This window comes from Massilia psychrophila, from assembly GCF_002760665.1.
Classification (GTDB): domain Bacteria; phylum Pseudomonadota; class Gammaproteobacteria; order Burkholderiales; family Burkholderiaceae_D; genus JAFCUW01.
Genome location: NZ_PDOB01000006.1, coordinates 57,331 through 113,643 on the forward strand (window position 1 = coordinate 57,331; position 56,313 = coordinate 113,643).

A 56,313-nucleotide genomic window follows, 5' to 3' on the forward strand; every position below is an offset into this window, starting at 1 on the left:
CGTCTCTGTTGATCGATGCCTCGAGTGCCCGTTTCATTGACCATGATATTCGCGAAACCATCAAGGATTTCATGGAAGAAGCCAAGGCGAGAAACATCACTGTCGATTTAAAGAATTTTTAACGTTATCAAAGAGATTAGCCATCATGATTGAATCATATCAAAAGTTACTTTTGCAAAACAAAGCCTGGGTCAAGCAAAAAAACCTCGACGACCAGGATTTTTTTAGCGATCTGTCGAAAATTCAAAAGCCGGATTTTTTCTGGATTGGCTGTTCCGACAGCCGCGTTCCAGCCAATGAAATCACGGGCACCGATCCCGGTGAAATTTTCGTTCACCGCAATATCGCCAACATGGTCGTGCATACCGACATGAACATGCTCAGCGCTCTCGACTATGCAATCAATGTGCTTGAAGTCAAGCATGTCATCGTTTGCGGCCATTATGGTTGCGGTGGCGTACGTGCGGCATTATCTAAAAAACAATACGGCTTGATTGACAACTGGATTCGCCATATCAAGGATGTGCACCATACCCACCATGACGAAATCGAAGCGATCGACAATCCCCATGAGAAGGAAAAGCGCTTCATTGAACTCAATGTAGTCGAGCAAGTGAATGCCTTGAGCAAGACGTCGATCATTCAAAATGCGTGGCGTCAGCGGCAGTCGCCCTTTATTCATGGTTGGGTGTACGATTTGGAAACAGGCTACATCAAGGATTTGCAGATTTCTCTGAACGACAGTTCAAGCATCCCGGCCGTCTACCAATTTGATGCGCATTCGCCGCAGGCTTGACGCGCTGCGCGCCCTGCAATCAAAAACAGCTGCTGGCAACCATGCCGGCAGCTGTTTTTCATGAGCATGTGTAACAAGATAAGATTTTAAACATCAAGTGCTGCGCCCAGATCGCCAATCGGCTCGCCGCCTTGGCGAGGAGTCGGTTTTGTTCGCGGCAGAACCGACATGACTTCTACCGCGTCGCCCGTGTCCAGTACCCCGGCTGTGCATACGTCGCCTTGAGCGCATCGATGAAAAACCGCACCTTGGCCGGCAGGTGGCGCTGCTGCATGTAGACGGCGACGATGTCGTAGTCGGGCAGCGCATATTCGTCGAGCACCGTGATCAGTTCGCCCGCCTGCAACTGCGCCTGGATTTCCCATGTCGAGCGCCACGCCAGGCCGATGCCTTCGCTGGCCCAGCGGTGCAGCAGTTCGCCGTCGTTGCAGTCGAGGTTGCCCGCGACCTTGACCGTGACCGGCTTGCCCTCCTTCTGAAAGTACCAGCCGCGCTGCTGGCCGCCCTGCAAATTGAAGGCCAGGCAGTTGTGCTGGGCCAGGTCGTCGAGCGTGCGCGGAATGGCGTGGCGTTCGAAATACCCTGGCGTGCCGCACACCACGCGGCGGTTGGTCGCCAGCTTCACAGCAACAAAATTAGAATCGAGTACGCCGCCGATCCGGATTCCCACGTCATACCCCTGGCGCACCAGGTCGACGACATGGTCGGTCAGGTTGAACGAGACCTGCACCTTCGGGTGCGCCGTCACGAAGTCTGGTGCGTGCGGCGCCACGTGCAATCGTCCGAACGCCGCCGGCGCCGACACGATCAGGTGCCCGCTCGCCCTGTGCCGGCCATCGGAGACGATCGTCTCGGCGAAATCGACGTCGCCGAGCAGCTTGCGGCAGTGTTCGAGGAACACCATCCCCTGTTCGGTCAGCGTCAGGTGGCGCGTCGTGCGGTGCATCAGTTTGACACCGAGGCGCTTTTCGAGCGCGTCGATGCGCCGTCCCAGCATCACCGGCGTGATGTTCTGTTCCAGTGCCGCACGCGCCAGGCTGCCTTTGTCGACGACGTCGACGAACGCCGCCATCTGCTTCAGTTTATCCATATTTTGTCCATGACGCGATTATTCCATACTTAATGTATCGAACAAGGCGATATTTTGTCGTCTTATCACGGCCCCCTCAAACCATTAGCATGAAGGTCTTGGCTAGTTCGCTATTTTTTAGATATTTAATCCTGGAGGATGACATGGCAAAGATGACCGCGGCAGAAGCAGCAGTGTATGTAATGGAAAAAGAGGGGGTGGAAGTGGCGTTCGGCGTACCGGGCGCTGCCATCAACCCATTGTATGCCGCGCTGCGCAAGCGCGACAGCATCCGCCATATCCTGGCGCGCCACGTCGAAGGCGCTTCGCACATGGCCGAAGGCTACACCCGCGCCAAGGCCGGCAACCTCGGCGTATGCATCGGCACCTCCGGCCCGGCCGGCACCGACATGATCACCGGGCTGTATTCGGCCCAGGCTGATTCGATACCTATCCTTTGCATTACCGGCCAGGCGCCGCGCGCCCGCATCTACAAGGAAGACTTCCAGGCGGTCGACATCGAGTCGATCGCCAAGCCCGTCACCAAGTGGGCCGTCACGGTGCGCGAACCGGCGCTGGTGCCGCGGGTATTCCAGCAAGCCTTCCACCTGATGCGCTCGGGCCGTCCGGGCCCGGTGCTGATCGATTTGCCGTTCGACGTCCAGATGGCGATGATCGAATTCGACCCCGATACCTACGAGCCGATGTCCTTGTACAAGCCGACGGCGTCGCGCGCCCAGATCGAGAAAGCGCTCGGCATGCTCAACGACGCCGCGCGTCCCCTGATCACCGCCGGCGGCGGCATTATCAACGCCGACGCCTCCGACCTGCTGGTCGAATTTGCCGAAATTACCGGCGTTCCCGTCATTCCGACCCTGATGGGCTGGGGCTCGATTCCGGACGACCATCCGCAGATGGCCGGCATGGCCGGCCTGCAGACCAGCCACCGCTACGGCAACGCCACGGTGCTGGCGTCGGACTTCATGATCGGTATCGGCAACCGTTGGGCCAACCGCCACACCGGCTCGATCGAGGTGTTCACCAAGGACCGCAAGTTCGTCCACATCGACATCGAGCCGACCCAGATCGGCCGCGTGTTCGGTCCCGACTACGGCATCGTCTCGGACGCCAAGGCGGCTTTGCTGCTGTTGGTGGAAGTGGCGAAAGAGTGGAAGGCGGCCGGGAAACTGGCCGACCGCAGCGCCTGGCTGGCCGAGTGCCAGGAACGCAAGCGCACCATGCTGCGTAAAAGCGACTACCAGAACATTCCAGTCCAGCCGATCCGCGTCTACCAGGAGATGAATACATTCTTCGGCCCCGACGTGCGTTACGTCGCCAGCATTGGCCTGTCGCAGATCGCCGCGGCCCAGTTCCTGCAAGTGCAAAAGCCGCGCCACTGGATCAACTGCGGCCAGGCCGGCCCGCTCGGCTGGACCATTTCGGCGGCCCTCGGCGTGCGCTGCTCCGACCCGACCGGTGACATCGTCGCCATTTCGGGTGACTACGACTTTCAGTTCATGATCGAGGAACTGGCCGTCGGCGCCCAGTTCAAGCTGCCGTACATCCACGTGCTGGTGAATAACTCCTACCTCGGCCTGATCCGCCAATCGCAGCGCGGTTTCGAGATGGACTACTGCGTGCAGCTGGCGTTCGACAACATCAACGAGCATACCCCCGAACTCGAGGGCAGGGGTGTCGATCACGTCGCCGTGGTGGAAGGGCTGGGCTGCAAGGCGATCCGGGTGTTCGATCCGGCCCAGATCATCCCGGCGTTCGAGAAAGCGCGCCTGTTGATGGCGCAGTATCAGGTGCCGGTGGTGGTCGAAATCATCCTCGAGCGCGTCACCAATATCGCGATGGGAACCGACATCGACGCCATCAATGAATTCAATGACGTCCTCGACGTCGGCTGACAGGAGTCCGCCATGACGAAATTAGCCGCCAACCTGACGATGCTGTTTACCGAAGTCGATTTTCTGGAGCGCTTCGGCGAGGCCGCACGCGCCGGCTTCAAGGGCGTCGAGTTCCTGTTCCCGTATGCCTTCGAAGCGGAGCGGATCGCCGAACAGCTGGCCGCCTGCAAGCTTGAACTGGTGCTGCACAATTTGCCGGCCGGTAACTGGGAAGCGGGCGAACGGGGCATCGCCTGCCACCCCGACCGCAAGGCCGAGTTCGAGGACGGCGTCGGGCGCGCCATCACCTATGCCCGTGCGCTCGGCGTAAAGCAGCTGAACTGCCTGGTCGGCATTAAGCCGAACAACGTCACCGACGCCGCCGCGTATGGTGCGGTGGTCGACAATTTGAAATTTGCCGCTAGCGCGTTGCAAGCTGAAAACATCCGCCTGCTGATCGAGCCCATCAACACGTTCGACATTCCCGGCTTCTATTTGTCGGGCACCGAGCAGGCGCTCAACATCATCCGCGAGACGGGTTCCGACAACATCCGCGTCCAGTACGACATCTATCACATGCAGCGCATGGAAGGTGAGCTGGCGGCCACCATCAAAGCCAACCTGCCGATGATCGGCCACATTCAGCTGGCCGACAATCCGGGCCGGTTCGAGCCGGGCACGGGCGAGATCAACTACCGCTTTCTGCTGGGGATGTTGGACGAGATCGGCTACAGCGGCTGGATCGGCTGCGAATACAAGCCAAAGGCGGGCACCATCGCCGGCCTCAAGTGGCTGGCGGAGCACGGCCTGTAAGGCCAGGCTGCGAACCTAAAAATCGATTCGAACAACGGAGACACACATGACTAAAGTAGGATTTATCGGCCTGGGCATCATGGGCGCGCCAATGGCAGCCAACCTGCAGGCGGGTGGCTGCAAGCTGTACCTGCACGACCAGAAAAATCCGCCAAGCTCGCTGATCGAAGGCGGCGCCACGGTCTGCACGTCGGGCGCGGAAGTGGCCAAGCGCGCCGACATCATCATCATCATGGTGCCGGACACGCCGCACGTGGCGGCGGTGCTGTTCGACGCCGACGGCGTTGCCGCAGGTCTTTCAAACGGCAAGATCGTCATCGACATGAGCTCGATCTCGCCGATAGAAACCAAGCTCTTCGCCAAGAAGATCAACAAGCTCGGTTGCGAATACCTCGATGCGCCGGTGTCGGGCGGCGAAGTGGGTGCGCGCGCCGCTTCGCTGACGATCATGGTGGGCGGCTCGGAAGAGGCGTTCACGACCGCCAAGCCGCTGTTCGACCTGATGGGCAAGAACATTACCCTGGTCGGGGGCAACGGCGACGGCCAGACCACCAAGGTGGCCAACCAGATCATCGTCGCGCTCAACATCCAGGCGGTGTCGGAAGCGCTACTGTTCGCCTCGAAAGCGGGCGCTGATCCGGCCAAGGTGCGCCAGGCGCTGATGGGCGGTTTCGCCGCCTCGCGCATTCTTGAAGTGCACGGCGAGCGGATGATCAAGCGCACCTTTGCGCCGGGCTTTCGGATCGAATTGCACCAGAAGGACCTGAACCTGGCGCTGGCCGGCGCCAAGGCGCTCGGCGTGTCGCTGCCGAACACCGCCACCGTCCAGGAACTGATGAATTCCTGCGCCGCCCACGGCGGCAGTGCCCTCGATCACTCGGCGCTGTGCCAGGCCATCGAGCGCATGTCGAACCATGAAATAGCGAAGGCGTAGCGTTCATGACCAATCCGGGCATGGTGGATCCGCGCATGGATCCACGTAACTTCCTGCTTGACCTTTTCAACACCGCGGTCGGCGCCGTTACTGCCGAAGGCTGCCTGCCGGCGTTTTTGCCGGCGCCGCCAACAAATGGCCGCACGCTCGTGATCGGCGCCGGCAAGGGCGCCGCCGAAATGGCGCGGGTGCTCGAAGCGCACTGGCGCGGCCCGCTCGAAGGCCTGGTGGTCACGCGTTACGGCCACAAGGTGGCGACCGAACACATCGAGGTGATCGAGGCAGCCCATCCGGTGCCGGACGCGGCCGGCGAAATTGCGGCGCAGCGCATTCTGGACAGCGTGGCCGGCTTGAGCGAAAACGACCTGGTGCTGTGCCTGATCTCCGGCGGCGGCTCGGCACTGCTGGCGCTGCCCGCGCCAGGCATCACGCTGGCCGACAAGCAGGCGCTCAACCAGGCATTGCTGGCCAGCGGCGCCACCATCGCCGACATGAACTGCGTGCGCAAGCATTTATCAAGCATAAAAGGCGGGCGCCTGGCGCTGGCGTGCGCGCCGGCGCGGGTGGTAACGCTGCTCATTTCCGACGTGCCGGGCGACGACCCGGGAGTCGTTGCCAGCGGGCCGACCCTGTCCGACGCCGGCACCTGCCAGGACGCGCTGGCGATCCTGGCGCGCTACCGCGTCGACGTGCCGGCCAACGTGCGCCGCGTGCTCGAGTCGGGCGACGGCGAAACACCAAAGCCGGGCGAGCCGCGTTTTGAGCGCAACAGTTGTCACATCATCGCGTCGGCCCGGATCGCGCTGGAGGCGGCGGCAGCCAAGGCGCGCGCGGCCGGCATTGCGGCGCACATCCTGTCCGACGAAATCGAAGGCGAGGCGCGCGACATCGCGCTGATGCACGCGGCAATGGCGCGCGCGGTGTCAGTGCACGGCCAGCCGTTCAGCGCGCCGTGCGTGATCCTGTCGGGCGGCGAGACCACGGTGACGCTGCGCGGCAAGGGCCGGGGCGGGCGCAACACCGAGTTTTTGCTCAGCCTGGCGGTGGCGCTGGCCGGCCAGCGCGGCGTGCATGCGATCGCCTGCGACACCGACGGCATCGACGGCTCCGAGGACAACGCCGGCGCGCTGCTGGCGCCGGACAGCCTCGCACGTGCTGGTGCGCATGGTTTGCGTCCGCAAGCAATGCTGGACAATAATGACGGCTACAGTTTTTTCGAAGCGCTCGGGGACCTGGTCGTTTGTGGCCCGACGCTCACCAACGTCAACGATTTTCGCGCCGTCCTGGTCCTGTGAGCGGGCCGCGCGCGCTTAAAGGATTCGCACATGAGCACATTCGTCTATACCCATGCGGCCTGCTTCAAGCATGAGCCGGGACCGAGCCACCCGGAGTCGCCGGCGCGCCTGAAGGCGGTGCTGGAAGTGCTCGAAGCACCGCCATTCAAAGACCTTGAATGGCGCGAAGCGCCGATGGGCACGCGCATGCAGGCGATGCTGGTGCACGACCAGGACTTCGTCGACAGCATCGCCGACCTCGCCCCCGCCAGCGGCAGGGTCGCGCTCGACGGCGGCGACACCGTGATGTCGGCCGGTTCCTGGGACGCGGTGATGCGCTGCATCGGCGCCGCCTGCGCCGGCGTCGACGCCGTGATGGCGGGCGAAGCCGATAACGTTTTTTGCGCCACCCGCCCGTGCGGCCACCACGCCGAGCCGGACCGGGCGATGGGTTTTTGCATCTTCAACCAGGCCGCCATCGCCGCCGTGCACGCCCTGCAGGCGCACGGCCTCGAGCGCGTCGCGGTAGTCGATTTCGACGTCCACCATGGTAACGGCACCCAGGCCGCGTTCTATGCGCGCCCCGAGCTGTTTTACGCGTCCAGCCACCAGTCGCCGCTGTATCCGGGCACAGGCGATCGCAGCGAGCACGGGGTTGCCAACAATATCGTCAACGTGCCGCTGCCGCCGGGCTGCGGCTCGGACCTGTTCCGCGCGCGCATCGAAGCCGACATGCTGCCGGCATTGCGCGCGTTCAAGCCGGACTTTCTCATCATCTCGGCCGGCTTCGACGCCCACCGGCTCGATCCGCTGGCCGGCATGAATCTGGAAGACGACGATTTTGGCTGGGTGACGGCGCAACTGATGGCGGTGGCCGACCAACAGTGCGCCGGGCGCATCGTGTCGATCCTGGAGGGTGGCTACAGCGGGGAAGGGCTCGCCGGCGGGACGGCGGCGCACGTGAAGGCGTTGATGCGGGGGTAAGCGTTCAAGGTCAAGGTCAAATGGGGGCCCGATCACCTTCGTGCATCGCCTCCGCCGTCGGCAATGCGTTCTCCTTAAACGCCGTCAAGAATCGCCAACCCGCTGCCTGGCGGGAGCCGGGCTGCGCTGCAGGCCTGGCGTCGACGGCGGGATCAGCGCGGCGATCAGGCTTGCGCCATCCCTGAGTAAAAACTCCTTGAACGCGCGCGCCACCGGCGGCAGCCGCTTGTCGCTGCGGTGCACCACGTACCAATCCAGCATCAGCGGGAAGCCCTGCACCGGCAGTACCACCAGGCTGCCGGTCTTGAGTTCCTGGCCGATCGTATGGGCCGACAGGAAGCCGATGCCCATGCCGGCGATGATCGCCTGCTTGATCGTCTCGGTGCTCTTGATCTCCATCGCGATGTTCAGCTGGCCCAAGTGGTCGCCGAATCCCGCCTCCATCGAAAACCAGGTATCCGATCCCTTCTCGCGCACCACGAACGCTTCGCGCATCAACGCCGTCATCGAAATGCGCTTCCTGCCGGCCAGGTGATGGCCGGGCGCGGCGACGATGACGTACGGGTGCGGCGCGAACGATTCATTGAGGGTGTCGAGGTTGTGCGGCGGGCGCACCATGATCGCCAGGTCGGTCAGGTTGTTGGCCAGCTGGCCGAGCAGCTCTTCGCGATTGTGTACCGTCAGGTGCAGCTTGACGCCCGCATGCTGGCGCGCAAACTCGACCAGCAGGTGGGGGAAGAAATAGTCGCCGGCGCTGATCACCGCCACGTTCAGCGTGCCGCCGGAAATCCCTTTGAAATGCGCCAGCGCTTCCTCGGCGTCCTGGAACTGGGCAATGATCGCGCGCGAGTAGTACAGCAGCTCGGCGCCGCCCTGGGTCAGATAGACTTTTTTTCCCAACTGCTCGAACAGCGCCAGGCCGACGTGGCTCTCGAGCGTCTTGACCTGGGTCGAAACGGCCGGCTGGGTCAGGTGCAATTCCTCGGCCGCGCGCGAAAAACTCAGATGACGCGCGACCGCTTCAAACACTTTTAGTTGTCGCAAGGTGGCGTTCTTCATGGGGCTTTATGTTGATGTATTCAGGGTCATGAATCATTATGCTTAATAAATTTAACTATTACTAATCATTTGTAGCGCTTACAGTGGATTCATCGAACTTCAACCGCACCTTATTTTCCCGGAGCACGCCATGAACACCAGCCACAGCAGCAATCAAGCCGACGCCCACCGCAACGCTTTTAACGCCGCCTTCCACGAACTGGGGCTGAGCTTTCACTGGGACAGCGCGCGCTACCAGAGCGTATTGTGCCAGGACGGCGAGCGCGAATGCGTGCGCCGCTACCTCGAGCAACACCAGTCGCACCTGCTCAGGGCGTATGACGCCGAGTTCCTGGCCGACGCCATCCACGCCGCCAAGGAGCGCTGCTACAGCGTCATGACGGCGGCCGGTTGCCGGCCGGAGGCGTTCATCAACTGGGCCGAAATTCAACGCCACCATGCCGGCGCATGAACCGGCTTTCATTCGCTCTGTTGTCGAAACTTAACCGTGGTCAAGGTCATCGAAAAATTCTTCTTACACAATCCTGATCAATGCCGCAGTCGCATCACGTAAAAAAGACGCGTTCCACCTGGCTGTGGCCCGCATGGCAGGCTAAAATAAATACATGTGCCGGGGACGGGGCGATTGCCCCCCTCGCGCCGATTTCAACCCACCAATCTGGCGCAAGTCGAGGATAATCATGAAGATTCAACGCTGGATTCGCTTTCAAACCATGGACGCGGTGTGCTTCGGTACACTGGAAGGCGACAAGATCCGGGTCTTTCAGGGCGACATGTTCAACTCCCCTGTACCGACCGGCGAGTCGATGCGGCTCGATGCTGTACAGGTGCTGGCGCCGCTGGTGCCGGGCAAGATATTGGCGATGTGGAACAACTTCCATGCGTTGGGTAAGAAGCTGGGCCTGGAACCGCCGGCCGAACCGCTTTACCTGATCAAAACGCCCAATACCCTGCTCGCTCCGGGCGGCACGATCAAAAAGCCGCTGTGCGAAGGCAAAGTGGTATTTGAGGGCGAACTGGCGATCGTTATCGGTCGCACGTGTTTTAATGTCAGCGAGGAAGAAGCCCCCGATTATGTCTTCGGGCTCACTTGCGCCAATGACGTCACGGTGTCCGAGATCATTGCCCGTGACCCGACTTTCCCGCAGTGGTGCCGGGCCAAGGGCTTCGACACTTTCTGCCCGCTCGGTCCTGTCATCGCAAGCGGTCTCGACCCGGCGATGCTGGTGGTGCGTACCATCCTCAACGACGAGGTGCGGCAGGATTATCCGATCAACGACATGGTGTTTTCAGTCGCCCAGTTGGTCAGCAAGATATCGAAGGACATGACATTGAATCCGGGCGACGTCCTGTTGTGCGGGACGTCGGTCGGTGTGGGCTCCATGCGACCAGGAAGTACGATCGAAATCGAGATCGATGGCATCGGCAAGCTCAAAAACCGGTTCGAGTAAACAGGTGGGAGCACGTCATGAAAATTGCAATTATAGGAGCTGGTGCAATCGGTGGTTATGTCGGCGCCAAGTTGGCATTGGCCGGCGAGGAGGTGACGTTCATCGTCAGGGGCGCCAATCTGGAGGCAATCAAGGCCAGGGGCATCAAGCTGATCGATAACGACGGCACGGAACACGTGGTGCCGGATGTAAAGGCAACCAACAACTACGCCGAAGCCGGTGTGCACGAGCTGGTGATCCTGGCCCTGAAAGCACACCAGGTCGACGCCGTCGCTGACGACGTCGCCAAACTGATGGGCCCCGACACCGTCGTGGTGACCATGCAGAACGGTATCCCGTTCTGGTATTTCCACAAGCATGGCGGACAGTTTGGAGGTTACACCGTCAAAAGCGTCGATCCGACCGGCCAGCTGGCGAGCAAGATCGACCCAGGCCGCATCCTTGGCTGCGTGGTCTATCCGGCCGCCGAACTGATTGCCCCGGGCGTGATCAGGCATGTCGAGGGCGAGCGCTTTCCAATTGGCGAGCTCGACGGAACTACCAGCGCGCGCGCCAAAGCAATCTCCGAAGTGTTCCAGCATGCCGGTTTGAAGGCGCCGGTGCTCGACAACATCCGCGCCGAGATTTGGCTCAAGCTGTGGGGCAACGTCTGCTTCAATCCGATCAGCGCGCTGTCGCATTCGACGCTGGTCGACATCTGCCAGTTTCCGCTGGCGCGTGAATTGGCGGCGAACATGATGCTCGAAGCGCAGGCAGTTGCCGCCAAGCTCGACATCTCGTTCCGGGTGTCGCTGGAGCGCCGCATCGAAGGCGCGGAAAAGGTCGGCAAGCACAAGACGTCGATGCTGCAGGACGTTGAAGCGGGGCGCGGCCTCGAAATCGACGCGCTGGTGGGATCGGTGGTGGAGCTGGGGCGGCTGACCGGCACGCCGACGCCGCACATCGACTCGGCCTATGCGCTCGTCAAGCTGCTCGAGCGCACGATGAGCGAGGAGCACGGCGGAGTCCGCCTGCAAAAAACCGTTGCCGTCTGACTGTCTGACAAAGTTTTTTGGATCCCAAAAGGGTTGACCTAAAAGACAACACCCCGCCACGCCATACAAGGCTTGCCGGGGTGTTTTTTATTGCGCCGCACAGTGGCGCGGTGCAAATCTACGTGCAGGTCAGATTTTGCCCTGGTTTTTCAGGCGGCTCAGGGTTTCCGGCGACAGGTTCAGGTAGGCCGCCAATTCCTTCTTGGGCAGACGTTCGAACAGTTCCGGGTACTTGCGCATGAAGCGGTGGACGCGGCCGGGGGCGTCGAGCAGGTGCAGCGTGATGGCATGGCCCATGATCGAGCTCATCAAATTCATCACCTCGTACTCGAACGCGGCCTTGACCTGGCTGTGACTTTCCAGAAAGGCCACCCATTGCTGCAGCGGCATGCGCGCCACCCGCGCCTTGGTCACGCAGACGATGCTGTAGGGCGTTGGCGTGCCGAGCCGCCACGCGGCGTAGCTGGTCTCGATGTCGCGCTCGGCGGGGAAGCGCAGGATCATCTCTTTCGCGTCCTGATTGGTGACCACGCGCTTGAGGATGCCGTCGAGCACGAAGTACTGCTCCATGTCGTGCACGCCCTGGCGTAGCAGCAGGTCGCCCTTCTGGTGGTTCTCGACCGTCAGATAGGGTTCAAGCGCCTCCATCTCGCTACCGCGCAACTCTTTCAGAACGACGTTCTGTTTGAGCTGGACGCGAATAATATTTCGCTCGGGATGGTTTGCAACTAAGGTCATGGAAAATTCACTATCTTATTTCGCGGCAGCCGACATCATGCGGCGAAAATTGACCCCGGTCAATGAGAGATATCAAGTGGTCTAGCTATGATCATCGCACTAAAAGACCGGCTGCGCTCTGCGTGGCACGGGACCAGGTTTCACCGGCCCCGCTCTTGCAGTCGCCTAGTACGACTTTATCGATTCACAAGGAGGAGACATCTCATCATGACAGACACCACGCAAACACCAGCAATGACCGACGGTTTCCATCTGGTCATCGATGCCCTCAAGCATAATGACATCGACACCATCTTTGGCCTGGTCGGCATTCCTATCACCGACCTGTGCCGCCTGGCGCAAGCGCAAGGCATGCGCTTCATCGGTTTTCGCCACGAGCAACATGCCGGCAATGCTGCGGCAATCGCTGGTTACATCACGCAAAAGCCAGGCATCTGCATGACCGTCTCCGCGCCGGGTTTTCTCAACGGCTTGACGGCTCTGGCCAATGCTACCACCAACTGCTTCCCGATGATCCTGATCTCAGGCTCGAGCGAGCGGGAAATCGTTGACCTGCAGCAGGGCGACTACGAGGAGATGGACCAGCTGAACGCGGCCAAGCCGTACTGCAAGGCGTCCTACCGGATCAACCGCGCCGAAGACATCGGCATCGGCATCGCCCGCGCCATTCGCGCCGCGGTATCGGGCCGTCCGGGCGGCGTCTACCTCGACCTGCCGGCGCAATTGCTGGCGCAGACGCTGGACGCTGAAAAAGGCAGGAAGTCGCTGGTCAAGGTCGTCGACCCTGTGCCGCGCCAGTTGCCGGCGCCGGAATCGGTGCAGCGCGCGCTGGATCTGCTCAAGAGCGCCAAGAAGCCGCTGATCCTGCTTGGCAAAGGTGCGGCTTATGCACAGGCCGACGCCGACATTCGCGCGTTTGTCGAAAACTCCGGTATTCCTTACCTGCCGATGTCGATGGCCAAAGGCTTGCTGCCTGACACCCACGCGCAATCCGCATCGGCGGCGCGCTCGTTCGTGCTGGCCGAAGCCGACGTCGTGGTGCTGATCGGCGCCCGCCTGAACTGGCTGCTGTCGCACGGCAAAGGCAAGACCTGGGGTTCCGTTCCTAAGCAATTCATCCAGATCGACATCTCGCCAACCGAGATCGACAGCAACGTGCCGATCGCGGCGCCGCTGATTGGCGACATCGGCTCTTGCGTGTCGGCACTGCTGAAGGGCATCGAAACGAACGGCCACAGCAAGCCTGACGCGGCCTGGACCGGCGCCATCTACGAGCGCAAGGACAAGAACCTGACGAAGATGGCGGCCACGCTCGACCTGAACCCGTCGCCGATGAATTTTCACAGCGCCCTGCGTGCGATCCGCGACATCCTCAAGACGCGCCCGGACATCAACGTCGTCAACGAAGGCGCCAACACGCTCGACTACGCCCGCTCGATCATCGACATGTACGAGCCGCGCAAGCGCTTCGATTCCGGCACCTGGGGTATCATGGGTATCGGCATGGGTTACGCGATCGGCGCGGCCGTCATCAGCGGCAAGCCGGTGGTGGCGATCGAAGGCGACAGCGCGTTCGGCTTCTCCGGCATGGAACTCGAAACCATCTGCCGCTACGATTTGCCGATCGTGACGATCGTCTTCAACAACAACGGCGTCTACAAGGGCACCGACCCTAACCTGAACCCGAACAACGCCAACGACGTGCCGGTCACTTCGTTCGTCAAGGGTGCGCGTTACGACAAGATGATCGAAGCATTCGGCGGTATCGGCTACCACGTCACCACGCCGGCAGAAATGACCGCGGCGCTGTCCAAAGCGATCGCGTCCGGCAAGCCTTCGCTGATCAACGCGGTGATCGACCCGAACGCCGGCACCGAAAGCGGCCGCCTGACCAACCTGAACCCACAAAGTGGCAAGAAGTAAGCTGGCTTACCCGAAAACCAAGAGGAAAAATCATGAGCAATAAACCGTTAGAAGGCATCAAGATCATCGACTTCACGCACGTGCAAGCCGGTCCGGCTTGTACCCAGATGCTGGCATGGTTCGGCGCCGACGTGATCAAGGTCGAGCGTCCTGGCTCGGGCGACGTTACCCGCTCGCAACTGCGCGACATCCCGGGCGTCGATGCACTGTATTTCACTATGCTTAACAGCAACAAGCGGTCGCTGACGCTGGATACCAAGAGCGAATCCGGCAAGGAAATCCTGACCAAGCTGATCAAGGAATCGGACGTGCTGGTCGAGAACTTCGGACCAGGCGCGCTGGACCGCATGGGCTTCACGTGGGAGCACATCCACACGTTGAACCCGGGCATGATCGTCGCGTCCGTCAAGGGCTTTTCCGACGGTCACCACTACGAAGACCTGAAGGTGTACGAAAACGTTGCTCAGTGCGCGGGCGGCGCCGCATCGACCACCGGTTTCGACGATGGTCCTCCGACCATTTCGGCCGCGGCACTGGGCGATTCGAACACCGGCATGCACCTGGCCATCGGCATCCTGACCGCGCTGCGCGGCCGCGATAAGACCGGCCAGGGCCAGAAAGTGGCGGTCTCGATGCAGGACGCCGTGCTGAACCTGTGCCGCGTAAAAATGCGCGACCAGCAGCGCCTCGACCGCGTTGGCTACCTGGAAGAGTATCCACAGTACCCGCACGGCAAGTTCGACGACTACGTACCGCGCGGCGGCAATGCCGGCGGCGGCGGCCAGCCAGGCTGGGTACTGAAGTGCAAGGGCTGGGAAACCGATGCCAACGCGTACATCTACTTCACTATCCAGGGCCACGCCTGGGCGCCGATCTGCAGGGCGATCGGCAAGGACGAGTGGATTGACGATCCTGCCTATATGACCGCTGGGGCGCGCCAGGACAAGATCATGGACATCTTCGCGACGATCGAAATCTGGCTCGCTGACAAGACCAAGTTCGAAGCGGTCGACATCCTGCGCAAGTTCGACATCCCATGCGCACCAGTGATGACGATGAAAGAACTGCTCAACGACGAGTCCCTGCGCGCCAGCGGCACGATCGCGGAAGTGGATCACAAGGAACGCGGCAAGTACTTTACTGTCGGTAGCCCGATCAAGTTTTCGGAAACCACGGTCGAGATCACCGGTTCGCCGCTGCTTGGCGAGCACACCGATGAAGTGCTGGAAAGCCTCGGCTATACTTCCCAGCAGATCGCCGGTTTCCACGATCAAAAAGTAGTGTAAGCACGGTGGCGACTTGCGTCGCCTGACCTGCGAGCGGCGCGCCGGGGCTTGATGCCGCGGGGCGCCGTTTTTTATTCCTGAAACAGAAAGGTAGTAGCATGCAAACCACTATCGATTTCCACCAACTAGTCGATGCGCTCGGCGATGGCGTCATCGTGTGCGATGCCGCCGGGGCGATCATCTTCTGGAACCAGTCGGCGACGCGGATATTCGGCTTTACCGAAGCCGACGCGCTCGGCCAGTCGCTCGACCTGATCATTCCCGAGCGCCTGCGCCAGCGCCACTGGGACGGCTATCACAAGACGATGGACACCGGCGAAACCCGTTACGGGGCCGACGTGCTGCGGGTACCGGCGCTGCACAAGGAAGGCACGCCGCTGTCGATCGCGTTTACGGTGGCGATGCTGCACACGCCGGAGAACAAGGTATCGTCGATCATCGCCATCGTGCGCGATGAGACGGTGCGCTGGGGTGAAGAGCGCGCGTTGAAGGCGAAAGTGGCGCTGCTCGAAGGGCAGATCAAGGCATCGGCGCCAGCGGTCGCACAATAAGCTGACGTGACAAGCTCGGCGGTTTGCTGTTACTGGAAAAGTCAGCCCGTGCGGGGCGCCTGCTAAAATGGTAATAGCGCTTGGTATTTACCTTGAAACGCGCTTGCCAGAGAGGTCAAACATGCAATGCTGAAATCGCTCAAGGTATGGGCCAAGCGACTAAAGCGCGACGTTATCACGCTCATGTTTGCCAGTCGGGATCCAGCGACCCCACTACTGCCGAAATTGCTTGCAATCGCGACCGTGGCCTATGCGCTCAGTCCCATCGACCTGATCCCCGATTTTGTTCCCGTCATAGGCTATCTTGACGATTTGATTATCGTGCCGATCGGCATCTGGCTGTGTTTGCGCTTGATCCCTTGCCCAGTGATTGTCCATAACCGGGCAAAGGCCGAAGCCTGGTTGGCAAGCAATCCCATCAAACCACGCAGCATGATCGGTCTCGCCGTTATTTTAAGTATCTGGCTATGCAGTGCCTGGCTTTTCTGGCGTTGGCTTGCTAACGGCGCAGTGTAGAGCCGCGTCTTCCGGGGTTCGCAAGGCCTGAACATGTAGCCGATCTTCAGCGGCGCTCGTCTCCTTCGCTGGCGATCAGCATCGCGGCCGCGTACAGGTCGGGGGCGATGCGGGTCGGCACCCGGCGCGGGCCGAGGCGCCATTCGGTTTCAGTGCCATTGTCGACCAGCAGGGTGCGGCAGCCGGCGCGGTTGCCGGCCTCGACGTCATGCAGCCTGGCGCCGACCATCCACGACGCGCGCAGGTCGATCTGGTGTTCGCTGGCGGCTTTGAGCAACAGGCCCGGCTGCGGTTTGCGGCAGCCGCAGGCGAACGCATAGCGCGTCACCGATCGCTTCGGATGATGCGGGCAGTAATAGAAGGCGTCGAGCGCGACCCGCTCGCGAAACATCAGGTCGCCAAGCCGGTCGGCGATTGACGCCATCGCCACTTCGTCGACCTGTCCATGGGCAATCGCGGCCTGGTCGCCGACGACGACGAGACGGTAATTGAGGCGCGCCAGCAGCCGCAGCGCCGGACCGGCCGCGCTGCACAGCGTGATGCAGCGCGGCTCGACGTTGCACGGGTTGTCGTCGACCAGCGTGTCGTCCTTGTCGAGAAAGACAGCTTTCATGGGCATGCAAGCTTCATCAATCAGGCGAACCGGACGCGGTACCTGATGGCGCCGATCACGCGCCAGAACACCGCGACCGGCGGAATCAGCGCCGAGGTGACCAGTATGTCGGCGATGTGGACGGCACTGTGCGCTGCGCCGTCCAGGCGCCGGATGCACAGCATCGCCGTCAGTACCAGCCAGGCGCCGCAGCCGATGACGGCGACGACTTCGTTGCCGGCCACCAGGCCCAGCACCGCGATGACAATAGCGGCAACGATCGCGTATTCTTCCCAGCATGGCAGGCGGCGGATTTTCTGGCGGTACAGCTCGGGATGCTTTTTGTAGAGCAGGGCGTCGAAGCTGATCTTGTGCAGCTCGAACAGGCTGGCGCCCCACCGCGCCGGCGGCTCCGGATGGATCACCGTCGCCAGCGGCGAGCGGGCGATGTTGGCTTGCATTTTCAGCAGCCGGAAGTGGAGCTCGATGTCTTCGCGCCAGCCGGCGCAGAAACGCTCGTCGAAGCCGCCGAGGGCGTCGAGCACGGCGCGCCGGCAGAAACAGTTGGTGACGAGGATTTCAGAGTCGGGCGCGCCGGCGTCGCGCTCGTGGGCGGCCGGCACGCGCCGGTGCGGCGACTCGGTGCGGCCGCACAGCACGTCGGTCTGGTCGCCGAAGCCGGCCATGGCTTGCGTCAGCCAGCCGGGCGAGGCCACCATGGCGTCGTCAAGGAAAGCGATGATCGGCGCCTTGGCGATGCGCCAGCCGCAATTGCGCGCCGCTCCCGGCCCATGCGCGCCATCGTTGGCGACGTACGCCAGGCGCATGCCGCGCTCGAGGGTGCGGGCGCGCCAGTTGGCGACCAGTTGCAGCGTGTAACGGTTGGACTCGTCATCGACGACGATGATCTCGAAGGCGTCGGCGGCAAAGTCCTGGCGCGTCAGCGCGTCGAGACAGCGCTCGAGCAAGTCGAGCCGGCCGCGGGTCGACACCACGACCGATACTTGCGGCACCGTTTGCGCACCGGCCTGCGCCGGCTGTACTGCTGATGTCGTTGACGGCATCGCCCCTCCCATGGAATCGCTATCATGCTTGGAGGGCGCAACCGGCGCGCGGTTCCTGGCGCTTCACCAGGTTTGGACCTGGCTCAATAAAGCTGGCTCAATGAAGCGCAATCGCTGTCGATTTGCCTTTGACGAAAGCGTCGATCGTGTCCAGGGTCGGCGCCAGCGCGCGCAGCGGCGCGGCGATCGAGGCGACCAGGGTGATGTGGCTGACGCCGTCGTAATAGACTTCCTCGACCGGCACGCCGTGGGTCCGTAACTTGGCGGCCAGTCCGCCGGTGTTGCGCACGGGATTAACCAGTTGGTCCTTGTTGGCGGCGATCAGCAGCGCCGGCAGCACGGCCCCGTCAGTGTGGTTGATCGGCTGCGATTGGGGCGGCGTGTCGGGGAAGTGAAAGACCGGGCGGGCGGTCTTGTTTTCTATCGGCATGAAATCATAGGGCCCGGCCAGGCCGATCCAGCCAGCTAGGCTGGCGCTGGCCATGCCTTGCTTGCCGAGATAGCGCGCGTCGAGCGCGAGCATGGCGGCGTTGTAGGCGCCGGCGCTGTGGCCCATCAGGAACAGCTTGCGCGGGTCGCCGCCGTAGTGGGCGATATTCTTCGCTGTCCACGCGACTGCCTGGGCCGAGTCGTCGAGGAAGTCAGGGTAGCGCACTTCGGGATACAGCCGGTAGTCGGGAATCACGGCGACGATGCCGCGCGAGGCGAGGGCGCGGCCGACAAAGGCGTAGTCGCCGCGTTCGCCCGTGGCCCAGTTGCCGCCATAGAAAAACACCACCACCGGCGAGGCCCCGGTAACGCGCGCCGGCCGGTAGATGTCGAGCTTGAAACGGGCGCCGCTGCCGTAGGCGAGGCCAAGGCTGGTGTCGGCGTCGCCGCCCGGCGACAGCGCGTTAATCGCTGTCAAAGGCGAGCACGCTGCAAGGCCGCCGATAGTAACGACGGCGGCGGCCAGGCCGTACAGGGTCAGGCGGAGCTTGCGCATGAGAATCTCGTGTCGGTGGTTTTGTCCACGACAATTATAGCCATTTGACAAAAACCGCAAGCACGCTTGAGAGCGGCCACCCTTGCCGTGGCCTCAAAGCGAGCGCGCGCCGAAGGTATCGCATTGGGTAAATTCGCCCGTCTCGATGCCTTTGCTGAACCAGCGCACCCGCTGCGCCGACGTGCCGTGGGTGAACGAATCGGGCACGACGCGGCCTTGCGACTGTTGTTGCAAGGTGTCGTCGCCGATCGCCGCTGCCGCCGCCAGCGCACCCTCGACGTCGCCTTGCTCGAGGATGTTGCGGCTGCGGTTGGCGTGGAACGCCCACACGCCGGCGAAGCAGTCGGCCTGCAGCTCGAGCTTGACCAACATCGCGTTAGCCTGTTTTTCGCTGCCGCCCTGGCGCGCGGCATTGACTTTTTCGTCAATGCCGAGCAGGTGCTGGACATGGTGGCCGACTTCGTGCGCGATGACGTAGGCCTGGGCAAATTCGCTGTTGACGTTGAAACGCTGCTGCATCAGCCGGTAGAACGCCAGGTCGATATACACCTTCTGGTCGGCGGGGCAGTAGAACGGGCCGGAGGCGGTTTCTCCGGTGCCGCAGGCAGTCTGGGTGGCGCCGGTAAACAGCACCAGTTTCGGCTTTTTGTACTGGGCATTCTGCGCGCGGAACAGCGCGGTCCAGGTGTCTTCGGTGTCGGCCAGCACGACCGCAACGAATTTCGCCTGGGTGTCCGAGGCCGGCGGCGCGCGCGCGGGTGACTGCTGCTGCACCGGCGCCATCGCGCCGCCGCCGCCGCTAAGGGCATTAATGATCGTCATCGGGCTCACGCCCAGGAAGTAGGAGCCGACCAGCGCAATGGCGATGGTGCCGATGCCGATGGAGCGTCCGCCGAAACCAAATCCGCCGCCACCGCCACCGCCGCCGTCGTCGCCGCGACGGTCTTCTACGTTATCGCTCTCGCGATTGCCTTCCCACTTCATGGTTGTTCTCCTGCTGAGTTCGATAGGACCATCATGCCACTTTGTACTGCCGCCGTCCTATTGTCGTCCACGCGCGCCGTCGACGCCGTCAACGCCGTCAATATACCCGCTCGCGCGAAAGTGCAGGGTTACGTTGAATGCGCCTGGGAAACAGGAGCCCCCATCGGCGCGGTGAAAATCAACGCAGTGACTCAGTCCGGCGTGCCGTCGCTGCGGCGGCCGACGTTGCTTTGCCGTTCCTGCTGCTTGTTCTGCTCGACTTCGGAAACCTCGCGGTTGGCGGTGTTCGACAGGCCGGTGTCGTCATCCATTTTTTGGTCGGCCGCCAGGTGACTGCCAGCCGGCGCCATCGGCAAGCCGGCGCTCTCGGCGCTTTGCGCGCTGCCGGGTGATTCGCCCTGCTGCATCGCGTCGCCGCCAGCAGCGGCAGGCTTGGCGCTGCTGAAAGCGCGCGACGACGATTCGGCCGGCTTGTTGCCGCCATTGCTGGACTGGTTATTGGTGTCGCTTCGTTGGTTCGAGTTCATGTGGATTCCTTTATCGTCTAAGAGAACTGCAAGACGGTTGCACGTTGTCAGGACCGCCATCATGCGCGCCGGTTCCGTGTTCTCGAATAGGAAGAAAGATCGACTCCCTGTAGGACTCGCACTTACAGCAATGTTCTTACGGCAGCACTATTTATTTATCGCACTTTCTGTCACCTGTTGTCCTACAAGCACGTCTGCTTTGGTCCTATACCCTCATCCATGCGCGCTGCATAAGATGACTTCACTCCGCTCGCTCATCGGCGCTTTGCCGGAACGATCGGACTTCGAACTCCGCCGTCGCGCATGGCGCAACACGGGGCAATTGCAAAGCTTAGGGAGGTGTACCATGGTTACAAGAAATGAAGCTAACAAGCAGAGCGGCACTGCAGGCGCAAGCCAGGGCGGCGGCACCAAGAATCGCGGCTTCGCGTCGATGGACCCGGCACGCCAGCGCGAAATCGCCAGCCAGGGCGGTAAGGCTGCGCATCAAAAGGGAACCGCCCACGAATTCACATCCGAAGAGGCACGCCGTGCCGGCAGCATGAGCCACGGCAACCGGCAATCGGCTGCGGCCAGCGCCGGCGCGGCAGGCTCGGGTACGGCCAGCGCCACGGCGTCGTCCGGCGAGCAGGGCGGCAACAAGCAAGGCGAGCAGAGCGTCAGCCGCGGCGGCGAGGACGGCGCGCGCGGCGCCGCGAAGAGTTCGTCCAGCGCGTTGAAAAAATCGCGCTAGCGAGCGATGCCGGCCCACCAGTTGGCAGTCGCGAGACGCACGTGAGCAAAGCGGGAAGCGCAAGCTCCCCGCTTTGCAGGCTTTATTTTCACGCTTTATTGCCACGCTTTATTTCCAATTTCTTCATACAAAAGCCCGAATGGATGGGGTAGAATCGACGCGCCTTTTCAATCTACCCTGGGGAAATTTTGGTGAAACAAACGCTTATCCGCCAAGTCAAGAGCATGTCGATGTCGTGCGATGCGGTCGGCAACCTGCTGCTCGCAAAATTTTCCTACCAGGGCGGCGGCAGGGATTCCTGCGTCGTCATCCCGGCGTCGATCGTCTTCTGGCTGCTGCGCCACCTGCCGGTAAACCAGGATCCGGCCCTCAGGCAGCCACCGGCCATGCCGCAGATTGACCAGGAAGATTGGGATTCCCGGGACACACCGCGCGCGCTGACGGTCAACTGCAATCAGCAACGCGATGCGTTGCGCATGGCCCTCGCGCTCGACGTCAAACCCGACCTCACCGTTGTGTTCGATCGCGCCAACGTCGAACTGATGCGCCAGATCATGGTTCATTACGCCGCCGACCTGATCGACCTGGATAAGTAGCGTAGCGCTCTGCCGTGCCGCGCTGTTATTGAAGCGGCCTGAAATCCGGGTATCATGCCCATTGATGTGAACCCGAATTTTCAAGGATTGCCCATGCCTATTAAAATCAGCCAGTTGTTCGACTCCGGCGCCATCGACGTGGTGTGCTCCGACAGTGCTTCCGGCATCGACCTGAAGCTGCGCAGCGATTCGCATGCGGACATCCGCCAGTGGTTCCATTTCCGCCTGCAGGGGGCGCGCGGCCAAGCTTGCACGATGCGCATCCTGAACGCCGGCCAGGCAACCTATCCGAAGGGCTTCGAAGGCTACCAGGCCGCGGCGAGCTACGACACCGAAACCTGGTTCCGCGTGCCGACCAGCTTCGACGGCGAAGTGATGACCATCAGCCATACCCCTGAACTGGACAGCGTTTACTACGCCTACTTCGAGCCGTACTCATGGGAGCGCCACTTGCGCCTGCTCGGCGAGATCGCCGAAAACCCGTTGGCGCGTGTTTCCGACCTCGGCACCACGGTGGACGGGCGCGACATCAACCTCGTCACCATCGGCGACGAATCGGCGGAAAACAAAATCTGGGTCATCGCGCGCCAGCACCCGGGCGAAACGATGGCCGAATGGTTCGTCGAGGGCATGATCGACGCCTTGCTCGACGACGCCAACCCGGTCGCCCGCAAGCTGCTTGCGCGCGCCGTGTTTTACATCGTGCCGAACATGAATCCGGACGGCGCCTTCCGCGGCAACCTGCGCACCAACGCCGCCGGCGCCAACCTGAACCGCGAGTGGATGACGCCCTCCAACGAGCGCAGCCCGGAAGTGCTGTGCGTGAAGAACAAGATTCACGCCACCGGCTGCGACATGTTTTTCGACATCCATGGCGACGAGGCGCTGCCGTACAATTTTGTCGCCGGCAACGAGATGCTGGCCGATTTCACGCCCGAGCGCGCCGCCCACCAGAACGCGTTCATCGAGCGCTACAAGGCGGCCAGCCCCGACTTCCAGAACGTTGTCGGCTACTCGGCCAGCAAGTACAACGCCGACATGCTGACCCTGGCCTCGAAATACATCGGCCACACCTTCAAATGCCTGTCGCTGACGCTGGAGATGCCGTTCAAGGACAACGCCGACCTTCCTGATCCCCACACCGGCTGGAACGGCGCGCGCAGCAGCGAACTGGGCGCCGCCCTCCTGCAGCCGATCCTGCTGTCGCTCGGTTAAGTCCATGGGCGTCGAGATCGAGCGCAAATTTCTGCCAAATGGCGATGCGTGGCGCGCGCTCGGCGAGCCGGTGCTGCTGCGCCAGGGATATTTATCGTCCAACCCGGCGCGGGTGGTGCGGGTGCGCATCGAAGGCGAGCAGGCCTACATGACGATCAAGGGCAAAAGTGTCGGCGCCACCCGCGGCGAGTGGGAGTATCCGATTCCGCTGGGTGACGCCGGCGAACTGCTGGCGCTGTGCGAACAGCCGCTGGTCGAGAAGTTTCGCCGCAAGATCGAATTTGCCGGCAACGTCTGGGAGGTCGACGAGTTTTTGGGCGCGAACGCGGGCCTGGTGGTGGCCGAGATCGAACTGCACGCCGAAGACCAGGCGTTCGAACGGCCTGACTGGATCGGCGTTGAAGTGACGCACGATGCGCGCTATTTCAATTCGGCGCTGGCGCGCCATCCTTTTTCAGCCTGGTAGCAGCAGCGTAAATCAACTACCCAGGAACTATCCGGCAGTCTACGGTCAAATCCCTTTGACGCGCGGAGCCTGCCGATGGATTATCTGTTTTTGAACAATGCAGTGAGCCGCTGGGCGATGGCGCTCGGTATCGCGCTGGGGCTGTATCTGGTCGCTGTCGATCATGCTCGACAAACCGTTTGCAGTGGGCGACTTCATCGTCGTCGGCGATGCCATGGGGTCGGTCGAAATGATCGGCCTGAAGACCACCCGCGTGCGCGGCCTCGGCGGTGAACAGATCATCTTTTCGAATGCCGACCTGCTCAAGAGCCGCATTCACAATCAGCAGCGCATGCAGACGCGCCGCGTGGCGTTTTTCTTGCGCGTGACCTACGCCACCAGCGAGGAGCAGCTGCGGGCGATTCCCGCCATGGTGCGCGAAGCGGTCGAAGCGGAGCCGGCCGCGATGTTCGAGCGGGTGCATTTTTGCGCCTACGCGGAGTCGTCGCTCGACTTCGAAACCGTGTACCACGTCAACAGCGCCGACTACCTGATTCACATGGAAACCCAGCAAGCCATCTTCCTGACCCTGTTCGCGCGGTTTACCCGCGCCAACATCGAGTTCGCCCAGCCGACGCGCATGGTGCGGCTGGTCGACACGGCGGCCGGCGCGGGTGAAGCTGACGGAGAATGGGACGGAGAAAGCGAAAACCTGCGGCGCCTGAAGCGCCCGGCCAGGACGTCTTAGCGCACTGGTGCGCAAACCGGGACAAAAAAAAGCCCGGTTGCCCGGGCTGAAGAATCAGTGGAAGTGCTCGCCACCGCTTGGCGTGTCGTCCGGCATTTCCGCATGCACCAATTCGCCTGCCGGGTCGGCGAACAGCGGCGCGCCGCAGTCGTCGCAATATTCGGCGACAAAATGCTCGGCGTGGCGCTTGACGTGGGTGATGCCCGCTTCGTTCAGGTGGCCCAGGATGTCGTCGAGCGGCGCCTTCTGCTCTTCGATGCCGGAAATGCCGGCGTTGATCAATCCCTCGACCGGGGTGCCGTCCTCGTCTTCCTGGCCATACAGCGGCCAGACGATGCCGTAGATGACGTCGGCCGTCTGGCGCAGCGTGAAACCGACGCGGTATTCGTCGATTTGGCCGTCGGCCGATTCCTCGCCGAAGCCAGCCACCACCGCGCGCAGGTCGGACGGCTCGATTGCGAGCGTGTTGGTCAGATAATGCACGGCGGCGCGGATCGATACCGGACGGATCAGCTTGTCGGCTTCGCGGCAAGCTACGTAATACGCTTCCGGCAGCAGCAATTCGATGCCGCAGCCGGGCAGCAGCCGGGCCACGTTTGGCGTTGCCTGTTCCTGCCACTGCGCCAGTGCGAGGCTGCGTTCGGCGGCGAAATTGATATGGTGCTGCGGCTCCTGCCAGCGAAACAGCGGTGCGCCGAGCGGCGCCACCACTGCCATCAGCAGGTAGCGGGTGTCGGCCAGGAAGGGCGCCGTGTCCGGCGTCTTGGCGGCCGGCTTGATTGAGCCGCCCTTGAAGGCCGCCTGCGCCAGCTTGTGGGTGACGGCGTAGGTTTCAGCGTGGGTGCGCGGCAGCTGATCGATCGAAAACAGCGTCGGCGCGATCGCCACCCGCGTGCCGGCGGCCAGCATGTGGGCCGAAAAATGCGCCGACAGGGTCGACAGCAAGTCGGCCGGGATGCTGCCCGAACCAATCGAGAAACGCGTCCAGGCGAGGATCGGCGCCGCCACCAGCAGCGCTTGCCAGCTGGTCTCGACGCCGTCGTTCAGTTCCACCATGACCGACGATTCACTGACCGCCTCGACTGCTTCCATCAGCACGTCGTAGGCGTTCAGGTCGTCCTTGAACAGCGTATTGAGCACGTTGTCGACGGTGTCCTGGTGGCTTGATTTAAGCAGCTTTTGAAGCTGCGTATCCAGTTGACGCTCCCAGGCCCGTTCCTCGATGCGGCTGGCGGCCTGCGCGATGGCAATGGAGATGCTGACGAGACGTTGGCTCTCGGCAGACAGTTTGTGGGATGAATCTTTTGATGGACGACGCATAGCGCTATTGAGCTCTTTAATAAGTGGCATGAAAGTGGCATGAGCGGGCCGGGATCATCATTGACGACCAACCCTCATCACCCGTATTGTAGTTGATTCGGCCACGGACGATGAACACGGCGCAAGCAGGGCTAAAAATGGTGCTGTGCCTTATCCGCTGTTGCAAAAATTTGGCTCATTGGTCGATGCCTGCCAGTGTTTCATGAGCAGTGGCGGCGTACCTGAGCTGGTTTTCGATCATCGCTGCAAAAAATACCATAGAAAGAAAACCGGTTTAAAACCGGCGCCCCGGCACTTGCCACCGCGCACACGCGAAGCGCGCTGCGGCGGATCGTGCAGAGACCACGATCCAGGCCAAAAAAACGCCGAACTCATTCGGCGTTTTTTGAAAGCGTCCGCGGGGGACGCTCCAGGTCAAGCCTGCGTTACGCAGCCAGCAGCTGGCGCAAGACGAACGGCAGGATGCCGCCGTGCTTGTAGTAATCGACTTCGATCGGGGTATCGATGCGCAGCAGTACGCACACGTCCTGCGTCTCGCCGTTGGCGCGGTGGATGACCAGGGTAGCCAGTTGCTGCGGCTTGATCTCGCCTTCCAGGCCCTTCAGGTCGAACGTCTCGTCGCCGGTGATACCGAGCGTCTGCACGCTGTCGTCGCCGATGAACTGCAGTGGCAGCACGCCCATGCCGACCAGGTTGGAGCGGTGGATGCGCTCGAAGGATCGGGTAATGACAGCTTTTACGCCCAGCAGCTGGGTGCCCTTGGCAGCCCAGTCGCGCGACGAGCCGGTGCCGTACTCTTCGCCGCCGAACACCATCGTCGGCACGCCGTCGGCGACGTAGCGCATCGCCGCGTCGTAGATCGACATCTGTTCGCCCGACGGCTGGTGGATCGTGATGCCGCCTTCGACTGCCGAACCGTCGGCCTTGGCCGGGATCATGCGGTTCTTGATGCGCACGTTGGCAAAGGTGCCGCGCATCATGATTTCATGGTTGCCGCGGCGCGAGCCGTAGGAGTTGAAGTCAGCCTTCAGGACGCCCTTGGCCTTGAGCCACTGGCCGGCCGGGCCGTTTTCCTGGATCGAACCGGCCGGGGAGATGTGGTCGGTGGTGATCGAGTCGCCGAACACGCCCAGCGCGCGCGCGCCAAGGATGCCGGTGGCGGCCGCTTTCGGCGTCATCGTGAAGTCGTCGAAAAACGGCGGCTCGGCGATGTAGGTCGAGGTCGGCCAGTTGTAGACCTGGCCCGACACCGTTGTGACTTTTTCCCACAGTGCGCCCGGCGCGCCCTTGACGTCGGCGTAGTTCTTCTTGAACACGTCGGCGTTCATGGCGAACTTCATCACGTCGTTGACTTCTTTCGAGGTCGGCCAGATGTCGCCCAGGTAGACGTCGCGTCCGCCCGTGCCTTTGCCGACCGGCTCGGTCATCAGGTCGCGCGTCATGTTGCCGGCGATCGCGTAGGCCACCACCAGTGGCGGCGAGGCGAGGAAGTTGGAACGGATGTTCGGGTGGATCCGCGCTTCGAAGTTGCGGTTGCCCGACAGGACGGCCGAGGCGACGATGTCGTTGTCGATGATCGCCGTGTTCATTTCGGCCGTCAGGTCGCCGGCGTTGCCGATGCAGGTGGTGCAGCCATAGGCGGTGACGCCAAAGCCCAGTTGCTCCATGTACGGCAGCAGGCCGGCCGCGGTCAGGTACTCGGTCACCACGCGCGAGCCGGGCGCCAGCGACGTCTTGATGTGCGGCGCCACCGTCAAGCCGGCTTCCACCGCTTTTTTGGCCAACAGGCCGGCGGCCAGCATCACGCTCGGGTTCGAGGTGTTGGTGCAGGAAGTGATGGCGGCGATCAGCACGTCGCCGTTCTTGACGTTCAAGCCATTGCTGGTCTCATACACGTTGGTCAGATCGGCGGCGATCTTGTTGAAACCGTTTTCCGAGGTCGGCTTGGAAAACAGTTCGGCGAAATTCGACTTGACGTTGCCCAGTTCGATACGGTCCTGCGGACGCTTCGGGCCGGCCAGTGACGGCGTGACGGTGGCAAGGTCGAGCGTGACGACGCGGGTGTAGTCGATGTCGCCCGCTTGCGGGATGCCGTACATGCCCTGCGCCTTGTAGTAGTTCTGGAAAGCGGTGATCTCGTCGTCCGTGCGGCCGGTGCCTTTGAAGTATTCGACGGTGGCGTCGTCGACCGGAAAAAATCCCATCGTGGCGCCGTATTCAGGTGCCATGTTGGCGATCGTGGCGCGGTCGGTCAGGGTCAAGGACTCGGTGCCGTCGCCGAAGAACTCGACGAACTTGCCGACGACTTTTTCGCGGCGCAGCAATTCGGTGATGGTCAGCACCAGGTCGGTGGCGGTGCAGCCTTCGCGCAGCGCGCCGAGCAGGTGGACGCCGACCACGTCGGGGGTCAGGAAGTAGACCGGCTGGCCCAGCATGCCGGCTTCGGCTTCGATGCCGCCGACGCCCCAGCCGACGACGCCGATGCCGTTGATCATGGTGGTGTGCGAATCGGTGCCGACCAGGGTGTCGGGATAGTACGTGTTACCGGCCTTGTGGACGCCGCGCGCCAGGTACTCGAGGTTGACCTGGTGGACGATGCCGAAGCCCGGCGGCACCACGCCGAAGGTGTCGAACGCCTGCATGCCCCATTTCATGAACTGGTAACGCTCGTTGTTGCGCGAGAATTCCAGCTTCATGTTCAGGTCGAGCGCGCCTTTTTCGCGGAAATGGTCGATCGTCACCGAGTGGTCGACCACCAAGTCGACCGGCACCAGCGGCTCGATGTTTTTCGGGTTCAGGCCCATCTTGTGGGCAACGTTGCGCATCGCGGCCAGGTCGGCCAGCAGCGGCACGCCGGTGAAGTCCTGCAGCACCACGCGGGCGACGACGAACGGGATTTCATCGGTGCGCTCGCCGTTTGGCGCCCAGTTGGCCAGCTGGCGCACGTGCTCTTCGGTGACCTTCTTGCCGTCGCAGTTGCGCAGCACCGATTCGAGCACGATGCGGATCGATACCGGCAGGCGCGAAATGTTGACGCCCAAGCTTTTTTCCAGGGCAGGCAGCGAGTAAAACTGGCCCTTCTTGCCGGCCGACAGTTTGAAATCCTTGAGCGTGTTCATGGTGTTGCTGGACATAACCTCTCCTTTAGTGGTGGCTTGTTATTAGATTAAAGCGGTGTGGCCGGCGCCGGCGGCATTGTTTCAGGTGCCGGTGCCGTTATCTTTGCCGGCGTCGGCAGCGTCGGCAGCATCGGCTCGATTGTTTCCTTCACTGTGGCCGAAACCGTCCCGGCTGGCTTCGACGATGCGGCGTTGCCGGCTACCTGGTCGGCATTCTTGCATTCGTTCGCCAGCTGACGGTTCTGCTTGGCGTCGAGCAGCATGCCTTTCGACGGAATGCCGATCCAGATCAGGCCGAACGTGGTGTTTTCGAAACGCTGGGCGCCGGTGGTGGTGCCGACCCGCTCTAACCGGTGGATGCGCTTCTTCCAGCGCAGCGCGATGTGCGAATCGTCTTTTTCGTTGATGAAGATCGTCAGCTTGTTGCCCAGTTCGCAGCTGTAGTCGGTGGTGGTGCTGTCGGTGGTGTCGGCGTCGGGACCGTCGGGAATCGCCGACGCTTCCGCTTTCGGATGCACGGCCTTGGCCGCGGCCTTGGTTTTGGCAGGTTTCTTTGGCTCGGCGGCGAACGACGGCGCCGCCACCAGGCTCGCCGCGGCCAGCGCCAGGCTGACAGCGATCATTGTTTTGGAAAATGTGGTCATTGAATTAAATGGGTTCCGGTTGGGAGTCTTGATTGACCAGTGCCGCCGCAGCTTCCGGCAACGCCAGGCCTGCCAGCTTCGCGCGCTGCAGTACGGTCCAATAATAGCGGTAGCTGGCACGGTCGTGTAGCCGGCCATGCTGGGCAATCGGTCCCCAGCGCGCGTTGGCCGCATCGACCAGGATGTTGGTTGCCTCATTGACTTCCGACATGCGCGGGGTGAAAGCCTTGATGATCGGCTTGATCTGGTTCGGATGGATGCTCCACATGCGGGTGAAACCGAATTCGGCGGCGGCGCGCTGGGCGTCGTTGGCGACCACCGCGCTGTCCTTGAGTTCGGTCGTCACGTTGTGCGCGGGCACCTTGCCATGGGCGTGGCAGGCCGCCACCATCTCCAGCTTGGCGCGCACCACCAGCGGGTGGGTGAACTGCAGCGGCGTGCGCATGGCGTTGCCGGGGATGGCGCCGTAGTGGGACGAGACGAAATCCATGATGCCAAACGAGAGGCACTCGACCTGGGGCAGGGCGGCGATGTCCCAGGCGTCGCGCAGCGCGCCATGGGTTTCGATCAGCACGTGGATCGGCAGCGCGGCGCGCCCGGCCGGTTGCGCGTAGCGGTTGACGAATTCGATCATGCGCTTTACGTCGGCTAGGTTGTCCGCTTTTGGGAGCGTCAGGTAGGCCAGCTTGCCGGCGCAGGCGCCGACGATGGTGGCGACATCGAAAGCGAAGTGCGCGCTGGCGCTGTCGTGCACGCGCGCGCCGATGCGGCCGAAGCGATTGGTGTCGTCGCCAAGCAGCGTGGCGACCAGGTGGGCGTGTTCCTGCTCGGCGCCAGCAGCGGCGCCGTCTTCGCAGTCGAAGGTGATGTCGAACAGGGGCCCGAGCTCCTGCTGCAGCGCGCTTGACTTGCGCATCAGCTTTTCGGAGCCGGCGTAGTGGTCGCAGGTGGGCAGCAGCAATGGCTGGCGCTTGCCCTGGAATAGGACTTCGGATGGATTCATGCGTGTATTTGGGGAAGCATTTGCTGAAATTTGCTTTGAAACAGGCGAAGAGCGGAGCGAAGAACTACCCGCGTCAGTGCCGCCAGGGGCGGCGCGGACGCGGGTGCGGCGAACAGGTGGGCTGGATGGCTCCACGAAATGCGCCGCCTGGTACTTAGGCCAGCAGGTGGGCGACGCCGTCGCGTTCTTCGGTCAGTTCCTTGAGCGTGAGGTTGATGCGCTCTTGCGAGAACTGGTCGATGGCGAGGCCCTGGACGATGGCGTACTCGCCGTTCTCGACCGTGACCGGGAAGCCGAACATGGTGCCTTCCGGGATGCCGTACGAGCCGTCCGACGGGATGCCCATCGTGGTCCACTTGCCGCCGGTGCCGAGGTGCCAGTCGTGCATGTGATCGATCGCCGCGTTGGCGGCGGAGGCCGCCGACGACAGGCCGCGCGCTTCGATGATCGCTCCGCCGCGCTTGCCGACGGTCGGCAGGAAGGTGTCGCGGTTCCAGGCGTCGTCGCCGATGGTGTCCTTGACCGACTGGCCGTCGATGGTGGCGAAACGGTAATCGGCGTACATCGTCGGCGAATGGTTGCCCCACACGCACAGCTGCTCGATCGAAGCGACCGGCTTGCCGACCTTGGCGGCGATTTGCGACAGCGCGCGGTTATGGTCCAGGCGCAGCATGGCGGTGAAATTTTTGGCTGGCAGCGAAGGCGCCGATTTCATCGCGATATAGGCGTTGGTATTGGCCGGGTTGCCGACCACCAGCACCTTGACGTTACGCGAAGCGACGGCGTCGAGCGCCTTGCCCTGCACCGTAAAAATCTGCGCGTTCGCTTCCAGCAGGTCCTTGCGTTCCATGCCCGGACCGCGCGGGCGCGCGCCGACCAGCAGGGCGAAGTCGGCGTCCTTGAACGCGGTCATCGGATCGCTGTGGGCGGTCATGCCGGCCAGCAGCGGGAAGGCGCAGTCATCGACTTCCATCATGACGCCCTTGAGCGCCTTTTGCGCTTTTTCGTCAGCGATTTCCAGCAGTTGCAAGATGACCGGCTGGTCCTTGCCCAGCATGTCGCCGTTAGCGATGCGGAACAACAGGGAATAGCCGATCTGGCCGGCGGCGCCGGTGACAGCAACGCGCATTGGGGTTTTAGCCATGAGAATCTCCAAGGTGGGAAAGAAAACGGTCGAAGCCGAGGATACGCTTGTTTGGGGAAACTGTAATCATATCGAAACCGAACCCCTTCCGGACCGCGGTGGGAGAAGCTTGACTCGCGCGGAACCGTCGGCGTATGCCGGATCGACCGTGAGTTTAGGCCGCGCAAGCCCATCTGTCAATTTATATCATATGTCTTATATAAGACACATAATATATGAGTTATTGCTGGACGGCGCAAGCCAATTGTGGTGAAATCCTGGTCTATGAACCCACTCCCATCCCATCCTCAAGGCGATGGCAACATGCCAGCCGGGGCCAGCGGCTCGACTGCGGGCGCCGGCAACCTGCCTACCTTCAGCCCGCTTTACCAGCAGATCAAGGCGCTGCTCACGCAAAGCCTGCAATCGGGCGAATGGAAGCCCGGCGAACTGATTCCCAGCGAAGTCGAACTGGCCGCCCGCTTCAAGGTGAGCCAGGGCACGGTGCGCAAGGCGATCGACGAGCTGGCGGCCGAAAACCTCGTCATGCGGCGCCAGGGCAAGGGTACGTTCGTGTCGACCCACCACGAGGAGCGCGCCCATTTCCGCTTCCTCAGGCTGATGCCCGACGCCGGCGTGCCGCACCATCCGGACAACCGCATCCTCGACGTCGCCCGCCGCAGCGCGCCGGCCGAAGTGGCCCAACTGCTGGACCTGAAAGCGGGCGACGCCGTGATTTACATCCGGCGCCTGATGTTGTTCGACGGCGCCCCGACCATCCTTGAAGAACTGTGGCTGCCCGGCGCCATCTTCAAGGGCCTGACGGCCGAACGCCTTGACCAGTACAAAGGGCCGATGTACGGCCTGTTCGAGTCGGAGTTCGGCACCCGCATGATCCGCGCCAGCGAGAAAATCCGGGCGGTCGGCGCCGACGCCAGCGCGGCCGAGCTGCTGGGCGTCGCCGCAGCCACGCCGCTGCTGTTTGCCGAGCGCGTTTCGTTCACTTACGGCGACAAGGCGGTCGAGCTGCGGCGCGGGCTGTACTTGACTGCCCATCACCATTATCAAAACGATTTGTCCTAGACAGCGACCCGTCAGCGGCCGATGGCGGCGCCTGCAGGAATATCCGGCACGGATTAAAATGGCCGGGTTCAAGAAAAAATTCACGGTATCTGACGCTAGATACTGTTGCAGTACATAAAAATCGTTGAAAATAGCGCGCTTATCATTTTATCATTTTATCATTTTGTCAGTTTGTCTAGAGAGGTGTCGTCATGTCTGAAGCCGTGCGGGAAATTCCAAAAAAACAGCGGCGTGAATTCCGTAATATCCATATCACGGAGCTGAGCAATTACCGCATGACGCTGGCATCGATCGTATCGATCCTGCACCGCATCAGCGGCTTCATCATGTTCGTCGCGCTGCCGCTGGTGCTGTACATGCTGCAACAAAGTCTGCTGTCGGAAGACACCTTCAAACACTTCGCCGGCATCGCCTCGCACCCGCTGGCCAAGCTGGTGATCCTCGGCCTGGCCTGGGCCTATTTCCAGCATTTCTGCGCCGGCGTGCGCCACCTGTTCATGGACCTGCACCTGGGCCTGGACAAGGATTCGGCCCGCCAAAGCAGCGTCGGCGTGCTCTCCGCCAGCGTGCTGCTGACCTTCCTCACCGCCCTCAAACTGTTTGGAGTGTTTTAAGATGGCTAATAATAATATCGGCCCGAAGCGCATGGTCGTCGGCGCGCATTACGGCTTGAAGGACTGGCTGGCCCAGCGTATCACCGCCGTTGTGATGGCGGTCTATACCTTTACCCTGCTGTTTTCTTTCCTCTCCGGCCAGAACTTCACGTATGAAGGCTGGGCCGGCATGTTCGCCCACCAATGGTTCAAGCTGTTCTCGCTGGTCACTTTTGCGGCGCTGTTTTTTCACGCCTGGGTCGGCTTGCGCGACATCTGGATGGATTACGTCAAATCGGTCGGCCTGCGCCTGACCTTGCAGATGGCCACCATCGTCTGGCTGCTCGTCTGTGCCGCCTGGACAGTACAAATTCTCTGGAGTGTTTAACGTGGCAGCCATTAAAAACGCAATTCCTACCCGCCGCTTTGACGCGGTCATCATCGGCGCCGGCGGTTCCGGCATGCGCGCTTCCTTGCAACTGGCAGAAGCCGGCCTGAACGTCGCCGTGCTGTCGAAGGTATTTCCGACCCGTTCGCATACCGTGGCGGCCCAGGGCGGCATTGGCGCCTCGCTCGGCAACATGAGCGAGGACGACTGGTACTGGCACATGTTCGACACCGTCAAGGGCGGCGACTACCTGGGCGATCAGGATGCGATCGAATTCATGTGCCGCGAAGCGCCGAAAGTGGTCTACGAGCTCGAACACTTCGGCATGCCGTTCGACCGTAATCCGGACGGCACGATTTACCAGCGTCCTTTTGGCGGCCACACCGCCAACTTCGGCGAGAAGCCGGTGCAGCGCGCCTGCGCCGCGGCAGACCGCACCGGCCACGCGCTGTTGCACACGCTCTATCAACGCAATGTGCGCGCCCGCACCCACTTCTTTGTCGAATGGATGGCGCTCGACCTGATCCGCGACGCCGACGGCGACGTCATCGGCGTCGTCGCGCTTGAAATGGAGACGGGCGAATGCATGATCCTGGAAGCGAAAACGACGATCATGGCCACTGGCGGCGCCGGCCGTATCTGGGCCGCATCGACCAACGCCTTCATTAACACCGGCGACGGCATGGGCATGGCGACGCGCGCCGGCCTGCCGCTGCAGGACATGGAGTTCTGGCAGTTCCATCCGACCGGCGTGGCCGGCGCGGGCGTCCTGATCACCGAAGGGGTGCGCGGCGAAGGCGGCATCCTGATCAATAGCAACGGCGAACGCTTCATGGAGCGCTACGCGCCGACCCTGAAAGACCTGGCGCCGCGCGACTTCGTGTCGCGCTCGATGGACCAGGAAATCAAGGAAGGCCGCGGCTGCGGTCCGAACAAGGATTACGTGCTGCTCGATTTGCGCCACATCGGCGCCGAGACGATCGCCAAGCGCCTGCCGTCGATCCTCGAGATCGGCCACAAGTTCGCCAACGTCGACGCGACCAAGGAACCGATTCCGGTGGTGCCGACGATTCACTACCAGATGGGCGGCATCCCGACCAACATCCACGGCCAGGTCGTCGCGCCCAAGGACGGCGACCCGGTCGCCGTGGTGAACGGCCTGTACGCGATCGGCGAATGCGCCTGCGTCTCGGTGCATGGCGCCAACCGCCTCGGCACCAACTCGCTGCTCGATTTGCTGGTGTTCGGCCGCGCGGCCGGCAACCACGTCGTCGCCTCCAACCTGAAGCAAAAAGAAAACAAGCCGCTGCCCGAAGGCGCCGCCGACTTCGCACTGGCGCGCTTGGCAAACCTGGAAAATTCGACCGGCACGGAAAAAGTGCAAGACGTCGCCAACGACATCCGCGCCACGATGCAGAAGTTCTGCGGCGTGTTCCGTACCGATGCGCTGCTGACGCAAGGTTACAAGGAAATCATGCTGCTCGCCGAGCGCTGCAAGCACGTGGCGTTCAAGGACAAATCAAAAGTGTTCAACACCGCGCGGGTCGAAGCGCTGGAACTGGACAACCTGATCGAAACGGCCAAGGCGACCATCGCCTCGGCGGTGGCGCGCAAGGAGTCGCGCGGCGCGCATGCGCACATGGATTTCCCGCAGCGCGACGACGACGTCTGGATGAAGCACACGCTGTATTTCTCGGAGAACAACCGGCTCGAGTACAAGCCGGTGATCACCAAGCCGCTGACGGTCGATACCTTCAAGCCAAAACCACGCACATTCTAAGTTAGGCAAGTCATGACACGCACAGTAAAGCTGAAAATCTACCGCTACAATCCGGACCAGGATGCCAAGCCGTACATGCAGGACGTTACCGTCGAGCTGCAGGACTCCGACAAGATGCTGCTCGACGCACTGCAGCGCATCAAGGCCGACGTCGACGACACCTTGTCGCTGCGCCGCTCGTGCCGCGAAGGCGTGTGCGGCTCGGACGCGATGAACATTAATGGCAAGAACGGCCTGGCCTGCACCACCAACCTGAACGAGCTGACCGAACCGATCGTGCTGCGTCCGCTGCCGGGCCTGCCGGTGATCCGCGACCTGATCGTCGACATGACGCAGTTTTTCAAGCAATACGACTCGATCAAGCCCTACCTCATCAACGACTCGATCCCGCCTGAAAAAGAGCGGCTGCAAAGCCCGCTCGAGCGCGAAGAGCTCGATGGCCTGTACGAGTGCATCCTGTGCGCCTGCTGCTCGACGTCGTGCCCGTCGTTCTGGTGGAACCCGGACAAGTTCGTCGGCCCCGCCGGCCTCCTGCAAGCTTACCGCTTCATCGCCGACTCGCGCGACGAGAACACCGCCGCGCGGCTCGACAACCTGGAAGACCCGTACCGCCTGTTCCGCTGCCACTCGATCATGAACTGCGTCGACGTCTGCCCGAAAGGCTTGAACCCGAACCGTGCGATCGGCAAGATCAAGGAATTGATGGTCCGCCGCGCCGTCTGATTGTGAAAATAAATACAGTAGTAGTACCGTACTGTCCATTTCGGGCAGGCGGAGTATGATGTTGACCAAACAACGGACTCTAGTGTGACTACGCATCAATCCGATCCGGCCAACCGCGCCCGCCTGCGCTGGCGCAGCCGCCGGGGACTGCTCGAAAATGACCTGATTCTCACCCGCTTTCTCGACGCCAACGAGGCGACCCTGAGCGACGAGGACGTCGATGCGCTGACGCGCCTGCTCGACCTGGCGGACAACCCGCTGATGGACTTGCTGCTGGCGCGCAACGAACCCGATGGCGAGATTGACCTGCCGCACGTGCGCGCCCTGCTGGCGCGGCTGCGGCAAACGTAGGGCCCGGTTCCCGTATTTTTATTTTGTAGACTCGCATCCAAGAAGGAAGTGAAATGAATATCTCCGAAACCAAAGCTACCCTGTCGTTCTCCGATGGCAGCGCGGCCATTGACATGCCGATCTACAATGGCACCATCGGCCCGGACGTCATCGACATCCGCAAGCTGTACGCCCAGACTGGAAAATTTACCTACGACCCTGGCTTCATGTCGACCGCCGCCTGCAATTCGGCGATCACCTACATCGACGGCGACAAGGGCGAGCTACGCTACCGCGGCTACCCGATCGAACAGCTGGCCGAAAACTGCGACTTCCTCGACACCTGCTACCTGCTGCTGAACGGCGAACTGCCGAGTGCCGCACAGAGCAAGACCTTTGACGCGACCGTCACCAAGCACACGATGGTGCACGAGCAGATGCAATTCTTCTTCCGTGGCTTCCGCCGCGATGCCCACCCGATGTCGGTACTGGTCGGCACGGTCGGCGCGCTGGCCTCGTTCTACCACGACTCGCTCGACATCAACGATCCGCACCACCGCGAAGTATCGGCCATCCGCCTGATTGGCAAGATGCCGACCCTGGTGGCCATGTCGTACAAGTACTCGATGGGCCAGCCGTTCATGTATCCGCGCAACGACCTGTCGTACAGCGCCAACTTCATGCGCATGATGTTCGGCAATCCGTGCGAAGAGTATGTCGTCAACGACGTGCTGGTGCGCGCGCTCGACCGCATCCTCATCCTGCACGCCGACCACGAGCAGAACGCGTCGACGTCGACGGTCCGCCTGGCGGGGTCGTCCGGCGCCAATCCGTTTGCGTGTATTGCCGCCGGCATCGCCTGCCTGTGGGGTCCGGCGCACGGCGGTGCCAACGAAGCGGCACTCACCATGCTCAAGGAAATCGGCACCGTCGACAACATCCCCGAGTTCATCGCCAAGGTGAAAGACAAGAACTCCGGCGTCAAGCTGATGGGTTTCGGTCACCGCGTCTACAAGAACTTCGACCCGCGCGCAAAATTGATGCGCGAAACCTGCCACGAGGTGCTCGACGAACTCGGCCTGCACGACGACCCGTTGTTCAAGCTGGCGATGGCGCTGGAGAAAATCGCCCTGGAAGACGAGTATTTCGTGTCGCGCAAACTGTATCCGAACGTCGATTTTTACTCCGGCATCGTGCAATCGGCGCTCGGCATCCCGGTGTCGCTGTTCACCGGTATCTTCGCGATGGCCCGCACCGTCGGCTGGATCGCCCAGTGGAACGAGATGATCGCCGATCCCGAGCAAAAGATCGGCCGTCCGCGCCAGCTGTACATCGGCGACACCACGCGCGATGTGCCGGCGATGGACCAGCGCTGATTTTCAAAGGCCATGAAAAAAGCGAGCTTCGGCTCGCTTTTTTTTCGATTGTTTAACGCGATGATTGAAACGACGGTTACTTGCACTTGCCCCGGGCCGCCGCAATGAGCAGCAACCAGCCGCAACCAGCAGCAACCAGCAGCAACGGCATTGCCCGCAGGCCGCCACCGCTGAAGAGGCCAATCAAAGCTGAGAAGTACGATTTGCGGCCTGGATCAATATTGGTAGGTGTACAATATTTACTCCAGAAAGATCACCGTCACGAGGATTGCATGAAGTCATTGTTTGCCTTTGCCTTACTACTGCTGATGAACGTCTGCAGCGCCGCCAACCCGGCGCCGCCGGCCGCCTGGTTCAGCAACGCCGGGCGCAGCGATGTGTTGACCGGCGGGGTGCGGATGATTCCCATATCCACGCCCAAAGGCAGCTTCAATGTCTGGACCAAGCGTGTCGGCAACAATCCGACCATCAAGGTCTTGCTGCTGCACGGTGGCCCCGGCATGACGCACGAATACTTCGAAGCGTTCGACAGCTATCTGCCGGGCGCCAGCGTCGAATATTATTACTACGACCAGCTCGGTTCGGCCTATAGCGACCAGCCTGACGAGCCTTCGCTGGTGAACCTGCCGCGCTATGTGGACGAGGTCGAGCAGGTGCGCAAGGCGCTTGGGCTCGACCGCAGCAATTTCTTTGTGCTGGGCCACTCCTGGGGCGGCATCCTGGCGATCGAATATGCGCTGAAATACCCGCAAAATTTGAAAGGCGTGATCATCTCGAACATGATGGCCAGCATCCCGGCTTACAACGCGTATGCGCAAAAAGTGCTGATGCCGGCGATGGACCAGGAGGCGCTGGCGGAAATCCGGCAACTCGAGACCGACGGCAAATATGCCGATCCGCGTTACATGGACCTGTTGATGCCGCACCACTATGCCCATCACATCTTGCGCATGCCGCCGGATACATGGCCGGAGCCGGTCATGCGTTCGTTCAAAAAGGTCAATAACAAGGTCTACATCCCGATGCAAGGTCCCAGCGAACTGGGCGCCAGCGGCGCGTTGCTGGACTGGGACCGCGTGGCCGACCTGCCGCGCGTAAGCGTGCCGACGCTCGTCATCGGCGCGCGCTACGACACGATGGACCCGGCTCACATGAAGATGATGGCCGCCAAGGTCAAGCGCGGGCGCTACCTGTACTGCCCGAACGGCAGCCACATGGCCATGTACGATGACCAGAAGACCTACGTCGAAGGCCTTATTCGCTTCCTGCGCGACGTCGACGCCGGCCGTTTTTGAATTTCACCTGGGACGACAATGAAGCGATTCATCCTCGCCTGCTCGCTGCTGCTGCTGCTGCTGATCAGCGCCGGCGCGCTCGCCCAGGACATCGACGCCGCCATCAGGCAGCAGGTCAACGTGTTTATCGACGAGTGGCATGACGATGCGGCGCACGCACGCGCGGCCTATTTCGACAAGATGGCCAAAGACGGCGTCTACATCGGCACCGACAAGACCGAGCTGTGGCGCCGCGACGACTTCAAGGCCTGGGCAAAAAAATACTTCGAGCGCAAATCGGCCTGGGCCTTCAAACGCATCGAACGTAACGTCTATGTCGGCGCCGACAAGCACACCATCTGGTTCGACGAGCTGCTCGATACGTCGATGGGGGTGTGCCGCGCCAGCGGCGTGATCTACAAGACGGCGAGCGGTTTCGAGATCAAGCATTATCAGTTACCGATCGCCGTGCCGAACGCCGTCACGGCGCCGGTCACCAAGATCATCAAGGATTTCGAGGCGAAGAGCGCCGCAACATAGAAAGGTCGCAGTGCCCGGCGAAGCCCACTACATTGGCCGTTTCGCACCGTCGCCGACCGGCCGCCTGCATGCCGGTTCGCTCGTTGCGGCGGTGGCCAGTTATCTCGACGCCCGCGCCCACGGCGGCCGCTGGCTGGTGCGCATCGAGGATGTCGACGAGGCGCGCAGCGCGCCGGGCGCGGCCGATGCGGTGCTGGACCTGCTGCGCCAGCTCGGCATGCACCGGGATGGCGAAGTCATGTGGCAAAGCCGGCGCGGCGCGCTGTACCAGGCGGCGTTCGAGCACCTGCGCGAGGCTAGCTATCCGTGCGGCTGCAACCGGCGCGAGATCGCCGACTCGCGGCTCGGCACCGCGCCCGACGGCTCGGCGGTGTATCCCGGCACCTGCCGCCAGGGCCTCGGCGCCGGCAAAGCCATGCGCAGTCTGCGCCTGCGCGTCCCCGCGCCGGGCGAGGACCTAGTGCGCTTCGTCGACCGCTTTGCCGGACCGGTCCTGCACTACCTGGCGCGGGACGCCGGCGACTTCGTGCTCCGGCGCGCCGACGGTTATTGGGCCTACCAGCTGGCGGTGGTGGTCGACGATGCCGCGCAAGGCGTCACCGACGTGGTGCGCGGTGCCGACCTGCTCGATTCGACGCCGCGCCAGATCTACCTGCAGCGCCTGCTCGGCGTGCCGACGCCGCGCTACCTTCACGTGCCGGTGCTACGCAACGAACATGGCGAGAAGCTGTCCAAGCAGACGGGCGCTTGCGCGGTGACGCCGCAGGGCGAAGCCGAAGCGGTGGCCGCCTTGCTGGCAGCGGCGCGCAGCCTCGGCTTGCCGCTTGACACTGCCGCGCGCGAACCCTGCAGGTCGCTGGCCGCATTCTGGCCGGCGGCGATTGGCGCCTGGGCGAGCTTGCTGGCGGCGCATGGCGAGACGCTGTAAGCCGTCGTCGGCAAGCGCGCCGTGTGGGCGAATTCCTGGCTGTCCGGCATAATGTGAAAGACAAAAGGATTTATTATGCACATTAAATTTCTGATACTGTCGTGGCTGGCCGCATCCAGCCTGGCTTGCGCCCAGGACGTTTCGCTGCTGGCCGGTTCACTCGACAGCCATAAGGCGCAGGAACGCTCGTTCGCCGCCGAACTCGGCTTTTCGCAGCGGATGAACGACTTCTTCTCGCTCAGTGCCGAGTACTACAACGAAGGTCATCCGCGCCAGCATCACCGCGACGGCTTTACCTCGCAGCTGTGGCTGCACACGCCGTACCCGGAGCATGGCGCCTCGTTCGGCGTTGCCGTCGGCCCCTATTATTATTTCGACACCACCACCGGCCTTGGGGCCGCCAGCGATTACCGCAATTTGCACGGCTGGGGCAAATTGTTCAGCGCCAGCGCAAAATGGCATTTTAAGAAGCGTTCCTACGTGGAAGTGCGCGTCAATCACGTCAGCACGCATGGCGACGGCGATTCGAACAGCGTGCTGATCGGCATGGGCTATGAATTGAAGAACGTGCCGGACCGCGAGCGCCTGAAAACCGAGAGGCCGGGCGACCGGCTGTTGATGGTCCAGGCCGGCCAGGCTATCGTCAACAGTTTCGAATCCGAGCGCGCTGCCGCCTACGGCATCGAGTACCGCGATACCGTCACCCAGAACATGGAATGGAGCGTCACCGCGCTCAATGAAGGACGGGTCGGGCTGGTGCAGCGCAAGGGCGTGGCCGGGCAAATCTGGCTGCTGCGCCCGTTCACCGACCGCACCGTGCTCGAACTGGGCGGCGGCGGCTACCTGATGCGCGACCGCATCAACCGCAACAACGCGAACGAAGCATCGAAGACCCACTTGGTGCCGATCGTCACCATCGGCATGCGCTACCGGATCAATCCGGATTGGCGCGCCCAGCTCAGTTTCAGCCGGGTCGTCACCGACTACCACCGCGATTCCGATATCCTGCTGGTGGGCATCGGCCGGGTGTTTTAAAGCGCGCCGGGGCGGCTTTCAGTCCTTCAGCGCGTACGAGCGCAGCAAGAACTGCATCTTGCCGCCTTCACGCTCGCACATTCCGGTCATTGTCTCGCCCTTGCCGACAACGTACGTAAGCAACGTGCCGGCGGTCTTGGCTGCGCAAGCGGCGTGCGCCGCAGTGGGGACCGCCGGCAGCGGGGGTGGCGCAGGCGGGGCGGGTGGAACAGGGGGCTCGGGCGGCAACGGTGGCGGCGGGCACCTGCCGCTGCTCGAGTGGCAGCTGTGTTGATCGGGTTCGTTTGCCGGCGCCGCGCCTGCAACCGTGCCGAGCATGATGAACATGCCTGGCAACAGCAGCGAAATGATGTTCATGGTGTCTCCTGGTTGATCGGGATTGGTCGGCGTGCAGTCGGTGGAGAAAATGCGCAGCCGATGACCCCAGTGTGCCGCCCGATTGTGGAGAAACCGTGTAGAAGGCGGGGAAACTTTTACAGGTCGAGCCGATAGCCCAGGCCGTAGATCGAATGGATGGCGTCGAAGTCCGGCAGCGCGGCGGCGAGCTTGCGGCGCAGGTTCCTGATGTGGCTGTCGACGGCGCGGTCGCCCACGCCGAGGCTGTCCTGGCAGGCCAGGTCGAGCAACTGCGCGCGCGAGAACACCTGGCCTGGCCTAGCAGCCATGCCGGCCAGGATGAAAAATTCGGTCGGCGTCAGCGCGAGCGGGCGGCCGTGAATCGACATGCGCTGGCCGGCGGCGTCGACGCTGAGCCAGCTACCAGGTGCAGCGAAGTCGGCCCGCCGCGGGGACGCCCGCCGCAATATGGCTTTGATGCGTGCCATCAGTTCGCGCGGGCTGAACGGTTTGCACAGGTAGTCGTCGGCGCCAGTGTCCAGCCCGATCAGCCGGTCGATCTCTGCCACCCGCGCCGTCACCATCACGATCGGCACGCTTGAGAACGAGCGTACCGCACGGCACACGGCCAACCCGTCCAGGCCAGGCAGCATCAGGTCAAGCACGATCAGATCGGGGTCGCCGGCGCGCACCGCCGCCAGCGCATCGAGGCCGTTGCCAAACATTGTCGGCGCGTAGCCGGCCGCCCGCGCATAGTCGGCCACCAGCGCCGCCAGTTCCGGCTCGTCCTCGACGATGAACAGCGACGCGCTCATGCCGGCAACAGCGGCAGCGACAGCATCACCCGCAGGCCGCCCAGTGGCGAATGCGCGAACGCCAGTTGTCCGCCATGCGCCTCGGCGATGCGCAGGCACAGCGCAAGCCCGAGGCCGGCCCCGCCCAGCGAACGGCTGCGCGACGCGTCGACCCGGTAAAAACGCTGGCCCAGCTTTGCGCCGGCCTGCTCGCAAGCGAGCTGCCACAGGTCGAGCGGCGCCTTGTTGCATCCGAGCTCGCCAACGTCGGCGCGCGCCAGCGCGTACAGCTGGTCGAGCAGGGTGTTGGAGGGACATCACCTGGCGCAGCATCGCCGCGGTGCTGTCCCTGCCGGCCGGGCGCACGCCATCCTGGATCGCTTCCAACTGGGCGCGCAGCACCGACAGCGGGGTGCGCAGCTCGTGCGAGGTGTCGGCCACCCACTGGCGTCGCGCATCCTCGGCCGCGCCGAGGGTATGCGCCAGCCGGTTGAAGCTTTGTGCCAGTTCGCCCAGCTCGTCGCTGCGCTGTTCAGGCAGGCGAGTGTCGAAACGGCCTTCGGCAAGCAGGCGGGCACCGATGTTCAGGCGGGCGATCGGGCGCCGGAAATGCGCCGCCAGCAGCATGGCCGTCAGCGCGCTCAATGCGATGCCGGCAGCGCCGATGATCAGCACGTTGTGCCCCAGCTGTTGCAGGAAGGCGCCGGCCAGCGCATCGCTCGGGCGGCGCGCCCTGGCCACCGCGAGGTAGCCGATCGGCGCGCCTGTGCCCGGGATGGCGCGCCGCGCCGCGCCGCCAGTTCGGCGCCCGGCAGCCGGCCGGCCAGCCATCTGCCTTGCGCATCGAGCAGGCTGATGCGCTCCTGCAGCGGCAGTTCGGCATCGACAGCGAAGCCCGCCGGCGTCTCGGGGGCGTTTGGCATGGCGGGCGGCGGCAGCGGCGGCAAGGGCGGCTGGGGTGGCTGGGGTGGCTGGGGTGGCTGGATTGGCTGGGCCGCCGCTGGCGCCAGCTCCCTCCCGCCGCCGCCGCTGGCGGTTCGGGCCGGCCCGGGGGCGCGGCGTTCGCGCTGCAGGCGCGCCAGTTCGCCGACGATCCAATCTTGGCGCACCGCCTGGCCGCCGCCGATGAAGCCCCAGCCTTCATAAGCTTGGTAGCCGGCCGCCAGCGCCGCCGACAGTTCGCCAAGGCGGTCGAGCTCGATGCTTTGCGCGTAGTCGGAAAAGCTGTCCGTCACCTGCTGGCGCAGCAGCAAGATGGCGCTGGCCGCGACCGCGAGAATCGCCAACAGTACGCAGGCAAACAGGCGGTGGCCGATCGACAGTCTCATGCGAAAGGGCCTTTCGGGAATCGATCAAGCCGTGAGTGTCATACAAAATAGCCTAAAAGCAACACTGTGGCAGGCGAGGGCAGCAAGCGGGAAAGTTCTTGGAATGCAACATTCCGTCGTGTTATTCGCACGATTGGGTGTCGCGTTACAATATCGCGTGGTATTGTGATGAGCCTCAAAGATTTCAGATATAAAAGTCCTTCCCCACAACTTGATGTGCAATCCGCTAACCGGTCAGGCCGTGTCGCGGAAGGTTAGATTAACCCGCCAATTTCGCGAAGCGCGAAGAAAGGTGAGCAAGATGATGCAGCAACAGACAGCGAACTCATATCTGTTCGGTGGTAACGCCCCCTACGTGGAAGATTTATACGAGGCTTATCTCGACAACCCTGGTTCTGTGCCCGACAACTGGCGCTCGTATTTCGACTCGATGCAGAACGTGCCGGCAGTGGACGGTTCGAACAAGCCCGACGTCGCCCACGCCTCCGTCATCGCCTCGTTCGCGGAACGCGCGAAGGCCGGCCCCATGCGTGTCGTGACCGCTTCGGCCGACGCCGAAATGGGACGCAAGCGCGTCGCCGTCACCCAGCTGATCGCCACCTACCGCAACCTCGGTTCGCAATGGGCCAACCTGGACCCGCTGCAGCGCCAGGAGCGGCCGACCATTCCTGAAATGGAACCGGCGTTCTACGGCTTCACCGATGCCGACCTGGACATCCAGTTCAATATCAGCAACACCTATTTTGGCCAGGAAACTGCGTCCCTGCGCGACCTGCTCAACTTCCTGCGCGAAACTTATTGCCGTTCGATCGGCGCTGAGTTCATGTACATCAGCGATCCGGCCGAGAAGCGCTGGCTGCAGGAAAAGCTCGAATCGATTCGCTCGACGCCGAATTTCACGGCCGAGAAAAAAATCCACATCCTCGACCGCCTGACGGCCGCCGAAGGCCTCGAGCGCTACCTCCACACCAAATACGTCGGCCAGAAGCGCTTCTCGCTGGAGGGTTCCGAGTCGTTCATCGCCTCGATCGACGAAACGATCCAGCGCGCCGGCGAAAACGGCGTGCAGGAAATCGTCATCGGCATGGCCCACCGCGGCCGCCTGAACGTGCTGGTCAACACGCTCGGCAAGTCGCCGGCCGAATTGTTCGAAGAATTCGAAGGCAAGCACGGCGACGAACTGCCGTCGGGCGACGTCAAGTACCACCAGGGCTTCTCGAGCGATATCTCGACCGCCGGCGGCCCGGTTCACCTGTCGCTGGCCTTTAATCCTTCCCACCTCGAGATCGTCAACCCGGTCGTCGAGGGTTCCGTCAAGGCGCGCATGGACCGCCGCGGCGACAAGGAAGGCTCGCAAGTGCTGCCGATCCTGGTGCACGGCGACGCCGCTTTCGCCGGCCAGGGCGTGGTGATGGAAACGCTGAACCTGGCGCAGACGCGTGGCTACGGCACCGGCGGCACGGTGCACATCGTGATCAACAACCAGATCGGCTTCACCACGTCGGACCCGCGCGACTCGCGCTCGACCTTGTACTGCTCGGACGTGGTCAAGATGATCGAAGCGCCGGTGCTGCACATTAACGGCGACGATCCCGAAGCCGTGGTGCTGGCGACCCAGATCGCGATGGACTACCGCGTGCTGTTCAAGAAGGACATCGTCCTCGACATCATCTGCTACCGCAAGCTCGGCCACAACGAGCAGGACACCCCGGCGCTGACCCAGCCGCTGATGTACAAGAAGATCGCCCAGCACCCGGGCACCCGCAAGCTGTACGCCGACAAGCTGGCCGCGCAAGGCACCATCGCGCTCGACGCCGGCGACAAGATGGTTGCCGCCTTCCGCGACGCCATGGACGCCGGCAAGCACACGGTCGACCCGGTCATCTCGAACTTCAAGAACAAGTACGCCGTCGACTGGCTGCCGTTCCTGAACAAAAAGTGGACCGACAGCGCCGACACGGCGGTGCCGATGACCGAACTGAAACGCCTGGCCCAGCGCATCACCACGGTGCCGGAAGACTTCAAGGTCCACTCGTTGGTCGAAAAAGTACTGGCCGACCGCGCCTCGATGGGCCGCGGCGAGTCGAACCTCGACTGGGGCATGGGCGAACACCTGGCCTACGCTTCGCTGGTGTCGTCCGGCTACGCGATCCGCCTGACCGGCCAGGACGCCGGTCGCGGTACCTTCGTGCACCGCCACGCGGTGCTGCACGACCAGAACCGCGAGCGCTGGGATGCCGGCAGTTATGTCCCGCTGTCGAATGTGTCGGAGGCCCAGGCGCCGTTCACGGTGATCGACTCGGTGCTGTCGGAAGAAGCGGTGCTCGCCTTCGAGTACGGCTATTCGACGGCCGAGCCGAACACGCTGACCATCTGGGAAGCGCAGTTCGGCGACTTCGCCAACGGCGCCCAGGTGGTGATCGACCAGTTCATCAGCTCCGGCGAAGTGAAGTGGGGCCGCGCTTCCGGCCTGGTGATGATGCTGCCGCACGGTTATGAAGGCCAGGGTCCCGAGCACTCGTCGGCCCGTCCCGAGCGTTTCCTGCAACTGTGCGCCGACAACAACATGCAAGTGGTGCAACCGACGACGTCGGCGCAGATCTTCCACCTGCTGCGCCGCCAGATGGTGCGCCAGTTCAGGAAGCCCTTGGTCATCATGACGCCGAAGTCGCTGTTGCGTAACAAGGACGCCGGTTCCGCCTTGACCGATCTGGCCAAGGGCGCCTTCCAGACCGTGATCGGCGAAGTCGACGACAAGGTCGAGGCGAAGAAAGTCAAGCGCGTCATCGCCTGCTCCGGCAAGGTCTATTACGACTTGGTCAACGCCCGCAAGACGCGCGGCCTGACTGACGTCGCCATCATCCGTGTCGAGCAGCTGTATCCGTTCCCGCACAAGTCGTTTGCAGCCGAACTGAAGAAGTTCCCGAATGCGACCGAGCTGGTATGGACCCAGGACGAGCCGCAGAACCAGGGGCCGTGGTTCCAAATCCAGCACAACATCTTCGAGAGCCTGGAGTCAGGCCAGCGCCTGGCCTATGCGGGCCGGCCCGCTTCGGCGTCGCCGGCAGTCGGTTACTACGACAAGCACTACGCGCAGCAGAAGGAATTGCTGGAAACGGCATTCTCGAAACTCAAGGGTTTTATCTTGACCAAATAGGTCCGGGTGGTGAGCCGCGCCAATTGCGCGATACAGCAATGACGCGGCGCCCCGCCACAGGCGGGGCGCCGAAAAAACAAGATACGGAGTTCTACATGGCACAAATTGAAGTCAAGGTTCCACAACTGTCGGAGTCGGTAGCGGAAGCGACCATGCTTTCATGGCACAAGAAAGTCGGCGAGCCGGTGGCGCGCGACGAAAACCTGATCGACATCGAAACCGATAAAGTGGTTCTTGAACTGCCGGCGCCAGCCGCGGGCGTGATCGTCCAGATCATCAAGGGCGACGGCACCACCGTGGTTGCCGGCGAAGTGATCGCCATCATCGATACCGAAGCATCTGCCATGGTCAGCCCGATCCCGATTTCGGCAGTGGCTACGCCAAACGCACCGGTCGCCGGCGTCGCAAGCGCTGCCGCGCCCGCGGGCACCAAGGGCGACGTTGCCATGCCGGCCGCCGCCAAGATACTGGCCGATAACGCCATGAGTACCAGTCAGGTCGCCGGCACCGGCAGGGACGGCCGCGTCACCAAGGGCGACGTGCTGGACGCGCTGTCGTCGGCCGCAAAGCCTGCGCCGGTTGCGCCGATGGCACTGGTTACCGCACCGGCGAAACCGGCGCTGCAGCAGATCCAGGCGCCGGCGATGGCCAGCCTGGGCGATCGTCCGGAAGAGCGCGTGCCGATGAGCCGCCTGCGCGCCCGCATCGCCGAGCGCCTGGTGATGTCGCAGTCGACCAACGCGATCCTGACAACGTTCAATGAAGTGAACATGCAGCCGGTGATCGACCTGCGCAACAAGTACAAGGACAGGTTCGAGAAAGAGCACGGCGTCAAGCTCGGCTTCATGTCGTTCTTCGTCAAGGCGGCCGTCGCCGCCCTCAAGAAGTACCCTGTCATCAACGCGTCGGTCGACGGCAACGACATCGTCTACCACGGCTACTTCGACATCGGCATCGCGGTCGGTTCGCCGCGCGGCTTGGTGGTGCCGATCCTGCGCAACGCCGACCAGATGTCGATTGCCGACATCGAAAAGAAAATCGGCGAATTCGGCGCCAAGGCCAAGGAAGGCAAGCTGACCATGGAAGACCTGACCGGCGGCACCTTCTCGATCTCGAACGGCGGCATTTTCGGCTCGATGCTGTCGACCCCGATCATCAACCCGCCGCAGGCGGCCATCCTCGGCGTGCACGCCACCAAGGACCGCGCTGTCGTCGAAAACGGCGTTGTCGTGGTGCGTCCGATGAATTACCTGGCGATGTCGTACGACCACCGCATCATCGACGGCCGCGAAGCCGTCTTGGGCCTGGTCGCGATGAAGGAAACGCTGGAAGATCCATCGCGCCTGCTGCTCGACCTGTAACATGAGGCGATGCGCCGAACCGAAACCGGCGCGCTGACGGCAAGCGCGTGCCAACTGTGTTTTTTGAGAGGTAGTCGTCATGAATGTCTCCGATGAAATCAAACGTTTGCACGAATTGCACCAGGCCGGCGCGCTGACGGACGCCGAATTCGAACGCGCCAAGGCCAAGGTGCTCGACAGCGTCGTCAATTTGGAGAAGCAGTCCGGCCCAGGCGCCGGCAGTGGCAATGGCAATGGCGACTTCGCCAGCGAAATCGGCGCGCTGCGCCGTTCGCGCAGCGACCGCTGGCTGGGCGGCGTCTGCGGAGGGCTGGGCAAAGCCTCCGGCATGGAAGCGTGGATCTGGCGGCTGGTGTTTGCGCTGTTTACGCTCACGTTCGGTTTCGGCCTGCTGATCTATCTGCTGATGTGGATTTTCGTCCCTGAAGAATAAAACTAGGAATATCAAACAATGAGCACTGCCAAGCAATTTGACGTTGTCGTCATCGGCGCCGGTCCCGGCGGCTACATCGCCGCCATCCGCGCCGCGCAACTGGGGTTTTCGGTCGCCTGCATCGATGAATGGTCGAACGACAAGGGCGGCCCGGCGCCGGGCGGCACCTGCACCAATGTCGGCTGCATTCCATCGAAAGCGATGCTGCAATCGTCGGAAAATTTCGAGCACGTCGGCCACAGCTTCAAGGACCACGGCATCGACGTCGCCGGTTTGACCCTGAACCTGCCGCAAATGTTGAAGCGCAAGGACGGCGTCGTCAAACAGAACAACGACGGCATCCTGTACCTGTTCAAGAAAAACAAGGTCAGCTTCTTCCACGGCCGCGGCGCTTTTGCCGGCACGCTTGATGGCAGCTACAGCTACAGCATCAGCGTCAGCGGCGCCGATGCCGGCACCTTGAGCGCGAAGCACGTCATCGTCGCCACCGGCTCCAACGCCCGCGAACTGGCGGGCGCGCCGTTCGATGAAAAGCTTATCTTGTCGAACACCGGCGCGCTGGCGATCAAGGCGGTGCCGGCGAAACTGGGCGTCATCGGCGCCGGCGTCATCGGCCTCGAAATGGGCAGTGTATGGCGCCGGCTCGGTGCCGACGTCACCATTCTCGAAGGCCTGCCGATGTTTCTTGGCGCGGTCGACGAGCAGATCGCCAAGGAAGCGCACAAGCTGTTTATCAAGCAGGGCCTGAAAATCAGCCTGGGCTGCAAGATCGGCCAGATCACGCCAAACGGCGAACAGGTCACGGTGGAGTATATCGACGCCGCGGGCGCCGCTATGACCGCCGTGTTCGACAAGCTGATCATCTCGATCGGCCGGGTGCCGAACACCAACGGCCTCAATGCCGACAGCGTTGGCCTGAAGTTAGATGAGCGCGGCTTCGTCGTCGTCGACGACGACTGCAAGACCAGCCTGCCGAACGTGTGGGCGGTGGGCGACGTCGTGCGCGGCCCGATGTTGGCGCACAAGGCCGAGGAAGAGGGCGTGGCGGTTGCCGAGCGCATCGCCGGCCAGCACGGCCACGTCAATTTCAACACCGTGCCGTGGGTGATCTACACCGCGCCCGAAATCGCCTGGGTCGGACAGACCGAGCAGCAGCTGAAAGCTGCCGGCGTGGCCTACAAGGCGGGAACTTTCCCGTTCATGGCAAACGGCCGCGCGCGCGCGCTGGGCGACACGTCCGGCATGGTCAAGGTGCTGGCCGATGCCACCAGCGACGAGATCCTCGGCGTGCACATGGTCGGCCCGATGGTTTCCGAGCTCATCTCCGAAGCCGTCGTGGCGATGGAATTTCGTGCTTCGGCCGAAGACATCGCGCGCATCTGCCACGCTCATCCGTCGCTGTCGGAGTCGACCAAGGAAGCCGCGCTGGCAGTCGACAAGCGCTCGCTCAATTTCTGATGGTCCCCCACCGGGCCGGCGTCCTGCCGGCCCGGATTGCATGGTTTGCGTCCCCAATGAATGTCCAAGAGTTCTATCAGCACGCGCTCGCCGAGCGCGGCTTTCAATCCGACGCGGCCCAGCAGCGCGCGGTCGACCGGCTGCAGCAGGCTTACGAGGAGTGGACCGGCTACAAGTCGCGCCGTTCGTCGTCCTTGCGGCGCCTGGTCCTGCGTCCCGACGTGCCGCGCGGCGTTTACCTGTGGGGTGGGGTAGGGCGCGGCAAGTCGTTTCTGATGGACAGCTTCTATTCGGTGGTGCCGCTGGTGCGCAAGACGCGCGTGCATTTCCACGAGTTCATGCGCGGTGTGCACCGCCAGCTCGATGACCTCAAGGGCGTCGCCGATCCGCTCGACGAAGTGGCGCGCCGCATCGCCAAGAAGTACCGCCTGATCTGCTTTGACGAATTCCACGTCTCCGACATCGCCGACGCGATGATCCTGTACAACCTGCTCAAGCCCTTGTTCGATCACGGCGTCTCGTTCATCATGACGTCAAACTACGATCCGGACCTGCTGTACCCGGACGGCCTGCACCGCGACCGCATGCTGCCGACCATCGCGCTGCTGAAAGACAAGCTCGACGTGCTCAACGTCGACGCTGGCGTCGACTACCGCAAGCGCGCGCTCGAGCAAGTCGACAGCTACTACACGCCGCTCGGCGCTAAAGCCGACCAGGGGCTGCGCACCGCCTACGCCAGGATCGCGGAAACCGCCGACGAAGACCCGCGCGTGCGTATCGAGGAGCGCGAGATCCGCGCCCTGCGCCGCGCCGGCGGCATCATCTGGTTCGATTTCGCTACCCTTTGCGGCGGCCCGCGTTCGCAGAACGACTACCTCGAAATCGCCAGCCGCTTCCATACCGTGGTGCTGTCGTCGATTCCGGCGATGTCGGCCGCGCAGTCGTCCGAGGCGCGCCGCTTCACCTGGCTGATCGACGTTTTCTACGACAACAAGGTCAAGCTGCTGATGTCGGCCGAAGTGGTGCCCGAGGCGCTCTACACCGAAGGCATGCTGGCCATCGAGTTCCAGCGCACCGTCTCGCGTATCATTGAAATGCAGTCGCGCGAGTACATGGAAGCGGAACGCCGCAGCGCCGCCGAAGCCATCGCTTGAATTTGTCGACCGTTGGCGCCTCCCAAAAAGGAATTACAACCATGATCATCCTGTATTCACACCTGCGGCGGCGGGCCCTGGCCGCGGCGCTGCTGGCGGCGCTGGCCGGATGCGGCGCCGTCACATTGCAGCCGCTTGACGCGACCGTGACGAAATCGGAATCGGTGGCCGATGCAGAGCGCAAGCTGGTGCAGACGGCGCGCGACAGGGCACAGGCCGAGGCCGCGTTCGCCGCCAGCGAGCAGGTTTGCCACGCCAAGTTTTTTGTCAATAACTGCCTCGACAAGGCGCGCGAGAAGCGCCGCGACGCCCTGGTCGGCTTGCGCGCGATCGAGGTCGAAGCCGATCGTTTCAAGCGCCAGGCGAAGGTCGATGAGCGCGACCGCGACCTGGCCAAGGCGGAGGCAGACTTTCAGGCGGAGGAAGCGAGGATGGCCGCCACGCCACTGCCAGTGGGCGCGCAGGAGCCGGGTCCCGCGCTCTCTACGGCGCCGAAACCGGCGGTGGCGCGCAATCGCGCCGCCGGGCAGGCCGCCAAACTGAAACAGCGCGATGCCGACGATCAGGCCGGCGCCGCCAAGCGCGCTGCCAACGTGCAGGCCTTCGAAAAGCGCAAGCGCAATTCGGCGCAGCGGCAGAAGGAAATCGCGGAGAAAAAAAAGCAGAGGGTGAGCGAAGCGGAGGGGCAGTAATCGTAACGTCGTCCTCGCGCACGCGGGGACCCCATTTCGTGAAACAATCGAAAAAGGTTGTGTCGATATACGTCAACGGGTCTCGCAGCTAATGAGGTCCCGGGGGGCTCCGCGTTCGCGAGGACGACGAGGTTCGTTAAGCGCTCTTTCCAACGCGAACGTTAGCCTTAAACCGCCCGCCCCATCTTCTGCACCGTGTAATTCGGCACATCCTTCGGCGGCTTTACCAGCTTGACGATTGCCATCGTGCAGTTGCCGCCCTTGCCCTGGGCGCGCTCGGCGGCCTTGTCGATCAGCAGCCCGGACGCCTGGCGCGGCGCGTTCCGGGCGAGGACGGCGCCGAGCTCGGCGTCGGTGAAAAAATGCCACAAGCCGTCCGAACACAACAGGAAAGAATCGCCCGCATCGAGTCTCTCGTGGCTGCCGATGGCAACGAACGGTTCCTTGCGGCTGTTGCCCAGCACGTTCACCAGCAGCTTCGAATGACGGTGGTTGTGCGCCGTTTCGGGCGGCAGTTTGTCGGTTTCCATCAGGTAATCGATGTACGTCGCGTCGCTGGTGCGCGACTTGCACTCGCCGTTCTGGAAACGGTACAGGCGCGAATCGCCGACGTGCGCCCACACCCCCTGACCGCCCGGGGTGATGATCAGGGCGGCGAAGGTGGCGTGCGGCTCGGTCTGGGTTGCGACCCCGTTCATCTTGATGACGAGATGGGTTTCGTGGACGATTTCGCGCAGCAGGTTCGATAACCGTTCGATGCCCGGGTTGTCGCCGGGCTTGAATTCGTCGAACAGTTGCTTGGCCGTGTGCAGTACCTGCTCGGACGCGTTGGCGCCGACGGCCAGCACCGCCATCATGTAGCCGGGCGCGCGGGCGCCGGTGAACAGGGCGGTGCGGTCATTTTGTTGGGGCCGGTTACCGATGTGCTGGGCCGTGCCGGCTTCGATCTTGTATGAATTCATCACTACGCTTTTTAATCTATGTTGGCGGCAACGTCGCGGTAGATTAAACTATGCCCTGGCACCACAAAATGTTGCAAGCAGATACTATTACTGTGCGACACCATTTTTTGATTGTATGCGGTTCGGCCGCTGCCAATCGAAAGTATTTGTAATTATCTGTTGGGAACAGCAAAAATGATCGATGACCAAACCATCCAGCGGCGGCTGATCGAACTTGACGTGGAACACCGCGATCTCGATGCGGTCATAGACTTGCTGACTTTAGACGGTCATCACGACCAATTGCAGCTGCGCCGGCTGAAAAAGCGCAAACTGCAGTTGAAGGACCATATCACCCTGTTGAAAATGCAATTGGTGCCGGATGTTCCGGCCTGATCCGTCTTCGCTTCACTGAAATGCCAATTTGACCGATTCCATCCAGGCGCCTGGCGACAATGTCGACGCCGCCGACCCGCTCATCGCGCCAGTCGGCAAATTCGACGCCGAGATCGACCGCCTGTTCAGTGCCAGCGGCCCGCTCGCGCCCGCGGTCGGCAGTTTCAGCCCGCGCCGCTCGCAAACCGAAATGGCCAAGGCGATTGCCCAGGCCATCGCCGGCCAGGAAACACTCATTGCCGAAGCCGGCACCGGCACCGGCAAGACCTTCGCCTACTTGGTGCCGGCGCTGCTATGGGGCGGCAAGACCATCGTCTCGACCGGCACCAAGAATTTGCAAGATCAGTTGTTCCTGCGCGACATCCCGACCGTGCGGGCCGCCTTGCGCGCCCCGGTTTCGGTGGCGCTGCTCAAGGGCCGCTCGAACTACGTCTGCCACTATCACCTCGAGCGCACCATGCAGAATGGGCGCATGACGTCGCGCGACGACATCGGCCACCTGCGCGAAATCTCCCGCTTCATCAAGATGACAAATTCCGGCGACAAGGCGGAACTGGCGAAGGTGCCGGAAAACGCGACAATCTGGAACCTGGTCACTTCCACCCGCGACACCTGCATGGGCGCCGAGTGCCAGTACTACCAGGACTGTTTCGTCATGAAGGCGCGCCGCGAAGCGCAGCAAGCCGACGTGGTCGTGGTCAACCATCACCTGTTTTTCGCCGACGTCGCGCTCAAGGACACCGGGGTGGCTGAGCTGCTGCCGTCGGCCAACACCATCATCTTCGACGAAGCCCACCAGCTGCCCGACACCGCCACCCTGTTCTTCGGCCAGACGGTGTCGACCTCGCAGATCCTCGAGCTGTGCCGCGACGTGCTGGCCGAAGGCCTAGCGCACGCGCGCGGTGGCGTCGACTGGGCCAAGGTCGTGACCGTGGTCGAAAAAGCGGCGCGCGATTTGCGGCTGACGTTCCCGCAAGACGTGGTGCGCATGTCGCTGGCGCAGATCACGCCGTCGTCCGACTTTTTTCCGGCGCTGGCCACGCTCAAGGAGCAGTTGGCGGCGATGGTCGAGGTGCTGGAAGACCAGGCCGCGCGCGCCGAAACGATCGAGCAGGTGCGCGTGCGGGCGGTCGAACTGGCCGCGGCGCTGGACGGCTGGACCGCCGCCGGCAAGGGCAAGCTGGCCGAGGGCAAGGAATTCGATGACGCGGTGCTGTGGGTCGAGGCGTTCTCGTCGTCGCTGCAGCTGCACAAGACGCCGCTGTCGATCGCGCCGATCTTCAACAATCAGCGCGAAGGCACGCCGCGCACCTGGATTTTTACGTCTGCCACGTTGGCGGTAAAAAACGACTTCAAGCATTTCTCCGACCAGATGGGACTGGGCGGCGAGCCGGCCAAGACCTGGCCAAGCCCGTTCGACTACGAGCAGCAAGGTTTGCTGTACGTGCCGACCGGCCTGCCCGACCCGAACGCGATGGGTTACACCGACGCCGTCGTCGACTGCGCCTTGCCGGTGATCGAAGCGGCCGGCGGGCGCACCTTCTTCCTGTGCACCACGATTCGCGCCGTCAAGCACGTCGCCGAAAGGCTGCGCCAGGAGTTTGCCGACCGCGGCCTTGAGTACCCGCTGTTCGTCCAGGGCGAGCGCGGGCGCACCGAACTGCTCGACTCGTTCCGCAGCGCCGGCAACGCGGTGCTGGTGGGCAGCCAGAGCTTTTGGGAAGGCGTCGACGTGCGCGGCGACGCCTTGTCGCTGGTGATCATCGACAAACTGCCGTTCGCCCCGCCGGACGATCCGGTGCTGGCGGCGCGCATCGACGTCATGGAAAAGCAGGGCAAGAACGGCTTCATGCACCACACGCTGCCCGAAGCGATCATCAATCTGAAGCAGGGCGCCGGACGCCTGATCCGCGACGAGACCGACCGCGGCGTGCTGATGATTTGCGATCCGCGCCTGATCTCGAAATCGTATGGCAAGCGGGTGTGGCAAAGCCTGCCGCCGTTCAAGCGCACCCGCTTGCAGGCCGACGTCATCGCCTTCTTCAAACCGCCTGCGGCCGACTAGGGGTCTGACCCCGGCTAGCGGTGGGGCATGCGTGTCGATGAGCTTGGCCTGATTATCACGGCACGATCACAACCTTCCCTGTCACCTTGCGCGCCGCCATGTCATTGAGCGCCCTGGCCGTGTCTTCCAGCGCATAACGCCCGGAGATGCGCGGCCTGATCTTGCCCTCACTTAGCCAGCCAAGCAGCTGGCGCATCGCCGCCATGTTGGCCTTCGGCTCGCGTTTGGCGAACTCGCCCCAGAACACGCCGATCAGCGAAGCGCCTTTCAACAGCATCAGGTTGAGCGGCAGTTTCGGGATTTCGCCGTTGGCAAACCCCACCACCAAGTAGCGCCCGCGCCAGCCGATCGCGCGAAACGCCGCTTCCGTGTAGGCGCCGCCAACCGGGTCGTAGATCACATCCGGGCCGTTGCCGCCGGTGGCCGCCTTGATTGCCTCGCGCAGGTTTTCGGTGGTGTAGTTGATGGTGGCGTCGGCGCCGTGTTCGCGGCATACGGCCAGCTTGTCGTCGGTCGAAGCGGCGGCGATCACGCGCGCGCCGAGCGCCTTGCCGATGTCGATCGCGGCCAGCCCGACCCCGCCGGCCGCACCCAGCACCAGCATCGTCTCGCCCGGCATCAAAGCGGCGCGGTCGACGATGGCGTGGTGCGACGTGCCGTAGGTGAGGGTAATGGCGGCAGCGATGTCGAACGCCATCCCGGGCGGCATCGGCATTACCGCCTGCGCCTG

56 protein-coding genes and 1 pseudogene (2 of these 57 cut by a window edge) are annotated in these 56,313 nt (G+C 62.6%); 38 read left to right on the top strand and 19 right to left on the bottom strand.

Annotated features, from left to right (window positions below; translation table 11 throughout):
• Positions 1–122: the final stretch of a SulP family inorganic anion transporter gene (locus tag CR103_RS05850; RefSeq protein ID WP_099915158.1), read on the top strand. It extends 1,393 nt beyond the left edge of the window; only the last 122 of its 1,515 coding nucleotides appear in the window; the start codon falls outside the window, past its left edge; the stop codon is at positions 120–122.
• 23 nt (positions 123–145) lie between these two features.
• Complete coding sequence (locus CR103_RS05855; RefSeq protein ID WP_099915071.1) at positions 146–796, top strand: carbonic anhydrase; 651 nt, start codon at positions 146–148, stop codon at positions 794–796.
• Between the two features lie 175 nt (positions 797–971).
• On the opposite strand, the gene CR103_RS05860 is transcribed toward CR103_RS05855, so the two are convergent.
• Positions 972–1,886 (bottom strand): LysR family transcriptional regulator, encoded by a 915-nt coding sequence (locus CR103_RS05860; protein WP_099915072.1) that lies wholly within the window; start codon positions 1,884–1,886, stop codon positions 972–974.
• 143 nt (positions 1,887–2,029) lie between these two features.
• Here CR103_RS05860 and gcl point away from each other — a divergent pair, with 143 nt between their 5' ends.
• Genes gcl through CR103_RS05885 form a run of 5 tightly spaced genes read left to right on the top strand, consistent with a single transcriptional unit; the run spans position 2,030 to position 7,762 of the window.
• Positions 2,030–3,778: a glyoxylate carboligase gene (gene gcl / locus CR103_RS05865; protein ID WP_099915073.1), complete on the top strand. Its 1,749-nt coding sequence runs from the start codon at positions 2,030–2,032 to the stop codon at positions 3,776–3,778.
• 12 nt (positions 3,779–3,790) lie between these two features.
• A complete protein-coding gene (gene hyi / locus CR103_RS05870) occupies positions 3,791–4,570 on the top strand; it encodes a hydroxypyruvate isomerase (protein WP_099915074.1) in 780 nt (259 codons plus the stop codon).
• 25 nt (positions 4,571–4,595) lie between these two features.
• Positions 4,596–5,504: a 2-hydroxy-3-oxopropionate reductase gene (locus CR103_RS05875; protein WP_267873975.1), complete on the top strand. Its 909-nt coding sequence runs from the start codon at positions 4,596–4,598 to the stop codon at positions 5,502–5,504.
• Between the two features lie 5 nt (positions 5,505–5,509).
• Positions 5,510–6,799 carry a glycerate kinase type-2 family protein gene (locus tag CR103_RS05880; protein WP_180279290.1) on the top strand — a complete coding sequence of 430 codons (1,290 nt, stop codon included), beginning with the start codon at positions 5,510–5,512 and terminating at the stop codon, positions 6,797–6,799.
• Positions 6,800–6,829: 30 nt separating this feature from the next.
• Entirely contained in the window at positions 6,830–7,762 is a 933-nt protein-coding gene (locus CR103_RS05885) for a histone deacetylase family protein (protein WP_099915076.1), read from the top strand.
• Positions 7,763–7,846: 84 nt separating this feature from the next.
• On the opposite strand, the gene CR103_RS05890 is transcribed toward CR103_RS05885, so the two are convergent.
• Positions 7,847–8,821 carry a LysR family transcriptional regulator gene (locus CR103_RS05890; protein WP_099915077.1) on the bottom strand — a complete coding sequence of 325 codons (975 nt, stop codon included), beginning with the start codon at positions 8,819–8,821 and terminating at the stop codon, positions 7,847–7,849.
• Positions 8,822–8,951: 130 nt separating this feature from the next.
• Here CR103_RS05890 and CR103_RS05895 point away from each other — a divergent pair, with 130 nt between their 5' ends.
• The 3 genes from CR103_RS05895 to CR103_RS05905 all read left to right on the top strand — a co-directional run bounded on the left by CR103_RS05895 (position 8,952) and on the right by CR103_RS05905 (position 11,306).
• A complete protein-coding gene (locus CR103_RS05895; RefSeq protein ID WP_099915078.1) occupies positions 8,952–9,272 on the top strand; it encodes an HAD family hydrolase in 321 nt (106 codons plus the stop codon).
• A gap of 229 nt (positions 9,273–9,501) precedes the next feature.
• Entirely contained in the window at positions 9,502–10,272 is a 771-nt protein-coding gene (locus CR103_RS05900) for a fumarylacetoacetate hydrolase family protein (protein ID WP_180279291.1), read from the top strand.
• 17 nt (positions 10,273–10,289) lie between these two features.
• Positions 10,290–11,306 carry a 2-dehydropantoate 2-reductase gene (locus CR103_RS05905; protein ID WP_099915079.1) on the top strand — a complete coding sequence of 339 codons (1,017 nt, stop codon included), beginning with the start codon at positions 10,290–10,292 and terminating at the stop codon, positions 11,304–11,306.
• Positions 11,307–11,435: 129 nt separating this feature from the next.
• On the opposite strand, the gene CR103_RS05910 is transcribed toward CR103_RS05905, so the two are convergent.
• Positions 11,436–12,044 carry a Crp/Fnr family transcriptional regulator gene (locus CR103_RS05910; protein ID WP_099915080.1) on the bottom strand — a complete coding sequence of 203 codons (609 nt, stop codon included), beginning with the start codon at positions 12,042–12,044 and terminating at the stop codon, positions 11,436–11,438.
• A 207-nt stretch (positions 12,045–12,251) separates the two neighbouring features.
• Between CR103_RS05910 and oxc the strand changes: the two genes are divergently transcribed.
• The 4 genes from oxc to CR103_RS05930 all read left to right on the top strand — a co-directional run bounded on the left by oxc (position 12,252) and on the right by CR103_RS05930 (position 16,320).
• Complete coding sequence (gene oxc / locus CR103_RS05915) at positions 12,252–13,967, top strand: oxalyl-CoA decarboxylase (protein ID WP_099915081.1); 1,716 nt, start codon at positions 12,252–12,254, stop codon at positions 13,965–13,967.
• Positions 13,968–13,999: 32 nt separating this feature from the next.
• Complete coding sequence (frc, locus tag CR103_RS05920; protein ID WP_099915082.1) at positions 14,000–15,253, top strand: formyl-CoA transferase; 1,254 nt, start codon at positions 14,000–14,002, stop codon at positions 15,251–15,253.
• Between the two features lie 98 nt (positions 15,254–15,351).
• The gene (locus tag CR103_RS05925) at positions 15,352–15,804 is read left to right on the top strand and encodes a PAS domain-containing protein (protein WP_099915083.1); all 453 of its coding nucleotides are present in this window, start codon (positions 15,352–15,354) and stop codon (positions 15,802–15,804) included.
• Between the two features lie 126 nt (positions 15,805–15,930).
• On the top strand, positions 15,931–16,320 hold the full coding sequence (locus CR103_RS05930; protein WP_099915084.1) for a YkvA family protein: 390 nt from the start codon (positions 15,931–15,933) through the stop codon (positions 16,318–16,320).
• Positions 16,321–16,366: 46 nt separating this feature from the next.
• Here the strand turns inward: CR103_RS05930 and CR103_RS05935 are convergent, their stop codons facing one another.
• From CR103_RS05935 to CR103_RS05955, 5 genes are all read right to left on the bottom strand, one after another.
• A complete protein-coding gene (locus CR103_RS05935; RefSeq protein ID WP_229442822.1) occupies positions 16,367–16,939 on the bottom strand; it encodes a D-glycero-alpha-D-manno-heptose-1,7-bisphosphate 7-phosphatase in 573 nt (190 codons plus the stop codon).
• A 14-nt stretch (positions 16,940–16,953) separates the two neighbouring features.
• The gene (locus CR103_RS05940) at positions 16,954–17,976 is read right to left on the bottom strand and encodes a glycosyltransferase family 2 protein (protein WP_099915086.1); all 1,023 of its coding nucleotides are present in this window, start codon (positions 17,974–17,976) and stop codon (positions 16,954–16,956) included.
• Between the two features lie 97 nt (positions 17,977–18,073).
• The gene (locus CR103_RS05945; RefSeq protein ID WP_099915087.1) at positions 18,074–18,961 is read right to left on the bottom strand and encodes an alpha/beta hydrolase; all 888 of its coding nucleotides are present in this window, start codon (positions 18,959–18,961) and stop codon (positions 18,074–18,076) included.
• A gap of 93 nt (positions 18,962–19,054) precedes the next feature.
• Positions 19,055–19,945 (bottom strand): KPN_02809 family neutral zinc metallopeptidase, encoded by an 891-nt coding sequence (gene ypfJ, locus CR103_RS05950; RefSeq protein WP_099915088.1) that lies wholly within the window; start codon positions 19,943–19,945, stop codon positions 19,055–19,057.
• A gap of 191 nt (positions 19,946–20,136) precedes the next feature.
• The gene (locus CR103_RS05955; protein ID WP_099915089.1) at positions 20,137–20,472 is read right to left on the bottom strand and encodes a hypothetical protein; all 336 of its coding nucleotides are present in this window, start codon (positions 20,470–20,472) and stop codon (positions 20,137–20,139) included.
• Between the two features lie 346 nt (positions 20,473–20,818).
• Between CR103_RS05955 and CR103_RS05960 the strand changes: the two genes are divergently transcribed.
• The 5 genes from CR103_RS05960 to CR103_RS05980 all read left to right on the top strand — a co-directional run bounded on the left by CR103_RS05960 (position 20,819) and on the right by CR103_RS05980 (position 24,209).
• Positions 20,819–21,205 (top strand): KGG domain-containing protein, encoded by a 387-nt coding sequence (locus CR103_RS05960; protein WP_099915090.1) that lies wholly within the window; start codon positions 20,819–20,821, stop codon positions 21,203–21,205.
• A 191-nt stretch (positions 21,206–21,396) separates the two neighbouring features.
• Positions 21,397–21,801: a hypothetical protein gene (locus tag CR103_RS05965; protein WP_099915161.1), complete on the top strand. Its 405-nt coding sequence runs from the start codon at positions 21,397–21,399 to the stop codon at positions 21,799–21,801.
• A 93-nt stretch (positions 21,802–21,894) separates the two neighbouring features.
• The gene (locus CR103_RS05970; protein ID WP_099915091.1) at positions 21,895–23,016 is read left to right on the top strand and encodes a M14 family metallopeptidase; all 1,122 of its coding nucleotides are present in this window, start codon (positions 21,895–21,897) and stop codon (positions 23,014–23,016) included.
• Between the two features lie 4 nt (positions 23,017–23,020).
• Positions 23,021–23,482, top strand: a complete 462-nt coding sequence (locus CR103_RS05975; RefSeq protein ID WP_099915092.1) for a CYTH domain-containing protein — start codon at positions 23,021–23,023, stop codon at positions 23,480–23,482.
• Between the two features lie 163 nt (positions 23,483–23,645).
• Complete coding sequence (locus tag CR103_RS05980) at positions 23,646–24,209, top strand: mechanosensitive ion channel family protein (RefSeq protein ID WP_099915093.1); 564 nt, start codon at positions 23,646–23,648, stop codon at positions 24,207–24,209.
• Positions 24,210–24,263: 54 nt separating this feature from the next.
• On the opposite strand, the gene CR103_RS05985 is transcribed toward CR103_RS05980, so the two are convergent.
• The 5 genes from CR103_RS05985 to CR103_RS06005 all read right to left on the bottom strand — a co-directional run bounded on the left by CR103_RS05985 (position 24,264) and on the right by CR103_RS06005 (position 31,439).
• Positions 24,264–25,529, bottom strand: coding sequence for a DUF2863 family protein (locus CR103_RS05985; protein ID WP_099915094.1), 1,266 nt, complete (start codon positions 25,527–25,529; stop codon positions 24,264–24,266).
• A gap of 425 nt (positions 25,530–25,954) precedes the next feature.
• Positions 25,955–28,663 carry an aconitate hydratase AcnA gene (acnA, locus tag CR103_RS05990; RefSeq protein WP_099915095.1) on the bottom strand — a complete coding sequence of 903 codons (2,709 nt, stop codon included), beginning with the start codon at positions 28,661–28,663 and terminating at the stop codon, positions 25,955–25,957.
• 32 nt (positions 28,664–28,695) lie between these two features.
• Positions 28,696–29,271 carry a hypothetical protein gene (locus CR103_RS05995; protein ID WP_307719681.1) on the bottom strand — a complete coding sequence of 192 codons (576 nt, stop codon included), beginning with the start codon at positions 29,269–29,271 and terminating at the stop codon, positions 28,696–28,698.
• A gap of 25 nt (positions 29,272–29,296) precedes the next feature.
• The gene (locus CR103_RS06000; protein WP_099915096.1) at positions 29,297–30,295 is read right to left on the bottom strand and encodes an HpcH/HpaI aldolase/citrate lyase family protein; all 999 of its coding nucleotides are present in this window, start codon (positions 30,293–30,295) and stop codon (positions 29,297–29,299) included.
• A gap of 154 nt (positions 30,296–30,449) precedes the next feature.
• A complete protein-coding gene (locus tag CR103_RS06005) occupies positions 30,450–31,439 on the bottom strand; it encodes a malate dehydrogenase (RefSeq protein ID WP_099915097.1) in 990 nt (329 codons plus the stop codon).
• Between the two features lie 264 nt (positions 31,440–31,703).
• Here CR103_RS06005 and CR103_RS06010 point away from each other — a divergent pair, with 264 nt between their 5' ends.
• The 11 genes from CR103_RS06010 to CR103_RS06060 all read left to right on the top strand — a co-directional run bounded on the left by CR103_RS06010 (position 31,704) and on the right by CR103_RS06060 (position 41,468).
• On the top strand, positions 31,704–32,501 hold the full coding sequence (locus tag CR103_RS06010) for a GntR family transcriptional regulator (RefSeq protein WP_099915098.1): 798 nt from the start codon (positions 31,704–31,706) through the stop codon (positions 32,499–32,501).
• 191 nt (positions 32,502–32,692) lie between these two features.
• The gene (gene sdhC / locus CR103_RS06015; RefSeq protein WP_099915099.1) at positions 32,693–33,115 is read left to right on the top strand and encodes a succinate dehydrogenase, cytochrome b556 subunit; all 423 of its coding nucleotides are present in this window, start codon (positions 32,693–32,695) and stop codon (positions 33,113–33,115) included.
• Between the two features lies 1 nt (position 33,116).
• Positions 33,117–33,482, top strand: a complete 366-nt coding sequence (gene sdhD / locus CR103_RS06020) for a succinate dehydrogenase, hydrophobic membrane anchor protein (RefSeq protein WP_099915100.1) — start codon at positions 33,117–33,119, stop codon at positions 33,480–33,482.
• A 1-nt stretch (position 33,483) separates the two neighbouring features.
• Positions 33,484–35,262, top strand: a complete 1,779-nt coding sequence (gene sdhA, locus CR103_RS06025; RefSeq protein WP_099915101.1) for a succinate dehydrogenase flavoprotein subunit — start codon at positions 33,484–33,486, stop codon at positions 35,260–35,262.
• A 12-nt stretch (positions 35,263–35,274) separates the two neighbouring features.
• The gene (locus CR103_RS06030; RefSeq protein WP_099915102.1) at positions 35,275–35,985 is read left to right on the top strand and encodes a succinate dehydrogenase iron-sulfur subunit; all 711 of its coding nucleotides are present in this window, start codon (positions 35,275–35,277) and stop codon (positions 35,983–35,985) included.
• An 84-nt stretch (positions 35,986–36,069) separates the two neighbouring features.
• Positions 36,070–36,336 (top strand): FAD assembly factor SdhE, encoded by a 267-nt coding sequence (locus CR103_RS06035; protein ID WP_099915103.1) that lies wholly within the window; start codon positions 36,070–36,072, stop codon positions 36,334–36,336.
• Between the two features lie 53 nt (positions 36,337–36,389).
• Positions 36,390–37,691 carry a citrate synthase gene (locus CR103_RS06040; RefSeq protein WP_099915104.1) on the top strand — a complete coding sequence of 434 codons (1,302 nt, stop codon included), beginning with the start codon at positions 36,390–36,392 and terminating at the stop codon, positions 37,689–37,691.
• A gap of 272 nt (positions 37,692–37,963) precedes the next feature.
• The gene (locus CR103_RS06045) at positions 37,964–38,986 is read left to right on the top strand and encodes a proline iminopeptidase-family hydrolase (RefSeq protein ID WP_099915105.1); all 1,023 of its coding nucleotides are present in this window, start codon (positions 37,964–37,966) and stop codon (positions 38,984–38,986) included.
• Between the two features lie 18 nt (positions 38,987–39,004).
• A complete protein-coding gene (locus CR103_RS06050) occupies positions 39,005–39,505 on the top strand; it encodes a nuclear transport factor 2 family protein (protein WP_099915106.1) in 501 nt (166 codons plus the stop codon).
• 10 nt (positions 39,506–39,515) lie between these two features.
• Positions 39,516–40,433 (top strand): tRNA glutamyl-Q(34) synthetase GluQRS, encoded by a 918-nt coding sequence (gene gluQRS, locus CR103_RS06055; protein ID WP_099915107.1) that lies wholly within the window; start codon positions 39,516–39,518, stop codon positions 40,431–40,433.
• A 75-nt stretch (positions 40,434–40,508) separates the two neighbouring features.
• Positions 40,509–41,468, top strand: a complete 960-nt coding sequence (locus CR103_RS06060; RefSeq protein WP_099915108.1) for a hypothetical protein — start codon at positions 40,509–40,511, stop codon at positions 41,466–41,468.
• Between the two features lie 18 nt (positions 41,469–41,486).
• Here CR103_RS06060 and CR103_RS22500 read toward each other — a convergent pair whose 3' ends face one another.
• From CR103_RS22500 to CR103_RS22510, 4 genes and pseudogenes are all read right to left on the bottom strand, one after another.
• A complete protein-coding gene (locus tag CR103_RS22500) occupies positions 41,487–41,825 on the bottom strand; it encodes a hypothetical protein (RefSeq protein WP_180279292.1) in 339 nt (112 codons plus the stop codon).
• Between the two features lie 116 nt (positions 41,826–41,941).
• A complete protein-coding gene (locus CR103_RS06070; protein WP_099915162.1) occupies positions 41,942–42,619 on the bottom strand; it encodes a response regulator in 678 nt (225 codons plus the stop codon).
• A 297-nt stretch (positions 42,620–42,916) separates the two neighbouring features.
• Positions 42,917–43,225: pseudogene (locus CR103_RS22505) on the bottom strand (HAMP domain-containing protein); the annotation flags it as partial.
• A gap of 41 nt (positions 43,226–43,266) precedes the next feature.
• A complete protein-coding gene (locus CR103_RS22510) occupies positions 43,267–43,926 on the bottom strand; it encodes a hypothetical protein (RefSeq protein ID WP_180279293.1) in 660 nt (219 codons plus the stop codon).
• Between the two features lie 301 nt (positions 43,927–44,227).
• On the opposite strand from CR103_RS22510, the gene CR103_RS06090 reads away from it, so the two are divergent.
• From CR103_RS06090 to CR103_RS06115, 6 genes are all read left to right on the top strand, one after another.
• Complete coding sequence (locus tag CR103_RS06090) at positions 44,228–47,083, top strand: 2-oxoglutarate dehydrogenase E1 component (protein WP_099915109.1); 2,856 nt, start codon at positions 44,228–44,230, stop codon at positions 47,081–47,083.
• Positions 47,084–47,178: 95 nt separating this feature from the next.
• Positions 47,179–48,444, top strand: coding sequence for a 2-oxoglutarate dehydrogenase complex dihydrolipoyllysine-residue succinyltransferase (gene odhB / locus CR103_RS06095; RefSeq protein WP_099915164.1), 1,266 nt, complete (start codon positions 47,179–47,181; stop codon positions 48,442–48,444).
• A 79-nt stretch (positions 48,445–48,523) separates the two neighbouring features.
• Complete coding sequence (locus tag CR103_RS06100; RefSeq protein WP_099915110.1) at positions 48,524–48,877, top strand: PspC domain-containing protein; 354 nt, start codon at positions 48,524–48,526, stop codon at positions 48,875–48,877.
• 18 nt (positions 48,878–48,895) lie between these two features.
• Positions 48,896–50,335 carry a dihydrolipoyl dehydrogenase gene (gene lpdA / locus CR103_RS06105; RefSeq protein ID WP_099915111.1) on the top strand — a complete coding sequence of 480 codons (1,440 nt, stop codon included), beginning with the start codon at positions 48,896–48,898 and terminating at the stop codon, positions 50,333–50,335.
• Positions 50,336–50,391: 56 nt separating this feature from the next.
• Positions 50,392–51,489 (top strand): cell division protein ZapE, encoded by a 1,098-nt coding sequence (gene zapE / locus CR103_RS06110; RefSeq protein ID WP_099915112.1) that lies wholly within the window; start codon positions 50,392–50,394, stop codon positions 51,487–51,489.
• A 41-nt stretch (positions 51,490–51,530) separates the two neighbouring features.
• Positions 51,531–52,181, top strand: coding sequence for a hypothetical protein (locus CR103_RS06115; RefSeq protein ID WP_099915113.1), 651 nt, complete (start codon positions 51,531–51,533; stop codon positions 52,179–52,181).
• 167 nt (positions 52,182–52,348) lie between these two features.
• Here the strand turns inward: CR103_RS06115 and CR103_RS06120 are convergent, their stop codons facing one another.
• The gene (locus CR103_RS06120) at positions 52,349–53,143 is read right to left on the bottom strand and encodes a PP2C family protein-serine/threonine phosphatase (RefSeq protein WP_099915114.1); all 795 of its coding nucleotides are present in this window, start codon (positions 53,141–53,143) and stop codon (positions 52,349–52,351) included.
• Positions 53,144–53,317: 174 nt separating this feature from the next.
• Here CR103_RS06120 and CR103_RS06125 point away from each other — a divergent pair, with 174 nt between their 5' ends.
• On the top strand, positions 53,318–53,518 hold the full coding sequence (locus CR103_RS06125; protein WP_099915115.1) for a YdcH family protein: 201 nt from the start codon (positions 53,318–53,320) through the stop codon (positions 53,516–53,518).
• A 28-nt stretch (positions 53,519–53,546) separates the two neighbouring features.
• Complete coding sequence (yoaA, locus tag CR103_RS06130; protein ID WP_370659420.1) at positions 53,547–55,583, top strand: DNA repair helicase YoaA; 2,037 nt, start codon at positions 53,547–53,549, stop codon at positions 55,581–55,583.
• Positions 55,584–55,638: 55 nt separating this feature from the next.
• Here yoaA and CR103_RS06135 read toward each other — a convergent pair whose 3' ends face one another.
• Positions 55,639–56,313, bottom strand: the 3' portion of a protein-coding gene (locus CR103_RS06135) for an NADPH:quinone oxidoreductase family protein (RefSeq protein WP_099915116.1). Its footprint extends 300 nt past the window's final position; the window shows 675 of its 975 coding nt (coding positions 301–975); its start codon lies off the right edge, out of view — the gene reads right to left on this strand; it ends in the stop codon at positions 55,639–55,641.

Excerpts from the sequence above, each read along its gene's own strand:
- CR103_RS05975 (WP_099915092.1), top strand. The coding sequence starts at position 23,021 with ATGGGCGTCGAGATCGAGCGCAAATTTCTGCCAAATGGCGATGCGTGG.
- hyi (WP_099915074.1), top strand. The coding sequence starts at position 3,791 with ATGACGAAATTAGCCGCCAACCTGACGATGCTGTTTACCGAAGTCGAT.
- sdhC (WP_099915099.1), top strand. The coding sequence starts at position 32,693 with ATGTCTGAAGCCGTGCGGGAAATTCCAAAAAAACAGCGGCGTGAATTC.
- CR103_RS05930 (WP_099915084.1), top strand. The coding sequence starts at position 15,931 with ATGCTGAAATCGCTCAAGGTATGGGCCAAGCGACTAAAGCGCGACGTT.
- oxc (WP_099915081.1), top strand. The coding sequence starts at position 12,252 with ATGACAGACACCACGCAAACACCAGCAATGACCGACGGTTTCCATCTG.
- frc (WP_099915082.1), top strand. The coding sequence starts at position 14,000 with ATGAGCAATAAACCGTTAGAAGGCATCAAGATCATCGACTTCACGCAC.
- CR103_RS05895 (WP_099915078.1), top strand. The coding sequence starts at position 8,952 with ATGAACACCAGCCACAGCAGCAATCAAGCCGACGCCCACCGCAACGCT.
- CR103_RS06050 (WP_099915106.1), top strand. The coding sequence starts at position 39,005 with ATGAAGCGATTCATCCTCGCCTGCTCGCTGCTGCTGCTGCTGCTGATC.
- odhB (WP_099915164.1), top strand. The coding sequence starts at position 47,179 with ATGGCACAAATTGAAGTCAAGGTTCCACAACTGTCGGAGTCGGTAGCG.
- CR103_RS06010 (WP_099915098.1), top strand. The coding sequence starts at position 31,704 with ATGAACCCACTCCCATCCCATCCTCAAGGCGATGGCAACATGCCAGCC.
- CR103_RS05905 (WP_099915079.1), top strand. The coding sequence starts at position 10,290 with ATGAAAATTGCAATTATAGGAGCTGGTGCAATCGGTGGTTATGTCGGC.
- CR103_RS05860 (WP_099915072.1), bottom strand. The coding sequence starts at position 1,886 with ATGGATAAACTGAAGCAGATGGCGGCGTTCGTCGACGTCGTCGACAAA.
- CR103_RS06030 (WP_099915102.1), top strand. The coding sequence starts at position 35,275 with ATGACACGCACAGTAAAGCTGAAAATCTACCGCTACAATCCGGACCAG.
- CR103_RS05980 (WP_099915093.1), top strand. The coding sequence starts at position 23,646 with ATGCTCGACAAACCGTTTGCAGTGGGCGACTTCATCGTCGTCGGCGAT.
- CR103_RS06120 (WP_099915114.1), bottom strand. The coding sequence starts at position 53,143 with ATGAATTCATACAAGATCGAAGCCGGCACGGCCCAGCACATCGGTAAC.
- CR103_RS06045 (WP_099915105.1), top strand. The coding sequence starts at position 37,964 with ATGAAGTCATTGTTTGCCTTTGCCTTACTACTGCTGATGAACGTCTGC.
- CR103_RS05900 (WP_180279291.1), top strand. The coding sequence starts at position 9,502 with ATGAAGATTCAACGCTGGATTCGCTTTCAAACCATGGACGCGGTGTGC.
- CR103_RS06060 (WP_099915108.1), top strand. The coding sequence starts at position 40,509 with ATGCACATTAAATTTCTGATACTGTCGTGGCTGGCCGCATCCAGCCTG.
- zapE (WP_099915112.1), top strand. The coding sequence starts at position 50,392 with ATGAATGTCCAAGAGTTCTATCAGCACGCGCTCGCCGAGCGCGGCTTT.
- CR103_RS06000 (WP_099915096.1), bottom strand. The coding sequence starts at position 30,295 with ATGAATCCATCCGAAGTCCTATTCCAGGGCAAGCGCCAGCCATTGCTG.
- CR103_RS05970 (WP_099915091.1), top strand. The coding sequence starts at position 21,895 with ATGCCTATTAAAATCAGCCAGTTGTTCGACTCCGGCGCCATCGACGTG.
- CR103_RS05955 (WP_099915089.1), bottom strand. The coding sequence starts at position 20,472 with ATGAACTCGAACCAACGAAGCGACACCAATAACCAGTCCAGCAATGGC.
- CR103_RS06070 (WP_099915162.1), bottom strand. The coding sequence starts at position 42,619 with ATGAGCGCGTCGCTGTTCATCGTCGAGGACGAGCCGGAACTGGCGGCG.
- CR103_RS06115 (WP_099915113.1), top strand. The coding sequence starts at position 51,531 with ATGATCATCCTGTATTCACACCTGCGGCGGCGGGCCCTGGCCGCGGCG.
- CR103_RS22500 (WP_180279292.1), bottom strand. The coding sequence starts at position 41,825 with ATGAACATCATTTCGCTGCTGTTGCCAGGCATGTTCATCATGCTCGGC.
- CR103_RS06100 (WP_099915110.1), top strand. The coding sequence starts at position 48,524 with ATGAATGTCTCCGATGAAATCAAACGTTTGCACGAATTGCACCAGGCC.
- sdhD (WP_099915100.1), top strand. The coding sequence starts at position 33,117 with ATGGCTAATAATAATATCGGCCCGAAGCGCATGGTCGTCGGCGCGCAT.
- CR103_RS05885 (WP_099915076.1), top strand. The coding sequence starts at position 6,830 with ATGAGCACATTCGTCTATACCCATGCGGCCTGCTTCAAGCATGAGCCG.
- CR103_RS06090 (WP_099915109.1), top strand. The coding sequence starts at position 44,228 with ATGATGCAGCAACAGACAGCGAACTCATATCTGTTCGGTGGTAACGCC.
- CR103_RS06040 (WP_099915104.1), top strand. The coding sequence starts at position 36,390 with ATGAATATCTCCGAAACCAAAGCTACCCTGTCGTTCTCCGATGGCAGC.
- CR103_RS05890 (WP_099915077.1), bottom strand. The coding sequence starts at position 8,821 with ATGAAGAACGCCACCTTGCGACAACTAAAAGTGTTTGAAGCGGTCGCG.
- CR103_RS05935 (WP_229442822.1), bottom strand. The coding sequence starts at position 16,939 with ATGCCCATGAAAGCTGTCTTTCTCGACAAGGACGACACGCTGGTCGAC.
- CR103_RS05940 (WP_099915086.1), bottom strand. The coding sequence starts at position 17,976 with ATGCCGTCAACGACATCAGCAGTACAGCCGGCGCAGGCCGGTGCGCAA.
- CR103_RS05855 (WP_099915071.1), top strand. The coding sequence starts at position 146 with ATGATTGAATCATATCAAAAGTTACTTTTGCAAAACAAAGCCTGGGTC.
- CR103_RS22510 (WP_180279293.1), bottom strand. The coding sequence starts at position 43,926 with ATGAGACTGTCGATCGGCCACCGCCTGTTTGCCTGCGTACTGTTGGCG.
- CR103_RS06005 (WP_099915097.1), bottom strand. The coding sequence starts at position 31,439 with ATGGCTAAAACCCCAATGCGCGTTGCTGTCACCGGCGCCGCCGGCCAG.
- CR103_RS05985 (WP_099915094.1), bottom strand. The coding sequence starts at position 25,529 with ATGCGTCGTCCATCAAAAGATTCATCCCACAAACTGTCTGCCGAGAGC.
- CR103_RS05880 (WP_180279290.1), top strand. The coding sequence starts at position 5,510 with ATGACCAATCCGGGCATGGTGGATCCGCGCATGGATCCACGTAACTTC.
- lpdA (WP_099915111.1), top strand. The coding sequence starts at position 48,896 with ATGAGCACTGCCAAGCAATTTGACGTTGTCGTCATCGGCGCCGGTCCC.
- CR103_RS05910 (WP_099915080.1), bottom strand. The coding sequence starts at position 12,044 with ATGACCTTAGTTGCAAACCATCCCGAGCGAAATATTATTCGCGTCCAG.
- CR103_RS05925 (WP_099915083.1), top strand. The coding sequence starts at position 15,352 with ATGCAAACCACTATCGATTTCCACCAACTAGTCGATGCGCTCGGCGAT.
- CR103_RS05960 (WP_099915090.1), top strand. The coding sequence starts at position 20,819 with ATGGTTACAAGAAATGAAGCTAACAAGCAGAGCGGCACTGCAGGCGCA.
- CR103_RS05995 (WP_307719681.1), bottom strand. The coding sequence starts at position 29,271 with ATGATCGCTGTCAGCCTGGCGCTGGCCGCGGCGAGCCTGGTGGCGGCG.
- gcl (WP_099915073.1), top strand. The coding sequence starts at position 2,030 with ATGGCAAAGATGACCGCGGCAGAAGCAGCAGTGTATGTAATGGAAAAA.
- CR103_RS06125 (WP_099915115.1), top strand. The coding sequence starts at position 53,318 with ATGATCGATGACCAAACCATCCAGCGGCGGCTGATCGAACTTGACGTG.
- CR103_RS05945 (WP_099915087.1), bottom strand. The coding sequence starts at position 18,961 with ATGCGCAAGCTCCGCCTGACCCTGTACGGCCTGGCCGCCGCCGTCGTT.
- ypfJ (WP_099915088.1), bottom strand. The coding sequence starts at position 19,945 with ATGAAGTGGGAAGGCAATCGCGAGAGCGATAACGTAGAAGACCGTCGC.
- acnA (WP_099915095.1), bottom strand. The coding sequence starts at position 28,663 with ATGTCCAGCAACACCATGAACACGCTCAAGGATTTCAAACTGTCGGCC.